Origin of the sequence: Pseudomonas putida (assembly GCF_025905425.1) — a bacterium.
GTDB classification, from domain to species: domain Bacteria; phylum Pseudomonadota; class Gammaproteobacteria; order Pseudomonadales; family Pseudomonadaceae; genus Aquipseudomonas; species Aquipseudomonas putida_AF.
Genome location: NZ_CP109603.1, coordinates 4214696 through 4269329, shown reverse-complemented (window position 1 = coordinate 4269329; position 54634 = coordinate 4214696). Strand labels below are relative to the sequence as shown.

General features: G+C 62.5%; 59 protein-coding genes (2 of these 59 cut by a window edge). 33 read left to right on the top strand and 26 right to left on the bottom strand.

Annotated elements, in window-relative coordinates:
* Together OGV19_RS19125 and OGV19_RS19120 are read left to right on the top strand one after the other, a co-directional pair.
* On the top strand, positions 1–246 hold the 3' portion of the coding sequence (locus OGV19_RS19125; RefSeq protein WP_264310179.1) for an ATP-binding protein. It extends 1011 nt beyond the left edge of the window; 246 of the gene's 1257 nt are visible here — the last part of the coding sequence; the start codon falls outside the window, past its left edge; its stop codon occupies positions 244–246.
* Entirely contained in the window at positions 246–806 is a 561-nt protein-coding gene (locus tag OGV19_RS19120) for a response regulator transcription factor (RefSeq protein WP_264310178.1), read from the top strand. Before OGV19_RS19125 ends, OGV19_RS19120 begins: the two co-directional genes overlap by 1 nt.
* A gap of 174 nt (positions 807–980) precedes the next feature.
* On the opposite strand, the gene OGV19_RS19115 is transcribed toward OGV19_RS19120, so the two are convergent.
* Positions 981–1916 (bottom strand): IS110 family transposase, encoded by a 936-nt coding sequence (locus tag OGV19_RS19115; RefSeq protein ID WP_264309880.1) that lies wholly within the window; start codon positions 1914–1916, stop codon positions 981–983.
* Between the two features lie 342 nt (positions 1917–2258).
* Here OGV19_RS19115 and OGV19_RS19110 point away from each other — a divergent pair, with 342 nt between their 5' ends.
* Together OGV19_RS19110 and OGV19_RS19105 are read left to right on the top strand one after the other, a co-directional pair.
* Positions 2259–3200 (top strand): AEC family transporter, encoded by a 942-nt coding sequence (locus OGV19_RS19110; protein WP_264310177.1) that lies wholly within the window; start codon positions 2259–2261, stop codon positions 3198–3200.
* 56 nt (positions 3201–3256) lie between these two features.
* A complete protein-coding gene (locus OGV19_RS19105; RefSeq protein ID WP_264310176.1) occupies positions 3257–4618 on the top strand; it encodes an amino acid permease in 1362 nt (453 codons plus the stop codon).
* A gap of 27 nt (positions 4619–4645) precedes the next feature.
* Here the strand turns inward: OGV19_RS19105 and OGV19_RS19100 are convergent, their stop codons facing one another.
* From OGV19_RS19100 to gatC, 5 genes are all read right to left on the bottom strand, one after another.
* On the bottom strand, positions 4646–5689 hold the full coding sequence (locus OGV19_RS19100) for a calcium/sodium antiporter (RefSeq protein ID WP_264313975.1): 1044 nt from the start codon (positions 5687–5689) through the stop codon (positions 4646–4648).
* A 60-nt stretch (positions 5690–5749) separates the two neighbouring features.
* Positions 5750–6124, bottom strand: coding sequence for a septal ring lytic transglycosylase RlpA family protein (locus OGV19_RS19095; RefSeq protein ID WP_264310175.1), 375 nt, complete (start codon positions 6122–6124; stop codon positions 5750–5752).
* A gap of 239 nt (positions 6125–6363) precedes the next feature.
* Complete coding sequence (gene gatB, locus OGV19_RS19090; protein WP_264310174.1) at positions 6364–7809, bottom strand: Asp-tRNA(Asn)/Glu-tRNA(Gln) amidotransferase subunit GatB; 1446 nt, start codon at positions 7807–7809, stop codon at positions 6364–6366.
* A gap of 11 nt (positions 7810–7820) precedes the next feature.
* A complete protein-coding gene (gene gatA, locus OGV19_RS19085) occupies positions 7821–9272 on the bottom strand; it encodes an Asp-tRNA(Asn)/Glu-tRNA(Gln) amidotransferase subunit GatA (RefSeq protein ID WP_264310173.1) in 1452 nt (483 codons plus the stop codon).
* 15 nt (positions 9273–9287) lie between these two features.
* Complete coding sequence (gene gatC, locus OGV19_RS19080) at positions 9288–9575, bottom strand: Asp-tRNA(Asn)/Glu-tRNA(Gln) amidotransferase subunit GatC (RefSeq protein ID WP_264310172.1); 288 nt, start codon at positions 9573–9575, stop codon at positions 9288–9290.
* 205 nt (positions 9576–9780) lie between these two features.
* Here gatC and mreB point away from each other — a divergent pair, with 205 nt between their 5' ends.
* From mreB to tldD, 8 genes are all read left to right on the top strand, one after another.
* On the top strand, positions 9781–10818 hold the full coding sequence (mreB, locus tag OGV19_RS19075; RefSeq protein ID WP_003255163.1) for a rod shape-determining protein MreB: 1038 nt from the start codon (positions 9781–9783) through the stop codon (positions 10816–10818).
* 192 nt (positions 10819–11010) lie between these two features.
* Positions 11011–12024: a rod shape-determining protein MreC gene (gene mreC / locus OGV19_RS19070; protein WP_413470143.1), complete on the top strand. Its 1014-nt coding sequence runs from the start codon at positions 11011–11013 to the stop codon at positions 12022–12024.
* A complete protein-coding gene (mreD, locus tag OGV19_RS19065; protein WP_019473693.1) occupies positions 12024–12512 on the top strand; it encodes a rod shape-determining protein MreD in 489 nt (162 codons plus the stop codon). The genes mreC and mreD overlap by 1 nt, the downstream gene beginning before the upstream one ends.
* Positions 12513–12545: 33 nt before the next feature.
* Positions 12546–13157 carry a Maf family protein gene (locus tag OGV19_RS19060; RefSeq protein ID WP_264310171.1) on the top strand — a complete coding sequence of 204 codons (612 nt, stop codon included), beginning with the start codon at positions 12546–12548 and terminating at the stop codon, positions 13155–13157.
* A gap of 54 nt (positions 13158–13211) precedes the next feature.
* The gene (gene rng, locus OGV19_RS19055; protein ID WP_027595592.1) at positions 13212–14669 is read left to right on the top strand and encodes a ribonuclease G; all 1458 of its coding nucleotides are present in this window, start codon (positions 13212–13214) and stop codon (positions 14667–14669) included.
* 82 nt (positions 14670–14751) lie between these two features.
* Positions 14752–18573: a YhdP family protein gene (locus tag OGV19_RS19050; protein WP_264310170.1), complete on the top strand. Its 3822-nt coding sequence runs from the start codon at positions 14752–14754 to the stop codon at positions 18571–18573.
* An 8-nt stretch (positions 18574–18581) separates the two neighbouring features.
* Positions 18582–19433 (top strand): carbon-nitrogen hydrolase family protein, encoded by an 852-nt coding sequence (locus tag OGV19_RS19045; protein ID WP_264310169.1) that lies wholly within the window; start codon positions 18582–18584, stop codon positions 19431–19433.
* Between the two features lie 2 nt (positions 19434–19435).
* Positions 19436–20875, top strand: coding sequence for a metalloprotease TldD (gene tldD / locus OGV19_RS19040; protein WP_264310168.1), 1440 nt, complete (start codon positions 19436–19438; stop codon positions 20873–20875).
* 117 nt (positions 20876–20992) lie between these two features.
* On the opposite strand, the gene yjgA is transcribed toward tldD, so the two are convergent.
* Positions 20993–21511, bottom strand: a complete 519-nt coding sequence (gene yjgA, locus OGV19_RS19035) for a ribosome biogenesis factor YjgA (RefSeq protein WP_027595596.1) — start codon at positions 21509–21511, stop codon at positions 20993–20995.
* 108 nt (positions 21512–21619) lie between these two features.
* On the opposite strand from yjgA, the gene pmbA reads away from it, so the two are divergent.
* The 6 genes from pmbA to OGV19_RS19005 all read left to right on the top strand — a co-directional run bounded on the left by pmbA (position 21620) and on the right by OGV19_RS19005 (position 26986).
* Complete coding sequence (gene pmbA / locus OGV19_RS19030) at positions 21620–22966, top strand: metalloprotease PmbA (protein ID WP_264310167.1); 1347 nt, start codon at positions 21620–21622, stop codon at positions 22964–22966.
* Between the two features lie 241 nt (positions 22967–23207).
* A complete protein-coding gene (locus OGV19_RS19025; protein ID WP_264310166.1) occupies positions 23208–23609 on the top strand; it encodes a FagA protein in 402 nt (133 codons plus the stop codon).
* On the top strand, positions 23602–24978 hold the full coding sequence (locus OGV19_RS19020; protein WP_264310165.1) for a class II fumarate hydratase: 1377 nt from the start codon (positions 23602–23604) through the stop codon (positions 24976–24978). Before OGV19_RS19025 ends, OGV19_RS19020 begins: the two co-directional genes overlap by 8 nt.
* 28 nt (positions 24979–25006) lie before the next feature.
* Positions 25007–25468: a DUF2753 family protein gene (locus OGV19_RS19015; RefSeq protein ID WP_264310164.1), complete on the top strand. Its 462-nt coding sequence runs from the start codon at positions 25007–25009 to the stop codon at positions 25466–25468.
* A gap of 1 nt (position 25469) precedes the next feature.
* Complete coding sequence (locus OGV19_RS19010) at positions 25470–26081, top strand: superoxide dismutase (protein WP_264310163.1); 612 nt, start codon at positions 25470–25472, stop codon at positions 26079–26081.
* 11 nt (positions 26082–26092) lie between these two features.
* Entirely contained in the window at positions 26093–26986 is an 894-nt protein-coding gene (locus tag OGV19_RS19005; RefSeq protein WP_264310162.1) for a ZIP family metal transporter, read from the top strand.
* Positions 26987–27012: 26 nt separating this feature from the next.
* On the opposite strand, the gene OGV19_RS19000 is transcribed toward OGV19_RS19005, so the two are convergent.
* The 12 genes from OGV19_RS19000 to OGV19_RS18945 all read right to left on the bottom strand — a co-directional run bounded on the left by OGV19_RS19000 (position 27013) and on the right by OGV19_RS18945 (position 34792).
* Positions 27013–27333, bottom strand: coding sequence for a helix-turn-helix domain-containing protein (locus tag OGV19_RS19000; protein ID WP_264310161.1), 321 nt, complete (start codon positions 27331–27333; stop codon positions 27013–27015).
* Positions 27326–27697, bottom strand: coding sequence for a type II toxin-antitoxin system RelE/ParE family toxin (locus OGV19_RS18995; protein WP_264310160.1), 372 nt, complete (start codon positions 27695–27697; stop codon positions 27326–27328). The genes OGV19_RS19000 and OGV19_RS18995 overlap by 8 nt, the downstream gene beginning before the upstream one ends.
* 94 nt (positions 27698–27791) lie before the next feature.
* The gene (locus tag OGV19_RS18990; protein WP_264310159.1) at positions 27792–28064 is read right to left on the bottom strand and encodes an HPr family phosphocarrier protein; all 273 of its coding nucleotides are present in this window, start codon (positions 28062–28064) and stop codon (positions 27792–27794) included.
* 20 nt (positions 28065–28084) lie between these two features.
* On the bottom strand, positions 28085–28939 hold the full coding sequence (gene rapZ, locus OGV19_RS18985) for an RNase adapter RapZ (RefSeq protein ID WP_264310158.1): 855 nt from the start codon (positions 28937–28939) through the stop codon (positions 28085–28087).
* 2 nt (positions 28940–28941) lie between these two features.
* Positions 28942–29406 carry a PTS IIA-like nitrogen regulatory protein PtsN gene (ptsN, locus tag OGV19_RS18980; protein ID WP_264310157.1) on the bottom strand — a complete coding sequence of 155 codons (465 nt, stop codon included), beginning with the start codon at positions 29404–29406 and terminating at the stop codon, positions 28942–28944.
* 12 nt (positions 29407–29418) lie between these two features.
* Positions 29419–29727, bottom strand: a complete 309-nt coding sequence (gene hpf / locus OGV19_RS18975) for a ribosome hibernation-promoting factor, HPF/YfiA family (RefSeq protein ID WP_264310156.1) — start codon at positions 29725–29727, stop codon at positions 29419–29421.
* Between the two features lie 79 nt (positions 29728–29806).
* Positions 29807–31300, bottom strand: a complete 1494-nt coding sequence (locus tag OGV19_RS18970) for an RNA polymerase factor sigma-54 (protein ID WP_264310155.1) — start codon at positions 31298–31300, stop codon at positions 29807–29809.
* 174 nt (positions 31301–31474) lie between these two features.
* Positions 31475–32200: an LPS export ABC transporter ATP-binding protein gene (gene lptB / locus OGV19_RS18965; RefSeq protein WP_033701098.1), complete on the bottom strand. Its 726-nt coding sequence runs from the start codon at positions 32198–32200 to the stop codon at positions 31475–31477.
* Complete coding sequence (gene lptA, locus OGV19_RS18960; protein ID WP_264310154.1) at positions 32201–32725, bottom strand: lipopolysaccharide transport periplasmic protein LptA; 525 nt, start codon at positions 32723–32725, stop codon at positions 32201–32203.
* Positions 32712–33284 (bottom strand): LPS export ABC transporter periplasmic protein LptC, encoded by a 573-nt coding sequence (gene lptC / locus OGV19_RS18955; protein WP_264310153.1) that lies wholly within the window; start codon positions 33282–33284, stop codon positions 32712–32714. The genes lptA and lptC overlap by 14 nt, the downstream gene beginning before the upstream one ends.
* Before the next feature lie 8 nt (positions 33285–33292).
* On the bottom strand, positions 33293–33817 hold the full coding sequence (locus OGV19_RS18950; RefSeq protein ID WP_264310152.1) for a KdsC family phosphatase: 525 nt from the start codon (positions 33815–33817) through the stop codon (positions 33293–33295).
* Positions 33818–34792 (bottom strand): KpsF/GutQ family sugar-phosphate isomerase, encoded by a 975-nt coding sequence (locus tag OGV19_RS18945; RefSeq protein WP_264310151.1) that lies wholly within the window; start codon positions 34790–34792, stop codon positions 33818–33820.
* Between the two features lie 248 nt (positions 34793–35040).
* Between OGV19_RS18945 and OGV19_RS18940 the strand changes: the two genes are divergently transcribed.
* The 10 genes from OGV19_RS18940 (at position 35041) to hisC (ending at position 42984) form a co-directional block, all read left to right on the top strand.
* On the top strand, positions 35041–35850 hold the full coding sequence (locus tag OGV19_RS18940) for an ATP-binding cassette domain-containing protein (RefSeq protein WP_264310150.1): 810 nt from the start codon (positions 35041–35043) through the stop codon (positions 35848–35850).
* Positions 35850–36647, top strand: a complete 798-nt coding sequence (gene mlaE, locus OGV19_RS18935) for a lipid asymmetry maintenance ABC transporter permease subunit MlaE (RefSeq protein ID WP_114167698.1) — start codon at positions 35850–35852, stop codon at positions 36645–36647. The genes OGV19_RS18940 and mlaE overlap by 1 nt, the downstream gene beginning before the upstream one ends.
* On the top strand, positions 36647–37132 hold the full coding sequence (mlaD, locus tag OGV19_RS18930) for an outer membrane lipid asymmetry maintenance protein MlaD (RefSeq protein ID WP_016501327.1): 486 nt from the start codon (positions 36647–36649) through the stop codon (positions 37130–37132). The genes mlaE and mlaD overlap by 1 nt, the downstream gene beginning before the upstream one ends.
* Before the next feature lie 9 nt (positions 37133–37141).
* Positions 37142–37789 carry an MlaC/ttg2D family ABC transporter substrate-binding protein gene (locus OGV19_RS18925; RefSeq protein WP_264310149.1) on the top strand — a complete coding sequence of 216 codons (648 nt, stop codon included), beginning with the start codon at positions 37142–37144 and terminating at the stop codon, positions 37787–37789.
* Positions 37786–38088 carry an STAS domain-containing protein gene (locus tag OGV19_RS18920; protein WP_264310148.1) on the top strand — a complete coding sequence of 101 codons (303 nt, stop codon included), beginning with the start codon at positions 37786–37788 and terminating at the stop codon, positions 38086–38088. The genes OGV19_RS18925 and OGV19_RS18920 overlap by 4 nt, the downstream gene beginning before the upstream one ends.
* Before the next feature lie 119 nt (positions 38089–38207).
* Positions 38208–38447 (top strand): BolA family protein, encoded by a 240-nt coding sequence (locus tag OGV19_RS18915; RefSeq protein ID WP_003255121.1) that lies wholly within the window; start codon positions 38208–38210, stop codon positions 38445–38447.
* Positions 38448–38470: 23 nt separating this feature from the next.
* Positions 38471–39736: a UDP-N-acetylglucosamine 1-carboxyvinyltransferase gene (gene murA / locus OGV19_RS18910; protein ID WP_264310147.1), complete on the top strand. Its 1266-nt coding sequence runs from the start codon at positions 38471–38473 to the stop codon at positions 39734–39736.
* 103 nt (positions 39737–39839) lie between these two features.
* A complete protein-coding gene (gene hisG / locus OGV19_RS18905; RefSeq protein WP_264310146.1) occupies positions 39840–40475 on the top strand; it encodes an ATP phosphoribosyltransferase in 636 nt (211 codons plus the stop codon).
* 134 nt (positions 40476–40609) lie between these two features.
* Entirely contained in the window at positions 40610–41935 is a 1326-nt protein-coding gene (gene hisD / locus OGV19_RS18900) for a histidinol dehydrogenase (RefSeq protein ID WP_264310145.1), read from the top strand.
* A gap of 2 nt (positions 41936–41937) precedes the next feature.
* Positions 41938–42984, top strand: a complete 1047-nt coding sequence (gene hisC, locus OGV19_RS18895; RefSeq protein WP_264310144.1) for a histidinol-phosphate transaminase — start codon at positions 41938–41940, stop codon at positions 42982–42984.
* Positions 42985–43080: 96 nt separating this feature from the next.
* Here hisC and OGV19_RS18890 read toward each other — a convergent pair whose 3' ends face one another.
* The gene (locus OGV19_RS18890) at positions 43081–44262 is read right to left on the bottom strand and encodes an alkaline phosphatase family protein (protein WP_264310143.1); all 1182 of its coding nucleotides are present in this window, start codon (positions 44260–44262) and stop codon (positions 43081–43083) included.
* Between the two features lie 138 nt (positions 44263–44400).
* On the opposite strand from OGV19_RS18890, the gene OGV19_RS18885 reads away from it, so the two are divergent.
* From OGV19_RS18885 to OGV19_RS18875, 3 genes are all read left to right on the top strand, one after another.
* Complete coding sequence (locus OGV19_RS18885) at positions 44401–45051, top strand: FadR/GntR family transcriptional regulator (protein ID WP_264310142.1); 651 nt, start codon at positions 44401–44403, stop codon at positions 45049–45051.
* 14 nt (positions 45052–45065) lie between these two features.
* Positions 45066–46346, top strand: coding sequence for a CynX/NimT family MFS transporter (locus tag OGV19_RS18880; protein WP_264310141.1), 1281 nt, complete (start codon positions 45066–45068; stop codon positions 46344–46346).
* A gap of 180 nt (positions 46347–46526) precedes the next feature.
* Complete coding sequence (locus OGV19_RS18875; protein WP_264310140.1) at positions 46527–47012, top strand: nuclear transport factor 2 family protein; 486 nt, start codon at positions 46527–46529, stop codon at positions 47010–47012.
* On the opposite strand, the gene OGV19_RS18870 is transcribed toward OGV19_RS18875, so the two are convergent.
* Complete coding sequence (locus OGV19_RS18870) at positions 46991–47863, bottom strand: hypothetical protein (RefSeq protein ID WP_264310139.1); 873 nt, start codon at positions 47861–47863, stop codon at positions 46991–46993. The genes OGV19_RS18875 and OGV19_RS18870 overlap by 22 nt on opposite strands.
* Positions 47864–47900: 37 nt before the next feature.
* On the opposite strand from OGV19_RS18870, the gene OGV19_RS18865 reads away from it, so the two are divergent.
* A complete protein-coding gene (locus OGV19_RS18865; protein WP_413470142.1) occupies positions 47901–48203 on the top strand; it encodes a GIY-YIG nuclease family protein in 303 nt (100 codons plus the stop codon).
* Between the two features lie 15 nt (positions 48204–48218).
* Here OGV19_RS18865 and yejK read toward each other — a convergent pair whose 3' ends face one another.
* Positions 48219–49226 carry a nucleoid-associated protein YejK gene (yejK, locus tag OGV19_RS18860; protein ID WP_264310137.1) on the bottom strand — a complete coding sequence of 336 codons (1008 nt, stop codon included), beginning with the start codon at positions 49224–49226 and terminating at the stop codon, positions 48219–48221.
* A 394-nt stretch (positions 49227–49620) separates the two neighbouring features.
* On the opposite strand from yejK, the gene OGV19_RS18855 reads away from it, so the two are divergent.
* Positions 49621–49902 (top strand): HU family DNA-binding protein, encoded by a 282-nt coding sequence (locus OGV19_RS18855; protein ID WP_264310136.1) that lies wholly within the window; start codon positions 49621–49623, stop codon positions 49900–49902.
* A 51-nt stretch (positions 49903–49953) separates the two neighbouring features.
* On the opposite strand, the gene rlmF is transcribed toward OGV19_RS18855, so the two are convergent.
* The 4 genes from rlmF to OGV19_RS18835 form a co-directional block, all read right to left on the bottom strand.
* Complete coding sequence (rlmF, locus tag OGV19_RS18850; RefSeq protein WP_264310135.1) at positions 49954–50907, bottom strand: 23S rRNA (adenine(1618)-N(6))-methyltransferase RlmF; 954 nt, start codon at positions 50905–50907, stop codon at positions 49954–49956.
* 174 nt (positions 50908–51081) lie between these two features.
* Positions 51082–53928 (bottom strand): valine--tRNA ligase, encoded by a 2847-nt coding sequence (locus tag OGV19_RS18845; protein ID WP_264310134.1) that lies wholly within the window; start codon positions 53926–53928, stop codon positions 51082–51084.
* A 192-nt stretch (positions 53929–54120) separates the two neighbouring features.
* Positions 54121–54486, bottom strand: coding sequence for a DNA polymerase III subunit chi (locus tag OGV19_RS18840; RefSeq protein ID WP_264310133.1), 366 nt, complete (start codon positions 54484–54486; stop codon positions 54121–54123).
* Between the two features lie 5 nt (positions 54487–54491).
* On the bottom strand, positions 54492–54634 hold the 3' portion of the coding sequence (locus OGV19_RS18835; protein WP_264310132.1) for a DNA polymerase III subunit chi. 286 nt of this gene lie beyond the right edge of the window; the window shows 143 of its 429 coding nt (coding positions 287–429); its start codon lies beyond the right edge, outside the window; it ends in the stop codon at positions 54492–54494.

Below are 54634 nucleotides of genomic sequence, written 5' to 3'. Positions count from 1 at the left end.
CTGGACTGGGATGCCCAGGACATTGTCATCAGTATCCGTGACCATGGCCCCGGTGTACCCCCGTCTATCGCCGAAGCGATTGGCAAACCCTTTATTACCACCAAGGGCAAAGGCTTCGGCCTGGGCCTGTTCTTGAGCAAGGCCAGCGTGACGCGTGCGGGCGGTTCGGTGAAACTCTATAGTCATGAGCAGGGTGGCACCCTGACCGAACTGCGCCTGCCCCATGGCAAGCGAGGAGATGAATGATGAGCGAAGAATCCCAGGTTGAAAGCGAAGAGCTGCCGCACCTGCTGCTGGTGGATGACGATGCCACCTTTACCCGAGTCATGGCGCGCGCCATGAGCCGTCGGGGCTTTCGCGTGAGCACCGCAGGCTCCGCCGAGGAGGGGCTGATCCTGGCCCAGCAGGACTTGCCGGACTACGCCACGCTGGACCTGAAGATGGAAGGCGACTCGGGGCTTGTGCTGCTGCCCAAGCTGCTGGAGCTGGACCCGGAGATGCGCGTGGTGATCCTGACGGGTTACTCCAGCATCGCCACGGCGGTGGAGGCGGTCAAGCGCGGTGCCTGCAATTACCTGTGCAAGCCGGCCGATGCTGACGATGTACTCGCTGCTCTGCTGTCCGAGCATGCCGACCTGGACGCCTTGGTGCCGGAAAACCCGATGTCGGTCGACCGCCTGCAGTGGGAGCACATCCAGCGCGTGCTGACCGAGCACGAGGGCAATATCTCGGCAACGGCGCGTGCGCTGGGCATGCACCGGCGGACCTTGCAGCGCAAACTGCAGAAGCGGCCGGTTCGGCGCTGAATCGGCGTTGACCCTTTCGCGGGGCAAGCCCGCTCCCACAGAAAAGCGCCGCACAAACCGGCGACAGTGTTCTTGTGGGAGCAACTGTCTTCTTGTGGAAGCTGGCCTTGCCGGCGATGGGGCGCGTAGCGCCCCAGGCCCGGCTGTGCCGGGCATCGCCAGCAAGGCTTGCTCCTACGAATGAGCTATTTGCTCCTTCCAGGGCGTTCCGGTCTTGAGCATCGCATTTAGCCTCACTATCAATACTCGCATACACGCCACCACCGATACTTTCGCGCACTTCCCCTGGGCTCGCAGTGCTTTGTAGCGCTCGCAGAAGTCCTTGTTGTGCCGTATCACCACCCAGCAGGCCATATAGAGCGCCCGCCTGACTTGTGAGCGTCCCCCCCAGATTGAACGCTTGCCCGACTGCTTGCCGCTGTCCTGGTTGAACGGCGCAACACCGACCAAGGCGGCAATTTCCTTCTTATCCACCTGGCCCAGCTCTGGCAGCAAGGCCATCAGCTTTCCGGCAGTAATCAGACCAATTCCTTTGACTTGAGTGAGCTGTTTAACCCGATCATCAGGCAAAGCTGCTGCCTGCTGTGCGATCTCTTGTTCCAGCGCTCGAATTTCACCCTTCAGATAGGCGATGTGTTGTTCCAACCGCAAACAAACACTGGGAGCCCGCGCCTGCTTCAGGCGCCGCTTGTCATCGTCGCGCTGTTGGACGAAGCGATCCCGCTGCATAAGCAGTTCGCGCAGCAAAGCCCGCTCGGGTGTCATCACCTGGCAAGGCCGTGGGGGCATAACTTCAGCCAGGTGAGCCAAAACAGCTGCGTCAATGGGATCGGTCTTGGCGCGTTTACCCATCGACTTGGCAAAGTCCCGGGCACGACTGGGATTGATCCGGCAAACCGGAAAATCGGCATCCTGCAGCGCTTTGAGGACATTGCACTCGTAGCCACCGGTAGCTTCGAGCAAGACCATTGAAATTGCATACTCGCCAAGCTTTTCGACGAGCAGTTGGAATCCCTTCAAGTCATTGGAAACACTGAAGTTCACCCCCTCAGGACGGATGTGAACAGCAAGTGTGGCACTGGAAACATCGATGCCGACAGAGGAAGACATGGCCAAACCCTCTTAAACTCAAGGAGTGAGAGCGCTTTGGCTTGGCCCACGCTTGTGATTCGAGATTACGCCCCTCATCCAACTGTTCGGGCTCTCGCCAAAGTGGAACGGTGAATGGCAGCTTTTGCTCCCACACGTGCTCTGGGCACCTCGGGCTATCAGCTTGCCATTCACCGCTCTCACTTCAGATTCTATTCCCTCTCCAAGACACAAGCGGGCTTGCCCCGCGAAAGGGCCTTACCTGTCGGAGACTTCCCTTAATCACACCCCGATCCCCGCAACTCGCAGCCGTTGACGTATCATTAGCCCCCTGACGGCAACTCCCTGCAGGATCGCTTGCGCATGCTCGCCCTTCTTATCCAGACGCTGAACATCACGGCACCAGTCTTCGCCATGTTGTTCATGGGCGTACTGCTCAAACGCATCCACCTGATCGACGACAACTTCAACCGTGTTGCGTCGCAGCTGGTATTCAATGTCTGCATGCCGGCCCTGCTGTTCCTGGGCATCTATCACGCCGACCTGGCAACAGCGGTCAAACCTGGCGTGCTCCTGTATTTCGTCGTTGCCACCCTGGTCGGTTTCGGCGTGGCCTGGGGCTTGGCCATCTGGCGTTGCCCGCCAGCGGATCGCGGCATCTACACCCAAGGCGCGTTTCGCGGCAACAACGGCGTGATCGGCCTGGCCCTGGCCGCCAGCTTGTACGGCGACTACGGTATCTCGTTAGGCGCGGTGCTGGCAGGCCTGGTGATCCTCCTGTACAACTCGCTGTCTGCGGTGGTGCTGGCGGTGTACAGCCCGGACCTCAAGTCCGACCCGTGGAGTATCTGCAAGAGCATCTTCAGCAACCCGTTGATCATCAGCGTGCTGGTGGCGACACCCATGGCCTATGGGCAGGTGCCGTTGCCCAACTGGTTGCTCACCTCGGGCGACTACCTGGCGCAGATGACCCTGCCGCTGGCGCTGATGTGCATCGGTGGCACCTTGTCACTGGCGGCGCTGCGTGACAGTGGCAGGCTGGCCATCGATGCCAGCCTGGTGAAGATGGTCTGGTTGCCGCTGGTCGGCACGTTGGGTGCCTGGCTCTGCGGTTTTCGCGGTGCCGAGTTGGGCATCCTGTTCCTGTACATCGGCAGCCCCACAGCGGCGGCCAGCTACGTCATGGCGCGGGCGGCCAACGGCAACCATGAATTGGCGGCATCGATCATCGTGATCACTACGCTAATGGCGGCGATCACCACCAATATCGGTATTTTCATATTGCAGTGGGGCGGATGGATCTAGATCCTTGACTGCAAATAACAGCAATAACACTGCCTCACTGAGCTAAAGGACACTTCATGCAAGACCAGAGCACGCCCGAGCGTTTGCAGCGAGGGTTGAAGAACCGCCATATCCAGCTGATCGCGCTGGGTGGGGCCATCGGCACCGGGCTGTTCCTGGGCATCGCCCAGACCATTCAGCTGGCTGGCCCCTCCGTTTTGCTGGGCTACGCCATTGCCGGCCTGATGGCTTTCTTCATCATGCGCCAGCTTGGCGAAATGGTGGTCGAAGAGCCGGTCGCCGGCAGCTTCAGCCACTTCGCTCACCAGTACTGGAGCGAGTTCGCAGGTTTTGTCTCGGGCTGGAACTATTGGGTGGTGTATGTGCTGGTGGGCATGGCCGAGCTGACGGCCGTGGGCATCTATGTGCAGTACTGGTGGCCAGACTTCCCCACCTGGGCGACGGCGGCGATCTTCTTCGTGGTGATCAATCTCATCAACCTGACGCAGGTGAAGGTCTACGGTGAGATGGAGTTCTGGTTCGCCTTGATCAAGGTGGTGGCCATCGTCAGCATGATCGGCTTTGGTGCCTGGCTGCTGAGCAGTGGCCATGGCGGCCCGGATGCCAGCGTGGCCAACCTGTGGCAGTACGGCGGCTTCTTCCCGAATGGGGTTACCGGGCTGGTCATGGCCCTGGCGGTGATCATGTTCTCCTTCGGCGGGCTGGAGCTGGTGGGTATTACCGCAGCCGAGGCGGACAACCCGCGCCAGAGCATTCCCAAAGCCACCAACCAGGTGGTCTACCGCATCCTGATTTTCTACATCGGTGCCTTGGCGGTGCTGTTGTCGCTGTACCCGTGGCAGAAGGTGGTGCAGGGGGGCAGCCCGTTCGTGATGATCTTCCACGAGCTGGACAGCGACCTGGTGGCGACCATCCTCAACATCGTGGTGCTGACGGCTGCGTTGTCGGTCTACAACAGCTGCGTGTACGCCAACAGCCGCATGCTGTTCGGCCTGGCCAGCCAGGGCGATGCGCCGCGTCAGTTGCTCAAGGTCAGCCGCAGTGGCGTACCGCTGACGGCGCTGGGTGTTTCGGCGTTCGCCACGGGCATGTGCGTACTGATCAACTATTTGATGCCGGGTGAAGCCTTCGGCTTGCTGATGGCCCTGGCGGTGTCGGCGCTGGTGATCAACTGGGCGAGCATCAGTATCACCCACCTCAAGTTCCGCAAAGCCAAGCTGGCGGCGGGCATTGCGCCGTTCTACCAGAGCTGGGGGCACCCGGTGACCAACTACCTGTGCCTGGCGTTCATCGTGCTGATTCTGGTGGTGATGTACCTGACGCCGCCGATTCGCATCTCGGTGATGCTGATTCCGGGCTGGATTGCGGTGCTGTGGGTGGCGTTCCGCTTGAAGAAGGCTCGGCAGGCCAGGGGCTAAGGCGTACCCTAGCGCCCTCTACCGACCTCAGTGCTGCCGCCGCCAGGCGCGCACGGTGGTGTACAGCAACACCACCGCGAGCACTGGCAGTGCGTAGAACAGCATGAGCCGCTCCAGGCGGCCGGCCAAGGGCATGCCGGTGGTAAAGGCCACCACGTGCAGCCCATAGGCCAGGTACAGGCAGAGAAACACCAGGCCTTCGGCGCGGGTGATTCGGTAGCCCGAATAGAACACCGGCAGGCTCAAGACGGCGACGCCCAGCATCACGGGCAGGTCGAAGGCCAGTGCGTTGGGTGAGATCGACAGCGGTTCAGGGGTGATCAGTGCGGTCAGGCCCAGCACACCCAGCAGGTTGAACAGGTTGCTGCCGATTACCGTGCCCACGGCGATTTCCCGCTCGCCACGAAGGGCGGCGATCATCGCGGCGGCCAGCTCTGGCAGTGACGTGCACACCGCGACCACGGTCAGGCCGATGATGCGTTCGGACAGGCCCAGGTCGGTGGCCACCTCGACGGCGGCCTCCAGCAGCAGGTGCCCGGCCAGGCTCAATAGACCCAGGCCGAGGGCAATCTGCAGCAGCGTGCCTGACCAGAAGCGTGCGCCACTGATCGTGATGCCGCTGGGGGCAGGGTAGGTGCGGGCGTAATGACGCGATTGATGCCAGAGCATCGCCAGATAGCCCAGCAGCGCCAGCAACAGCAGCAAACCCGCCCAGCGGCTCAAGTGGCCATTGGCGGCAAGCGCGTACACCAGTGCGCTGGCGACGATCATCAGGGGAAGGTCCAGGCGCACCAGCTGGCGTGATACGCGCAGCGGGATGATCAGCGCGGCCAGGCCGAGAATCACCAACACGTTGAAGATGTTGCTGCCGATCACACTGCCGACCGCGACATCCGGTGCCCCCTGATAGGCGGCCTGCAGGCTCACGGTGAGCTGCGGTGCGGTGCTGCCGAAGGCCACCAGGCTCAGGCCGATGATGAGAGGGCGCACGTGCAAGCGCAGGGCCAGGCGCAGGGCCATGCGTACCAGCAGCTCGGCACCGCAGACCAGCAGCAGTAAGGCGACGCCCAGTTGCAGGAGGCTGAAGGTGGGAAGGGTGGCCAGGTCGAAAATGGTCGGGGCTCCAGTCGGTCAGTCGCTCAGACCTTGTACCCGGACGCGCGCCGTTCCGCTACGGAGCATGCCGATTTTTTCTGCTGCAGCGCGTGACAGGTCGATCAGTCGGCCACGTGTGTGCGGGCCGCGGTCGTTGATGCGCACCACCACGCTGCGTTGGTTGGCGAGGTTGGTGACCAGCACGCGGCTGCCGAACGGCAGGCTGCGGTGGGCGGCGGTAAGGCCGTGCTGGTTGAAGGGCTCGCCACTGGCGGTGCGTTTGCCGTGGTGACGGGAGCCGTAATAGGACGCGGTGCCGGTCTTGTCGTAACCGCGGGGGTCGATATCGTGGCTGGCACAGCCGGCCAGCAGGGAGAAAAGAGCGAGGGTGCTGAGGGATCGTTTTAGCAAGTCTGATGCTCCGGTGCTGCCATTGGGGCCGCTGCGCGGCCCTTCGCGGGGCAAGCCCGCTCCCACAGGTATTTCACTGGCTTTGAAGCTGTGGAATAGCTGCCATTGGGGCCGCTGTGCGGCCCTTCGCGGGGCAAGCCCGCTCCCACAGGTATTTCACTGGCTTTGAAGCTGTGGAATACCTGTGGGAGCGGGCTTGCCCCGCGAACGAGGGCGCAGCCCTCGCCGCATTTTTCAGCTCAACCTTCGAGCTTGGCCTTGAGCAATTGGTTCACTTGCCCAGGGTTGGCCTTGCCCTTCGACGCCTTCATCGCCTGGCCGACAAAGAAGCCAAACATCTTGCCGCGCTTGGCCTCGTCGGCGGCGCGGTACTGTTCGACCTGCTCGGCGTTGGCTGCCAGCATCTCGTCGAGCATCTTCTCGATTGCACCGGTATCGGTAACCTGTTTCAGGCCTTTGCTCTCGATGATGCTGTCGGCATCGCCTTCACCGGCGGCCATGGCCTCGAACACGGTCTTGGCAATCTTGCCACTGATGGTGTTGTCGCGAATACGCAGCAACATGCCACCAAGCTGCTCTGCGCTCACCGGCGCCTGGTCGATCTCGATGCCCAGCTTGTTCAGCAGGCTGCCCAGCTCGACCATGACCCAGTTGGCTGCCAGCTTGGCATCGCCACCGATTTTCACCACTTCTTCGAAGTAGTTCGCCTGTTCGCGGCTGGAGGCCAGCACGTTGGCGTCGTAGGCCGACAGGCCGTACTGGCTCTGGAAGCGTTCGACCTTCTGTGGCGGCAGCTCCGGCAGGCCGGCGCGGATGGTTTCGAGGAAGCTGTCCTCGATGACCACCGGCAGCAGGTCCGGGTCGGGGAAGTAACGGTAGTCGTTGGCTTCCTCCTTGCTGCGCATGGAACGGGTCTCGTCCTTGTTCGGGTCGTACAGGCGGGTTTCCTGGATGACCTTGCCGCCGTCCTCGATCAGGTCGATCTGGCGCTGGATCTCGCTGTTGATCGCACGTTCGATGAAGCGGAACGAGTTGACGTTCTTGATCTCGCAGCGGGTACCGAACTCGGTTTGGCCTTTGGGCCGGATCGACACGTTGCAGTCGCAACGCAGCGAACCTTCGGCCATGTTGCCGTCGCAGATGCCCAGGTAGCGCACCAGGGCGTGGATGGCCTTGACGTAGGCCACGGCCTCCTTGGCGCTGCGCATGTCCGGCTCGGAGACGATTTCCAGCAGTGGCGTGCCGGCACGGTTCAGGTCGATGCCGGTGGAGCCGCTGAAGTCTTCGTGCAGGCTCTTGCCGGCGTCTTCTTCCAAGTGCGCACGGGTTACCCCGATGCGCTTGATGGTGCCGTCTTCCAGGGCGATGTCCAGGTGGCCCTTGCCGACGATCGGCAACTCCATCTGGCTGATCTGGTAGCCCTTGGGCAGGTCGGGGTAGAAGTAGTTCTTGCGCGCGAACACGTTGCGCTTGCCGATCTCGGCATCGATCGCCAGGCCGAACATGCAGGCCATGCGCACGGCTTCCTGGTTCAGCACCGGCAGTACACCGGGCATGCCCAGATCAACCAGGCTGGCCTGGGTGTTCGGCTCGGAGCCGAAGGTGGTGGCGCTGCCGGAGAAGATCTTCGACTGGGTGGCGAGCTGAGTATGAATTTCCAGCCCGATCACAACTTCCCATTGCATGTGTGAACTCCTCAGAAGCCGTTGGGGGCACGGGTGTGCCAGTCGGTCACTTGCTGGTAGCGGTGCGCGACGTTGAGCAGGCGGCCTTCCTGGAAGTATGGCGCCAGCAGCTGCACGCCGACCGGCAGGCCATCGACAAAGCCAGCAGGCATCGACAGGCCCGGCAGGCCCGCCAGGTTGGCGGTGATGGTGTACACGTCTTCAAGGTAGGCGGCGACTGGGTCGCTGCTCTTGGCACCAAGCTTCCAGGCCGGGTTAGGCGTGGTCGGGCCGAGGATCAGGTCGACGCCTTCGAAGGCGGCCATGAAGTCGTTTTTGATCAGGCGGCGGATCTGCTGCGCCTTCACGTAGTAGGCGTCGTAGTAGCCGGCCGACAGGGCGTAGGTGCCGACCATGATGCGGCGCTGCACTTCGGCGCCGAAGCCTTCGCCACGGGAACGCTTGTACAGGTCGGTCAGGTCTTTCGGGTCTTCGCAGCGGTAGCCAAAGCGCACGCCGTCGAAACGCGACAGGTTGGAGGAGGCTTCAGCCGGCGCGATCACGTAGTACGCCGGGATGGCGTGCTGCATGTTCGGCAGGCTGATTTCCTTGACCACGGCGCCGAGCTTTTCCAGCTCCTTGACGCTGGCTTGCACCCGCTCAGCGATGCGTGGGTCGAGGCCGGCGCCGAAGTATTCCTTCGGCAGGCCGATGCGCAGACCTTGCAGCGAGGCGTTGAGGTTGGCGCTGTAGTCCGGCACCGGCTCTTCGATGCTGGTGGAGTCCTTGGCGTCGAAACCGGCCATGCCTTGCAGCAGCAGCGCGCAGTCTTCAGCGGTGCGGGCCAGGGGGCCGCCCTGGTCGAGGCTGGAGGCGTAAGCGATCATGCCCCAGCGCGAAACACGACCGTACGTCGGTTTTAGGCCGGTGAGGTTGGTCAGCGCTGCCGGCTGTCGGATCGAGCCGCCAGTGTCGGTGCCGGTGGCGGCCGGCAGCAGGCGACCGGCGACTGCCGCAGCCGAGCCACCCGACGAGCCGCCAGGGACGTGCTCGAGGTTCCACGGGTTCTTCACCGGGCCATAGTGGCTGGATTCGTTGGCCGAACCCATGGCGAATTCGTCCATGTTGGTCTTGCCCAGGGTGACCATGCCGGCTTCGGCCAGCTTGGCGACCACGGTGGCGTCATACGGCGCCTTGAAGTTGTCGAGCATCTTCGAGCCGCAGCTGGTGCGTACGCCGTTGGTGCAGAACAGGTCTTTGTGGGCGATGGGGGCGCCCAGCAGTGCACCGCTCTCGCCTGCGGCGCGACGGGCGTCAGCGGCACGGGCCTGGCTTAGGGCCAGCTCCTCGGTGACGCTGATGAAGCTGTTGATTTGTGGGTCGAGCTGTTTGATGCGCGCCAGCAGGGCGCCGGTCAGCTCTTCGGAGGAAAACGACTTGTCGGCGAGTCCGCGGGCGATCTCGGCCAGGGTCAATTGATGCATGGCAGGCTCTATCCCTTACTCGATGACTTTGGGAACCAGGTACAGACCGCTTTCGGTCGAGGGTGCGATGGCCTGATAGGCCTCGCGCTGGTTGCGTTCGGTGACCTGGTCAGGACGCAGTCGCTGGCTGGCCTCCAGGGGGTGGGCCAGGGGCTCGATGCCCGTGGTGTCGACCGCTTGCATCTGGTCGACCAGCCCGAGAATGCTGTTCAGTGCATCGGTAATACGTGGCAGTTCGCCATCATTCAGCCCCAGACGGGCCAGATGGGCGATCTTTTCCACGTCGCAGCGTTCAAGCGCCATGGGGATCTCCAAGGGAAACAAAGAACGGAATTAGGGTCCGTGATGAGGAACATGTCGGCATTCTGGCGGTCATACGGCCGCGATCATCTGCTGGCGTGCTCGGAAAAACGACCAATTTAACATATTGGCTCCTTGCCCAAAATCCCTGCCATTGTTAGAGTTTGCCGCACTTTTTTACCCACGCTTTCCCCAGGGTCACTTTCCCATGTTCAAGAAACTGCGTGGCATGTTTTCCAGCGATCTTTCCATCGACCTGGGTACTGCCAACACCCTTATTTACGTGCGTGAGCGCGGTATCGTCCTGAATGAGCCCTCGGTTGTTGCCATCCGTACCCATGGCAATCAGAAAAGCGTCGTCGCCGTCGGTACCGAAGCCAAACGCATGCTGGGCCGTACGCCTGGCAACATTGCTGCCATTCGTCCGATGAAGGACGGCGTCATTGCCGACTTCAGCGTTTGTGAAAAAATGTTGCAGTATTTCATCAACAAGGTTCACGAAAACAGCTTCCTGCAGCCCAGCCCACGCGTGCTGATCTGTGTGCCGTGCAAGTCGACCCAGGTAGAGCGCCGCGCGATTCGCGAGTCGGCCCTGGGTGCCGGTGCCCGTGAAGTGTTCCTGATCGAAGAGCCAATGGCCGCCGCCATCGGTGCCGGCCTGCCGGTCGAAGAGGCCCGTGGCTCGATGGTCGTCGATATCGGTGGTGGTACCACTGAAATCGCCCTGATCTCGTTGAACGGCGTGGTCTACGCCGAATCCGTCCGCGTCGGCGGCGACCGTTTCGACGAAGCCATCGTCACCTACGTGCGCCGCAACTACGGCAGCTTGATCGGCGAATCCACTGCCGAACGTATCAAGCAGGAAATCGGCACCGCCTACCCGGGCGGCGAAGTGCGCGAAGTCGATGTCCGTGGCCGTAACCTGGCCGAGGGCGTGCCGCGTGCCTTCACCCTGAACTCCAACGAAGTCCTCGAAGCCCTGCAGGAATCCCTGGCGACCATCGTCCAGGCGGTCAAGAGCGCCCTGGAGCAATCGCCACCGGAGCTGGCCTCCGACATCGCCGAGCGCGGCCTGGTGCTGACCGGTGGTGGCGCACTGCTGCGCGACCTCGACAAACTGCTGGCCCAGGAAACCGGCCTGCCGGTGATCGTCGCCGAGGACCCGCTGACCTGTGTCGCCCGTGGCGGCGGTCGCGCCCTGGAGATGATGGACAAGCACGCGATGGACCTGCTCTCCAGCGAGTGATACCCGCTGCATCTGAGCGCCCGGTTTACAGGTAGCACGCGCAGTGCTACCTGTATGCGCTGGGCTGGCGTCCGTTCGGGCGTCGTTTCCGTCAACCCGCAACCAGGCTGGTGCGTTGTCCCATGTCCAATGACCTCCTGAGTCGTCCACGAGGAACGGCCCATTAAACCGCTTTTCTCCAAGGGCCCTTCGCTGGGCGTTCGCCTGCTCGTATTGGTAGTGCTGTCGGTCGCGCTGATGGTGGTCGACGCGCGCTTTGACATGCTCAAGCCCGTGCGCAGCCAGATGGGCATGGTGCTGATGGAGTCGTACTGGATCACCGACCTGCCACAGCGCATGTGGCAAGGTGTGGCCGGCCAGTTCGGCAGCCGTACCGAACTGATCGCTGAAAACGAGAAGCTCAAGACCGAGGCCCTGCTGTTGCAGGGGCGCCTGCAGAAGCTGGCGGCCCTGACCGAGCAGAACGTGCGCTTGCGTGAGTTGCTCAATTCTTCGGCCCTGGTCAACGAGAAGGTCGAAGTGGCCGAGCTGATCGGCGTCGACCCCAACCCGTTCACCCACCGCATCCTGATCAACAAGGGTGAGCGCGATGGCGTGTTCCTTGGCCAGCCGGTGCTCGATGCCCGTGGCCTGATGGGCCAGGTGGTCGAATTGATGCCCTACACCTCGCGGGTATTGTTGCTGACCGACACCACCCACAGCATTCCGGTGCAGGTCAACCGCAACGGCCTGCGCGCCATCGCCAGCGGTACCGGTAATCCGGAGCGCCTGGAGCTGCGCCATGTGGCCGACACCGCCGACATCAAAGAAGGCGACCTGCTGGTCAGCTCCGGCATGGGCCAGCGCTTCCCGGCCGGTTACCCGGTGGCCACGGTCAACGAAGTGATTCACGACTCCGGCCAGCCGTTTGCCATTGTCCGCGCCATCCCCACTGCCGCACTCAACCGCAGCCGCTACATGCTGCTGGTGTTCAGTGACCGGCGCAGCCCGGAGCAGCGCGCCACGGACGCTGCGATTGCGCAGGAAGAGGCCGATCGCAAGGGCACGTCGATCGCTGCTCAGCCTGGCGCCAATGGCGTGCCAGGCGTCCCAGCTGCCACGGCACCTGCCTCTGTCGCCCCTGCCACGCCGCCCGCTGCTGCACCTGTAGCGCCAGCGGCACCCGTTGTACCGGCGGCAGTGCCCGCCCAACCCCGGAGGCAATGATGGCTGCATCACGCCGCAACAACGGCTGGGTCATCTGGCTGACTTTCGCCATTGGCCTGTTGCTCAGCGTCTCGCCGATGCCCCAGTTCATGGAAGTGTTCCGGCCCATGTGGCTGGCGTTGCTGGTGTCGTTCTGGACGCTCGCGGTGCCGAGCAAGGTCGGCATGACCACGGCCTTCGTGCTGGGGCTGGCCGAGGATGTGCTGTATGGCACGTTGCTCGGGCAGAATGCGTTGATCCTGACCTTGATCACCTTCCTGGTGTTGTCCCTGCAGCAGCGCCTGCGCATGTTCCCCATGTGGCAGCAGAGCCTGGTGATCTTGGTGATCTTCGGCATTGCCCAGTTGATCCAGCTGTGGCTCAGCGCGCTGACCGGCAACCGCCTGCCGACCCTGGCGCTGGTGTGGTCGGCGGTTATCAGCGCCTTGCTCTGGCCATGGATCAGTTTTGCCCTGCGCGACCTGCGCCGACGCTTGCATATAAATTGACGGCGTTGCCGCGACTGACAGGGAGATGTCTACATGAACCCGCTTTACCTGGCCTCTGGCTCGCCACGTCGTCGTGAATTGCTGACCCAGATCGGCGTACCGTTCACCACGCTCAGCGCCCCCATTGATGAAACGCCGCTCGCCGCTGAAGGCGCTCAAGCCTATGTCGAGCGCCTTGCCCGGGCCAAGGCGCAGGCTGGCCTTGCCGGCCTCCAGGGCCCGGCTGTGGTGCTTGGCGCAGACACGGCGGTGGTCCTCGATGGTCGTATTCTCGGAAAACCGGAAAACCGCGAACATGCCTTGGCCATGCTGGCTGAGCTGTCTGGCCGCGAGCATCAGGTGCTGACCGCTGTCGCCCTGAGCGACGGCGTGCGTACGCAAAGCCTGTGCGTCTCCAGCAGCGTGCGCTTTCGCGCCATCAGTGCCGATGAAGCAGCACGCTACTGGGCCAGCGGCGAACCTGCGGACAAAGCCGGTGGCTATGCGATCCAGGGGTTGGGCGCGGTGTTTGTCACCGGCCTGACAGGCAGTTACTCCGCCGTGGTCGGTTTGCCGCTGAGCGAAACCGCCGAACTGCTCGCTGCGTTCGGCATCGCCTGCTGGCAACTGCCCGCGTGTTCTCCAGAGGTAACAAAGCAGCGGTAGCCAGCGCTGCCTGCGCGATCCATCATTATCCAAGACCTTTGACGAGAGCCTGCCATGAGTGAAGAGATCCTGATCAACATCACCCCGATGGAGTCACGTGTGGCGGTGGTGGAAAACGGGGTGCTGCAGGAAGTGCACGTCGAACGCACCCTGCGTCGTGGCATCGTCGGCAATATCTACAAGGGCAAGGTGGTGCGCGTGCTGCCGGGCATGCAGGCGGCGTTCGTCGACATCGGCCTGGAACGGGCCGCGTTCATCCATGCCTCGGAGATCTCCCAGCGTGAAGGCTCGGCGGTAGAGAACATCACTGCGCTGGTGCATGAAGGCCAAGCCCTGGTGGTGCAGGTGACCAAGGACCCGATCGGCACCAAGGGCGCTCGCCTGACCACCCAGCTGTCGATCCCTTCGCGCTACCTGGTGTACATGCCGCGCAGTAGCCATGTGGGTATTTCCCTGAAGATCGAAGACGAAGCCGAGCGTGACCGCCTCAAACAGGTGGTCAGCAGCTGCATGGACAGCGAGAACATCAAGGACGCTGGCGGCTTCATCCTGCGCACTGCCGCCGAGGGCGCCCGTGCCGAAGAGATCCTGCAAGACATTCGTTACCTGCGCCGCCTGTGGGAGCAGATCGGCAGCCAGATCCAGAGCTGCGGCGCGCCCACGGTGATCTACGAAGACCTCGGGCTGGCCCTGCGTACCCTGCGCGACCTGGTCAATCCGAAGATCGAGAAAATCCGCATCGACTCGCGGGAAACGTTCCAGAAAACCACGCAGTTCGTCGGCGAATTGATGCCGGAGATTGCCGACCGCCTAGAGCATTACCCAGGCGAGCGGCCGATCTTTGACCTGTACGGTGTCGAAGACGAGATCCAGCGCGCCCTGGAGCGCAAGGTGCCGCTCAAGTCCGGTGGCTATCTGGTGGTCGACCCCGCTGAAGCGATGACCACCATCGACGTCAACACCGGTGCCTTCGTCGGCCATCGCAACCTTGAAGAGACCATCTTCAAGACCAACCTTGAGGCCGCCACCGCCATTGCCCGGCAACTGCGCCTGCGCAACATCGGCGGCATCATCATCATCGACTTCATCGACATGGAAGATGAAGAGCATCAGCGCCAGGTGCTGCGCACCCTGGAAAAACAGCTCGAACGTGATCACGCCAAGACCAACATCATCGGCATCACCGAGCTGGGCCTGGTGCAGATGACCCGCAAGCGCACGCGCGAGAGCCTCGAACAGGTGCTGTGCGAACCCTGCCTGGCGTGCCAGGGCCGTGGCAAGCTGAAAACACCCGAGACCATCTGCTACGAAATCTTCCGTGAGATCCTCCGCGAGGCCCGTGCCTACCAGGCCGAGGGCTACCGCGTGCTGGCCAACCAGAAGGTGGTCGATCGGCTGCTAGACGAGGAGTCCGGCAACGTGGCGGAGCTTGAAACCTTCATCGGTCGAACTATTCGCTTCCAGGTCGAGTCGATGTACTCGCAGGAACAATACGATGTGGTGCTGCTCTGAGGCATTCCAAAACGCATCACAGGATGGTCGGGCTGGCAAAACCGGTACTTGGGGCCATCATGGATAAACGACCTGGAGGGCCATGGCCATGGGACGTCTGAACCGCGTTCTTGTCGCCTTGACCCGCTGGGGGTTGGGCTTGTGCGCACTGCTGTCGGTTCTGGTGGCGCTGTATGTCAGCCTCGGCCGGCAACTGGTGCCGCTGGTGGCCGAATACCGCGCCGATGTCCAAAGCAAGGCCGAGCAGGCGCTGGGCCTGCCGGTGCATGTCGGTGCTTTGGAGGGGCGTTGGAGCGGGCTGGCGCCGGTGTTGCGCGTGCGCGACCTGCAAGTGGGCGAAGGCGCCACCGCCTTGCGCCTGGACGACGTCAAGCTGGTGCCGGACCTCTGGGCCAGCCTGACCTCCCGCCAGGTACGTCTGGCCCGTATTCAACTGGGCGGCTTGCAACTGATCCTGCGCGAAGACGCCCAAGGCGCCTGGAACCTCGAAGGCCTGCCGAAGAAGGACGATGCCCCGCTCGACCCCGCCGAGTTGTTGCAGCGTTTGCGCCAACTGGGGCGTATCGATGTCTTCGACAGCCAGGTTACCTTGCACCCCTGGCAGCGCGACCCTTTGACCTTGACCTATGTGAGCGCGGGCCTGCAGGCCGGTGCTTCGCGTCAGGCCCTGGACCTGCGCGCAACCCTGCCTGACGGCCAGCCCCTGGCATTGAACCTGCGCAGCCGCGCGTCGGCCGAAGCCTGGCGCGACGGTGAGGTTGCAGCCTACCTGAGCCTGCCACAGAGTGATTGGGCACGCTGGCTGCCGCCGCGCCTGCTAGGCCAGTGGCATGCCGAGGCGCTGCGTGCGGGTGGCGAGTTCTGGGTCGATTGGCGCAAAGGCCAATTGCAACAAGCGGTGGTCCGGCTCAATGCTCCCCAGCTTAAAGGTGCCTATGCCGAGCGCAAGGCCGCCACCCTGGACAACCTGGCGCTGGCCGCCTGGTTCCAGCGCAACGAACAAGGTTTTGACGTGGTGGTCGATTCCCTGGCCATGAATATCGGCAAGACCCGATGGGAATCCCACCTTCAGTTGCGTCAGCGCCCAGGCCAGAATCCCGCGGAAGAGCGCTGGGAAGTGCAGGCCGACCGCCTCGACCTCACCCCTTTGACCCCGGTGATCGATGCCCTGGCGCCGCTGCCGGACAACCTCATGGCGGTGGTCGATGGCCTGAAGGTCACCGGTGCGCTGCGCAACGTACGCCTGGAGGCGCGGCCCAAGGCCGAGGGCGACCAGCGTCTGCAATTTGCCGCCAACCTGGAAAAGGTCGGTTTCAATGCCTATCACGGTGCCCCGGCGGCCGGTAACGTCAGTGGCAGCATCAGTGGCGACCTGGGCCATGGAGAACTGCGGCTCGATACTGACGCCTTCATGCTGCACCTGTACCCGATTTTCGCCAAACCTTGGCATTACCTGCAGGCCAATGCCCGCCTGACCTGGGCCCTCGACAAGGAAGGCTTCACCCTCGTCGCGCCCTACCTCAAGGTGCTGGGCGAGGAGGGCAAGATCGCCGGTGACTTCCTTATCCGCCTGCTGTTCGAAGAGGGCCGCGAGGACTACATGGACCTGCGGGTCGGCTTGACCGACGGCGATGGTCGCTACACGGCTAAGTACTTGCCCGAAGTGCTGAGCCCGGCCCTCGACGAATGGCTGCGCAGTGCGATCGTCAAGGGCACCGTGGATGAGGGCTACTTCCAGTACCAGGGTTCGCTGAACCACGGCGCCGCCCCGCAGGCCCGCAGTATCAGCCTGTTCTTCAAGGTGCGCGATGCGGCGCTGGACTTCCAGCCCGGCTGGCCGCAAGTGCAGCAGGTTGATGGCGATGTGCTGATTGAGGACAGCGGTGTGCGCATCAAGGCCCACCATGGCCTGTTGCTCGACACCAAGGTCAGTGACGTCAGTGTCGATATCCCCCACGTCGACGGCGACCAGCACAGCCACCTGTACCTCGATGGCGATTTCGACGGCAGCCTGGGTGATGGCCTGAAAATTCTCAAGGAAGCCCCGATTGGCACGGGCGAAATCTTCGCTGGCTGGGAGGGCGAGGGCCCGCTCAAGGGCAAGGTCAAGCTCGATATCCCCCTGGCACACGGGGAGCGGCCCAAGGTTGAGGTGGCGTTCGCCACCGCTGACGCCCGCCTCAAGGTGGCCCCCCCGAGCCTGGAACTGAGCCGCCTGAAGGGGGACTTCAACTTCGATTTCGACAAGGGCCTGAGCGGCAAGGGCATCAGCCTGCAGGCATTCGGCAAGCCGGTAACCGCACAGATCGTCGCCGAGGGCGGGCCTGGGCAGATGCAGACCCGGATCAACGCCAATGGCCAGGTTGCGTTGAAAGCGCTGACCGACTGGCTGCAGTTCAAGCAGGCGTTGCCTGCCTCGGGCGAGCTGCCCTATCAGTTGCAGGTCAACCTGGGTAGCCGGGACAACAGCCTCAGCGTCAACTCGTCGCTCAAGGGCTTGGCCATCGACTTGCCGGCACCTTTCGGCAAGGCCGCGGCGGATACCCGCGACAGCCGTTTCAGCATGAACCTCGAAGGCCAGGAGCGGCGTTTCGACGCCAGCTATGCCGGCCTTGCGCGCTTCGCCTATGCCGCGCCCGCCGACAAACTGGCCCAAGGCCGTGGTGAGCTGCTGCTGGGTGCAGGCCAGGCGCAAGTGCCGGCGTGCCAGGGGCTGCGGGTGCGCGGTCGCCTGGAAACCCTGGACCTCGCGCCTTGGCAGGCGCAAATGGCCAGCCTGGGCGGCGATGACCCCGGAGGCAGTGCCCGGCAGAACCTGCAAAGCGTTGACCTGAGCATTGGTCAGCTCAAGGCCTTCGGCATGGACCTGAACCAGGCGGTGGTGCGCCTGGCCCGTGGTGGCCCGGCGTGGGACCTGCGCCTGGACAGCAAGGAAGTCATCGGCAATGCGCGCGTGCCTGACGCCAAGGCCGCGCCTATGTCGGTTCGCTTGCAGACCTTGCGCCTGCCGGCGGCCGACCCGGCCCAGGCGCAGGCCGAGGAGGGGCCCGACCCGCTGGCATCGTTCGACCCCCGCAAGGTGCCTGCCCTGGACCTGACCATTGACAAGCTTTATCGCGGCGACGATTTGTTCGGTAGTGCATCGATCAAGCTGCGCCCGACCGCACGTGGCGTTTCGGCAGATGATATCGACCTTGATTTCAAAGGCCTGCGTATTGACGGCGGGGGTGGCTGGGAAGGCGAGCCAGGCAGCAGCAGCAGTTGGTACAAAGGGCGCCTGGACGGCAAGAATCTGGCCGATGTGCTCAAGGCCTGGGGCTTCGCGCCTACCGTGACCAGCCGCGATTTCCGCCTGGATGTCGATGGCCGCTGGCCGGGGTCGCCTGCCTGGGTGGGCCTGAACCGCTTCTCCGGGAGCATGGACGCCGCATTGCGTACCGGCCAGTTCGTCGAGGTCGAGGGCAGTGCCCAGGCCTTGCGTGTGTTCGGCCTGCTCAACTTCAACTCCATTGGCCGCCGCCTGCGCCTGGACTTCTCCGACCTGTTCGACAAAGGCCTTGCCTATGACCGGGTCAAGGGCCTACTGGTGGCCAGCAATGGTGTGTACGTGACCCGCGAGCCGATTACCGTAACCGGCCCTTCGAGCAATTTTGAGCTCGACGGCACCCTGGACCTGGTCCGTGACCGGGTGGATGCCAACTTGCAGGTTAGTCTGCCGGTGACCAACAACCTGCCCCTGGCGGCGTTGATCGTCGGGGCGCCAGCGGTGGGGGGCGCGCTGTTTCTGGTCGATCGGTTGATCGGTGACCGGGTATCGCGCTTTGCCAGTGTGCACTACCGCGTCGAAGGGCCGTGGAAAGAGCCTAGAATCACATTTGTGAAACCTTTCGAGAAATCGCGCTAGGAGTCTCCATGAAGGCAGCGGTGATCCAGATGGTCAGCCAGGACGACGTGCTGGCCAACCTCCAGCGTGCCGGCGCCCTGCTTGAGCAGGCGGCGTTCGGTGGCGCGCGGCTGGCCGTGCTGCCAGAAAACTTCGCCGCGATGGGGCGCAAGGATGCCGCCGCGATCGGGCGGGCCGAAGCGTTGGGAGAGGGGCCGATCCTGCCCTGGTTGAAACGCACCGCTCGTGACCTCAGGTTATGGATTGTTGCCGGCACCTTGCCTCTGCCACCGGTCGGCCAGCCTGATGCCAAGGCCCATGCCTGCTCGCTGCTGATCGATGAACAGGGTGAAGTGGCGGCGCGCTACGACAAATTGCACCTGTTCGACGTGGACGTCGCCGACAACCGGGGGCGCTACCGTGAGTCCGACGACTATGCCCATGGCGCGCAGGTGGTGGTGGCCGATACCCCGGTGGGGCGCCTGGGCCTGAGCGTATGCTATGACCTGCGCTTCCCCGAGCTGTACAGTGCATTGCGCGCAGCTGGGGCAGAGCTGATCACCGCGCCTGCCGCGTTTACCGCGGTGACGGGTGCGGCGCACTGGGACGTGCTGATTCGCGCGCGTGCCATCGAGACCCAGTGTTACCTGTTGGCCGCAGCGCAGGGCGGCACCCATCCAGGGCCACGGGAAACCCACGGCCATGCAGCGATCGTCGACCCCTGGGGGCGGATCGTTGCGCAACAGGCGCAGGGCGAAGCGGTATTGCTCGCCGAGCGCGACATTGATGAACAAGCGTCCATTCGGGCGCGCATGCCGGTGGTTTCGCACCGGCGCTTTTTCTCGCAGGACGCCTTGCGGCCTGCGCACACCTCGGAGTGACTATGAGCCAGATGTTATCCACCGTCAGCGAGCAGCTCCTGGCCCCAGGCGGATTGACCCTGGACAGCCTGCAGGCTGTGCTGGGTGAGTTGGCAGGCCCGGGCATCGATGCCGCCGACCTGTATTTCCAGGGCCAGATCTCTGAAACCTGGGCGCTGGAGGACGGCATCGTCAAAGAGGGCAGCTTCAACCTCGACCAAGGCGTGGGCGTGCGTGCCCAGTCCGGTGAAAAGACCGGCTTCGCCTACAGCAACGCCATCAACCTGGAAGCCCTGACCTCGGCGGCCCGCGCCGCGCGTTCCATCTCGCGTGCCGGGCAGAACGGTAAAGTCCAGGCGTTCCGCAGCCAGGATGTGACGGCCCTGTATGCGCCGGACAACCCCTTGGACGTGCTCAGCCGCGCTGAAAAGGTCGACCTGCTCAAGCGTGTCGACGCCGCAACCCGCGCGTTGGACCCGCGTATCCAGCAGGTCAGCGTGAGCATGGCCGGGGTCTGGGAGCGGATTCTCATCGCCGCCGCCGATGGCAGCCTGGCCGCCGACGTGCGCCCGCTGGTGCGCTTCAACGTCAGCGTCATCGTCGAACAGAATGGCCGCCGCGAGCGCGGTGGCCAGGGGGGCGGTGGGCGTACCGACTACCGCTTCTTCACCGAAGAGAAAGTCATGGGCTATGCCCGTGAAGCGTTGCGTCAGGCGCTGGTGAACCTGGAGGCGATCCCTGCGCCGGCGGGCACCTTGCCAGTGGTGCTGGGGTCAGGCTGGTCGGGCGTGCTGTTGCATGAGGCGGTTGGCCATGGCCTGGAAGGCGACTTCAACCGCAAGGGCAGCTCGGCGTTCAGTGGCCGCATGGGTGAGCTCGTGGCGTCGAAGCTGTGCACCATCGTCGACGACGGCACCCTTGAGGGCCGCCGTGGTTCGCTGAGCGTGGATGACGAAGGCACCCCGACCGAGTGCACCACCCTGATCGAGAATGGCGTGCTCAAAGGCTACATGCAGGACAAATTGAACGCCCGCCTGATGGGCATGGCCGTGACCGGTAACGGCCGCCGCGAATCCTACGCCCATCTGCCGATGCCACGCATGACCAACACCTACATGCGCGCCGGTGAAAGCGACCCGCAAGAAATCATCGCCTCGGTGAAAAAAGGCATCTACTGCGCCAACCTGGGTGGTGGCCAGGTGGATATCACCAGCGGCAAATTCGTGTTCTCAACCAGTGAGGCCTACCTGATCGAGGACGGCAAGATCACCGCGCCGGTCAAGGGTGCGACCCTGATTGGCAACGGGCCGGAGGCCATGAGCCGGGTGTCGATGGTCGGTAACGACCTGGCATTGGACAGTGGCGTGGGCACGTGTGGCAAGGATGGGCAGTCGGTACCGGTAGGGGTAGGGCAGCCGACATTGAAGCTGGACGCGATCACGGTTGGCGGTACCGGGGCGTGATGGCTTTGGGGACCGCGTGCGGTCCTTTCGCAGCACTAGGCTGCTCCTACAGGTGCACACGCTCCTTGTGGGAGCAGCCTTGCGCTGCGAATGGGCCGCAAAGCGGCCCCAGGCCGATCAACGTAGCCCGCGCTGTAACTCGTCGAGGTCGCGGATGTACTTGAACACCTTGCGCGCAGCAGCAGGCGGTTTGTTCCGCGCTTTTTCGTGCTGGGCATGGCGGATCAGCGAGCGCAGTTGCTGGCGATCGGTATCGGGGTATTCATTGACGAAACGCTCGAGGTCTTCGTCATTACCGTCGATGAGCCGGTCGCGCCAGCGTTCCAGGCCGTGGAAACGCTCGTTGTACTGGCGGGTCGAGCTGTCCATCTGTTCGAGCAGGGCATGGATAGCGTCCAGGTCCTGGACACGCATCAGCTTGCCGACGAACGACATGTGGCGTTTACGGGCGCCGTGAGCGGTGTGCTTGCTGGCCTCGGCCAGCGCCTTGCGTAGCTCGTCGGTCAACGGCAGACGCGCCAGAGTGTCGGCCTTGAGCGTCGTGAGGCGCTCGCCGAGTTCAACCAGCTCATGCAGTTCGCGCTTGATCTGGGTTTTGCTTTTTTCGCCGTCGTAGGCGTCGTTTGAATCAACCATGGTGGCAGTCCGCTAGAAATCGCCGCCATGATAACCAGTCGGGGGCCGCTTGTCCGGCCCGGTCGTAGAATGACCCTCGCCGAACGCAGAATTTGAGTGGAGAGAACCATGAGTGCAGTCCAGAGCGTAGGCCCCAAAGACCTGCCAGCATTGCAGGAGCAGGTCGAAGCGATCATCGCCGAAGCGCGTCGCCAGGGGGCCAGTGCCTGCGAAGTGGCGGTGTCGCTGGAGCAGGGCCTGTCCACCACGGTGCGCCAGCGCGAGGTCGAAACGGTCGAGTTCAACCGTGACCAGGGCTTTGGCATCACCCTCTATGTCGGCCAGCGCAAAGGCTCGGCCAGTACCTCGGCGAGTGGCCCCGAGGCGATCCGCGAGACCGTTGCCGCAGCCCTGGCTATCGCCAAACACACGTCTGAAGACGAATGCTCCGGTCTGGCCGACGCGGCGCTGATGGCCCGCGACATCCCGGACCTGGACCTTTACCACGACTGGGATATCGAACCCGAGAAGGCGATCGAGATGGCCCTGGCCTGCGAGGCTGCGGCGTTCGACGCCGATCCGCGCATCCTCAACGCCGATGGCACCACGCTCAACACCCATCAAGGGTGCCGGGTGTATGGCAACAGCCACGGTTTCATCGGTGGCTATGCATCGACCCGACACAGCCTGAGCTGCGTGATGATCGCCGAGGGCGAAGGGCAGATGCAGCGCGACTACTGGTATGACGTGAACCGTCAGGGCAACTTGCTGGCCGATCCGCGCAGCATCGGCCAGCGTGCAGCCCAGCGTGCGGCCAGCCGCCTCGGGGCGCGCCCGGTGCCAACGTGCGAAGTGCCGGTGCTGTTCTCTGCAGAGCTCGCCGGCGGCCTGTTCGGCAGCTTCCTGTCGGCCATTTCCGGCGGCAATCTGTACCGCAAGTCGTCGTTCCTCGAAGGCACCCTTGGCCAGCGCCTGTTCCCAAGCTGGCTGACGCTGGATGAGCGCCCACTTATTCCTCGCGCGTTGGGCAGTGCTGCGTTCGACGGTGACGGCTTGGCGACTTACGCCAAGCCGTTCGTCGACAAAGGCGAGCTGGTGTCGTACCTGCTGGGCACTTATTCTGGGCGCAAGCTCGGCCTGCCGAGCACGGCCAACTCCGGCGGCGTGCACAACCTGTATGTTACCCACGGCATCGAAGACCAGGCTGCCCTGATCCGCCGCATGGGGCGTGGCTTGCTGGTGACCGAACTGATGGGGCATGGCCTGAACATGGTGACGGGCGATTACTCGCGCGGTGCCGCAGGCTTCTGGGTCGAAAATGGCGAGATCCAGCATGCGGTTCAGGAAGTGACCATCGCCGGGAACATGAAGGACATGTTCCAGCAAATTGTCGCGATCGGTAACGATCTTGAGACGCGAAGCAACATTCACACAGGCTCTGTGTTGATCGAGCGGATGACCGTTGCCGGGAGCTGACAGGTAACCTGCACTGGCCGCTTGCGGGTACTGCACATTTTTCGCATGTGGTGCGATCCCTGTGGGAGCGGGCTTGCCCCGAAGAGGGCGGTATAGCCACCGTTTGTTTCAAACTGATTGAGAGAACCCGGCCCTAGCGCCGGGTTTTTTATGCGCCATACCTCCCTGCTTTGGTCGATGCCCACTTGAAGTGATTCTATTTATCACTTAATAATGAATATCATTACCCAGTTGCTTGGCGATGGTGTTCATGAAATCTGTCCTCCACGAGTTGCCCTACCTGGAAAACTGGCGCTGGCTCAGCCGGCGCATTCGCTGCGCGCTCGAGCCCGATGAGCCACGTCTGATCGAGCATTACCTGGCCGAAGGCCGCTACCTGGTGTGCTGCACCGAAACCTCGCCATGGACGGTGGCCCTGACCGCCTTCCGCCTGCTGCTGGATACCGCCTGCGATCGCATGTTGCCCTGGCACTGGCGCTGCTTGTGCCTGGACCAGGCCTGGCGACCATTACTGGACTTGCGCAACCTCGACCGCCGCGAACAAAACCAGCGCTGGCAGCCCTACGCCCTGCAATTGGCCAACTGCGTGCTGCTGCCTTCGATTTCTCCCGATGAACTGATGCAAGGATTAGACGATGAGTAATACCCGTATCGAGCGTGACAGCATGGGTGAGCTGCAGGTGCCTGCCGAGGCCCTGTATGGCGCCCAGACCCAGCGCGCGGTCGACAACTTCCCGATCAGCGGCCAGCGCATGCCGGCCCAGTTCATTCGCGCATTGCTGCTGGCCAAGGCCGCAGCGGCCAAGGCCAACATCGAGCTGGAACAGGTGACCGCCGAGCAGGGCCAAGCCATCGTCAAGGCGGTCGAACAACTGCTGGCGCAAGATTTCATCCAGCACTTCCCGGTGGATGTGTTCCAGACCGGTTCCGGCACCAGCTCGAACATGAACGCCAACGAGGTGATCGCCACCCTGGCCAGCCGAGTGCTCGGTGATACGGTCAATGCCAACGACCATGTGAACTGTGGCCAAAGCAGCAACGACATCATCCCGACCACCATCCACGTCAGTGCTGCCCTGGCGCTGCATGAGCAGCTGCTGCCGGCTTTGCGTCATCTGGTGCAAGTGATCGAGGCCAAGTCGGCGCAGGTGCACCCGTTTGTGAAGACCGGCCGCACCCACCTGATGGACGCCATGCCCGTGCGCATGAGCCAGGTACTCGACGGCTGGGCAGCGCAAATCAACGGTGCGCAGGCGCACATCGAGGCAACCCTGCCGAGCCTGCAGGCGCTGGCCCAGGGCGGCACTGCCGTGGGTACCGGCATCAATGCCCATCCGCAATTCGCTGCCGGTTTCGCGCGTCAGCTGAGTGGCCTGACCCAGGTCGAGTTCACCCCCGGGCACAACCTGTTTGCTCTGATCGGTTCGCAGGACACTGCAGTAGCCCTTTCGGGCCAGCTCAAGACCACCGCCGTGGCGCTGATGAAAATTGCCAACGACCTGCGCTGGATGAACTCCGGTCCGTTGGCCGGCCTCGGCGAGATCGAACTGCAGGGCCTGCAACCAGGCTCTTCGATCATGCCAGGCAAGGTCAACCCGGTGATCCCGGAAGCCACTGCCATGGTTGCCGCGCAGGTGATCGGCAATGACGCGACCATCGCGATCGCCGGCCAGTCGGGCAACTTCGAGCTGAACGTGATGTTGCCGGTGATCGCCCGCAACCTGCTGGAAAGCATCGAGTTGATGGCCAACGTCAGCCGTCTGCTGGCCGACAAGGCCATTGCCACCTTCAAGGTTAATGAAAGCAAGCTCAAGGAGGCCCTGGCGCGCAATCCGATCCTGGTCACTGCGCTGAACCCGATCATCGGCTACCTCAAGGCCGCCGAAATCGCCAAGACCGCGTACAAGCAGGGCCGCCCGATCATCGACGTGGCACTGGAGCATACCGACTTGTCGCGCGACCAGTTGGAAGCGCTGCTGGACCCGGAGAAACTCACCGCTGGCGGCATCTGACCCTGCGTCACCGCCCAGGAGATAAGCCATGCAGCACTGGAAACGTACCACGGAAACTGCCAATCGCCTGTTCGAGCAGGGTGAGTGGGTCGATGCACGGGAACACTACCTGCAGGCCTTGGCGTTGGCCCAGGTGCTGTTCGAGCGCTGGCATGACGTCGACGAAGCGGTGGCGGTGTTTGTCATCGCCCATCACAACCTGGCCGACCTGCACCTGCGCCTGAACCAGCCGCACGAGAGCGCCGACTACCTGTGCGCTGCGCATCAGCGCTTGCTTCAGGCCAGCCAGGAGGCTCGCCTGCCCCAGGCGCTGCGGGATGCGGCGCTGCGCCACAGTGGGCGCACCTACACCGAATTGCTGAATTTTATCGACGAGTACGGTCAGTACCCGCGTACCGAGCGCCTGCTCAACCGTCACGCACCCGAGGCCAGCGAACTGGCCGCCAAGGCAGACGTGACGCCCAGAACCCATGCTTACGGAATCCACTGACATGCCACATACCTTGCCCGCATTGCCCTATGCCTACGATGCGCTGGAACCGCACATTGATGCCCAGACCATGGAGATTCACCACAGCAAGCATCACCAGACCTACATCAACAACCTCAACGCCGCCATCGAAGGCAGCGAATGGGCCGAGTGGCCAGTGGAGCAGTTGGTAGCCGCGGTCAAGCAATTGCCGGAGAAACTGCAGGCTGCCGTGATCAACCAGGGGGGCGGCCACGCCAATCACTCGCTGTTCTGGACCGTGATGGCGCCACAGGGTGGCGGCGAGCCGCAAGGTCAGGTAGCCAAGGCGATCGAGGCCGAGCTCGGTGGTTTCGACGCCTTCAAGGATGCGTTCACCAAGGCTGCGCTGACCCGCTTTGGCAGCGGCTGGGCCTGGCTCAGCGTCACCCCGGACAACAAGCTGGTGGTTGAAAGCAGCGGCAACCAGGACAGCCCGCTGATGCACGGCAACACGCCGATCCTGGGGCTGGATGTGTGGGAGCACGCCTACTACCTCAAATACCAGAACCGTCGCCCTGAATACATCGGTGCCTTCTACAACGTCGTCGACTGGGCGGAAGTGGAACGTCGTTATCTCGAAGCCTTGAAGTGAGTCGATCCGGTATGCGTTCACAGGTGTTGTCCGTCAGCAGCGTGCGTCTGTTTCGCCTGGCGATAGGAACCTTGCTGCTGCTGGTTGGCACAGCATTGCTGCTGGCGCAGGGCATTGCCTGGCTGGGCCTGGAACCACGTATGCTGCGCGCCCTCGAGGGGGGCGCACTGTGCGCGTTGGGGACAGCCCTGGGCGCGGTACCGGTGTTGGTCATTCGTAACATGCCGGTGGCTTTGGCCGACACGCTGCTGGGTTTTGGCGCGGGTGTGATGCTTGCGGCTACTGCATTCTCCCTGATCATTCCTGGGCTGGAAGCGGCCCAGGGCATCGGCTTCAGCCCCTGGGGCGCGGGAGGGCTGATCAGCTTTGGCCTGATGTTCGGCGCCTTGTGCCTGTTTCTGGTCGACCTCAAGGTCTCCGGCGCCTCGCCGGAAGCCTTGGTTGGCACGGATAACCAGCCAGTGATCGCCGCGCGAATCTGGCTGTTCGTCATCGCCATCATCGCCCACAACATTCCTGAAGGCATGGCCATTGGCGTGTCAGCGGGTGGTGGCATGGCCGATGCCGACAGCCTGGCCATGGGCATCGCCTTACAGGATGTGCCCGAGGGCCTGGTGATTGCGCTGGTGTTGGCGGGGGCGGGCATGCCGCGATTCAAGGCATTCCTGATCGGTGCCGCCTCAGGCCTGGTCGAACCCGTGGCGGCGGTGATCTGCGCTTGGCTGGTCAACATTGCCGAGCTGCTGCTGCCGTTGGGTTTGGCGTGTGCCGCAGGGGCGATGCTGCTGGTGGTGACCCAGGAAATCATCCCCGAGTCGCGCAGCAATGGGCATCACCGCTTGGCCAGTCTGGGGCTATGTATCGGCTTTTGCCTGATGATGGTGATGGATACGGCGATGTCTTGAGTATGCGCGAGGGCGTTCGCCGGCTTTCAGGCAAAGATGACTTCTACGCGGCCTTCGCGCCGGGAACGAGGTGCTGCCTTCACTACAATCTGAATATCGCGGCCAAGGCGTGCCAGGCAATCAATCATTTTGGTTTCGCTGATGCCGCGAAACTTCCCTCGCATCATTTCGGAGACTTTGGGTTGGGGGAGCCCGAGTACCGCCGCGGCCTGGACTTGAGTCAGGTGGCGTGCCTTGATGATGCTGCAGATCTTGCTGGCCAGGTGAGCCTTGATCAGCATCTCGCTGGCGTCTGGGCTGTTGAGGTCGGCATAGACGTTTGTGCTGCCTTCTTCGATCTCAATCATGTTTTGTTCCTTTTGCGTGAGCCATTGCGAGCTTGAGTCTCGATTTGATCAAGTCCACTTCATGTTTGGGGGTTTTGATGCCCGTGCTGGATTTTTTCTGGAAACAATGCAGTACGTAGACTGCGCCGCCCAGGTTCACGGTGTAGATGGCGCGATAGGTATCACTATCGTGGTTTTCAACTACCTCCAATACCCCTGCACCGGCAAAGCCCCTCAGGCTTTTCGCTTGATAATGCTTTCCGCCTTCCTGTGCCAGATACAAGGCAAAGCCAAATACATCTTGCACATCCCTTGGAGCACCCTGCAGATCCTTCTTGCTGCTCCCTACCCAGTACAGCGGTTTGACACCTTTGTATGCATCCATGACATCGTCCTAATCTATACCTATATAGGTATAAAGACAAACGCACTCATGGTCATCCTGAAAAATGGCAAGGGATGTTGCTGCGAGGAGGGGCTTACTCGCCTTCGTCGAAGTAGTTGTTGATCAGTTCAACCAATGCGTCCAGCGCGTCATTGTCCTGTTCGCCTTCGGTCAGCAGGTGCACCTGGGTGCCTTTACCCGCCGCGAGCATCATCACCGCCATGATGCTCTTGCCGTCCACCAGCTTGTCTGGCGCACGGCCTACCCGGACCTGGCAAGGAAAACGCCCGGCCACGCCGACGAACTTGGCCGCCGCCCGGGCATGCAGGCCCAGCTTGTTGATGATGGTGATTTCGCGGGCGGGCATCGTGAGGCAGATCCTGTGGGCTAGAGGTCGCGGTGGCGGACCTGGACGTTTTTCAGTGATTGCTGCAGCAACTGGCCAAGGCGTTCGGTCAGGTACACCGACCGGTGATGGCCGCCGGTGCAGCCGATGGCGATGGTGACATAGGCGCGGTTGCTGGCGGCGAAGCGGGGTAGCCATTTGAGCAGGTAGCTGGAAATGTCGTTGAACATGTCTTCGACATCCGGCTGGGCGGCGAGGTAGTCGATCACGGGTTGATCGAGGCCGGAGTGCTCGCGCAGCTCGGGCTTCCAGTACGGGTTGGGCAGGCAGCGCACGTCGAACACCAGGTCAGCATCGACCGGCATGCCACGCTTGAAGCCGAACGATTCGACCAGGAACGCGGTACCGGGCTCGGGCTGGTTGAGCAGGCGCAGCTTGATCGAATCACGCAGTTGATAAAGATTGAGGCTGGTGGTGTCGATCTTCAGGTCAGCCAGGTCCGAGATCGGCCCCAGCATATCGCTTTCCACACGGATCGCTTCTGCCAGGGAGCGGTTGGCATTGGTCAGCGGGTGGCGCCGACGGGTCTCGGAGAAGCGTTTGAGCAGCGTGTCTTCGTCGGCGTCCAGGTACAGAACGTCGCACTTGATATGCCGGGCACGCGCTTCTTCGAGCAGCTCGGGGAAACGCGTCAGGTGGCTGGGCAGGTTGCGCGCGTCAATCGACACGGCCACCTTGGGTTGCAGCAATTCGGTATTGATCAACGCATTTTCCGCCAACTGCGGTAGCAGCCCGGCGGGCAGGTTGTCGATGCAATAGAAACCGTTGTCTTCCAGGACATCGAGGGCGGTGCTCTTGCCGGAGCCGGACCGGCCGCTGACGATGATCAGGCGCATGTTCAGTGCTCGTTCTGTACGTCCAGGACAACCTGGTACAGGGCCTCGTTACTGCTGGCGGCACGCAGACGATCACGAACCTCTTTGCGATCGAGCATGCTGGCGATCTGGCGCAGCAGTTCCAGGTGCGCATCGGTGGCAGCTTCGGGCACCAGCAGGACAAACAGCAGGTCCACAGGCGCGCCATCGATGGCGTCGTATTCGATCGGCGCTTCCAGGTGCAGCAATGCGCTGACCGGAGCGGTACATCCGTGGAGACGGCAGTGGGGGATGGCGATGCCGTTGCCGAACCCGGTCGAACCGAGTTTTTCACGGGCGACCAGTTTTTCGAAGACGTCTTGCATCTCCAACTCTGGCACTTGTTCGGCGATGACGGTGGCGACCTTTTCGAGGGCGCGCTTCTTACTGCCGCCCGGCACGTTCACGAGGGAACGGCCGGGGGTCAGGATGGTTTCAAGTCGGATCATGGATGAGGGGGATCAGCGAGCAGCTGCACCTTGCAGCAGGCTTTGCTGTTTTTCCTTGTGTTTTTTCAGTTGGCGGTCGAGCTTGTCGGTCAAGGCGTCAATTGCTGCATACATGTCTTCGTGTTCGGCGTTGGCAACCACTTCGCCGCCTGGAATCTGCAGGGTCGCTTCGACCTTTTGCTGCAGCTTCTCGACTTTCATGATGACAGTCACATTGGTGATCTTGTCGAAGTGACCCTCCAAGCGGGCGAGCTTTTCAAGCACGTATTCGCGCAGCGGCTGGGTGACTTCTACATGCTGTCCACTGATATTGACTTGCATACAGCTTCTCCTTTATTGCCCGTGCATAAAGAGGCAAGTCTTGCACCTGCCCCAAAAACGCTGTGGCACACCCCAGGGGCTACATCAGTCGCTTGCGCTCGCTCGACGGTGCAATGCCGAGAGACTCGCGGTACTTGGCGACGGTGCGACGGGCTACCTGGATGCCTTGTGCCTCCAGTAAACCAGCGATCTTGCTGTCACTCAATGGCTTTTTCTGATTTTCCGCCGCAACCAGTTTCTTGATGATCGCGCGGATCGCCGTGGACGAGCATTCTCCGCCTTCGGCGGTGCTGACGTGGCTTGAGAAAAAGTATTTCAGTTCGTAGATGCCGCGAGGCGTGTGCATGTATTTCTGCGTGGTAACCCGCGAAATGGTCGACTCGTGCATGCCCACGGCTTCGGCAATGTCATGCAGGACCAAAGGCTTCATCGCTTCGTCGCCATGGTCGAGGAAGCCGCGTTGATGCTCGACGATCTGCGTGGCGACCTTCATCAGGGTTTCGTTGCGGCTCTGCAGGCTCTTGATGAACCAGCGCGCTTCCTGCAGTTGGTTGCGCATGAAGGTGTTGTCGGCGCTGGTGTCGGCGCGCCTGACAAAGCCTGCGTACTGCGGGTTGACGCGCAGCCGCGGGATGGCTTCCTGGTTCAGTTCCACCAGCCAGCGGTCACTGTCCTTGCGCACGATGACGTCGGGCACCACGTACTCGGGCTCGCTCGATTCGATCTGTGAGCCGGGGCGCGGGTTGAGGCTTTGCACCAGTTCGATGACTTGGCGCAGCTCGTCTTCCTTGATCTTCATGCGCCGCATCAGTTGGCTGTAATCGCGGCTGCCAAGCAAGTCGATGAAGTCGGTGACCAGGCGTTTGGCCTCGGCCATCCAAGGTGTGCTGGCCGGTAGCTGGCGCAGTTGCAGCAGCAGGCATTCGCCAAGGTTGCGTGCAGCAATGCCGGCAGGCTCGAATTGCTGGATGCGGTGCAGCACCGCTTCGACCTCGTCCAGCTCGATATCCAGTTCAGGGTCGAAACCGGCGCAGATTTCTTCGAGGGTGTCTTCCAGGTAGCCCTGGCCATTGATGCTGTCGATCAGGGTGACGGCGATCAGGCGATCGGTGTCGGACATCGGTGCCAGGTTCAGTTGCCACAACAGGTGGCTTTGCAGGCTCTCGCCGGCCGATGTGCGGGTGGTGAAGTCCCACTCGTCATCATCGTTGCTTGGCAGGCTGCTGGCGCTGGTCTGGTAGATGTCTTCCCAGGCGGTATCGACGGGTAACTCGTTGGGGATTCGCTCGCTCCACTCACCGTCCTCCAGGTTTTCGGCACTTGAAGTGCTTTCCTGGAAGCTGTTGTCCTGGACTTCGGCGGCCGGCTTGTTTTCGGCGTTGTCCGCCATCGGGTCGCTGTTGTCGAAGTCTTCGCCGTCTTCCTGACGTTCGAGCATCGGATTGGACTCCAGCGCTTCCTGGATTTCCTGTTGGAGGTCCAGGGTGGAGAGCTGGAGGAGGCGGATGGCCTGTTGCAACTGAGGAGTCATCGTCAGTTGCTGGCCCATTTTTAGGACGAGCGATGGTTTCATGGCAGGGGCTTAATACCTTGTTCGCCGGCGCGCATGCGCCATCCACTACACGAGGGCGCCGGAGCGCCATTTCAAGCAAGTTTTATGCCTTAAATTGTAGCGTTTGCCTAGAGCACCGTAACAACTTAAACCCCAATACGGGCGATTTGCCAGTGCTCCAGGTGCGTCCCGGGGTCAGAGTCGGAACTCGTGACCCAGGTAAACCTCTTTGACCAGGTCGTTGGCCAGGATGGTTTCGGCATCGCCTTCGGCGATCAGTCGGCCATCATTGACGATATAGGCGGTTTCGCAAATATCCAGCGTCTCACGCACGTTGTGGTCGGTGATCAGTACGCCGATGCCCTTGGCCTTGAGGTGGTGGATGATCTGCTTGATGTCGCCGACGGAAATCGGGTCGACGCCGGCGAAGGGTTCGTCCAGCAGGATGAACTTGGGTGCGGTCGCCAGGGCTCGGGCGATCTCGACACGGCGGCGTTCGCCACCCGAGAGGCTCATGCCGAGGTTGTCGCGAATGTGGCTGATGTGGAACTCCTGCAGCAGGCTCTCCAGCTCCTTGCGGCGGCCATCGCGGTCGAGCTCCTTGCGGGTCTCGAGGATCGCCATGATGTTATCGGCTACCGACAGCTTGCGGAAGATCGAGGCTTCCTGCGGCAGGTAGCCGATACCGGCGCGAGCGCGACCATGCATGGGCTGGTGGCTGACATCGAGGTTGTCGATCAGCACGCGCCCTTGCTCAGCCTGGACCAGGCCGACGATCATGTAGAAGCAGGTGGTCTTGCCGGCGCCGTTGGGGCCGAGCAGGCCGACGATCTGGCCACTGTCGATCGACAGGCTGACATCGCGCACGACCTGCCGACCCTTGTAGCTCTTGGCCAGGTGCTGGGCTTTGAGGGTTGCCATTTACTCGGCCTTCTTCTTGGGCTGGATCACCATGTCGATACGCTGACGCGGTGTAGTCACGTTGCCACCACGGCCGGCGGTTGCCACCTGGGTCTGGGTGTTGTAGACGATCTTCTCGCCTTCGGTGGTGTTGCCTTCGTTCTCGACCTTGGCGCGGTCGGTGAGAATCACCAGGTCCTTCTGCGACTGGTACTGGATAGTCACGCCCCAGCCTTTCATCTTGTCCGGCTTGGCTGCGCTCTGCTGCTGCTCGAAGTAGGCCAGGTTGCCCACCGAGGTCACCACATCGATGTCGCCGGAGGCGGAGCGGGTGATGGTCACGGTGTTGCCTTTGATCATCATCGAGCCCTGAGTAATGACCACGTCGCCGGTGTAGGTGGCTACGCCTTGCTTGTCATCCAGGTGGGCCTGGTCGGCCTGGATGCGGATCGGCTGATCACGGTCGTTCGGCAGTGCGAAGGCGCTCGCGCTTCCCAGTGCTGCGCTCAGGCTGAGCAAAAGGGGGAGGGTTTTAACGAGCCTCATACTGTCCTCTTACGTTAGAGAGCAGGTCCATCCTGCTTTCTTTCAAATACGCTTTCATTCCTTTGCCCGTAGTTGTGCCACCGGCGCCGTCGATTCTAACGGCTTGCTCGGTCTGCGCATATTGCTTCTGCGGGAACACAGTCATGCGTGAGCTGGTAATGATGGTCTCACGCTGCTTTTCGTCGATGCGGGCAACGCGGACCTTATCGATCAGTTCGACCTCGGTGCCGTCCGGGTTGACCTCGGCGCGGGCGCTCTGCACGTGCCACGGGTACTCGGTGCCACGGTACATGTGCAGGTCGGGGGTGGTCAGCAGGGTGATCTCGCTGGCCTTGAGGTGCTCGACCTTGTCGGCGGTCATTTCATACTGCAGCTTGCCATCGGGCAGAAATTGCAGGCTGTGGGCGTTGGTCGCGTAGTAGTCGATGGCGCTGTCATCGACCTGGCTCACCGGCTTGTCGAGGAAGCTCTCCGGGCTGACGTTCCAGTAGCCGATCGCCACCAGCAGGGCGGCGATGACCCCGAGCAGCGCAACGTTGCGGACTTTCTTGCTGAACATGGGCAGCCTTACAGGTAGTTGGCGTTGGCAGCGTCCAGGGTGCCCTGGGCCTGCATGATCAGTTCGCAGAATTCACGGGCGGCGCCTTCGCCGCCGCGAGCCTGGGTTACGCCTTGGGCGTGCTGGCGAACGAACGGCGCGGCATTGGCCACCGCCATGCCCAGGCCCACGCGACGAATCACCGGCAGGTCAGGCAGGTCGTCGCCCAGGTAGGCGACTTGATCATAGCTTAGGCCCAGTTCGGCGAGCAGGCCGTCAAGCACCACCAATTTGTCCTCGCGGCCCTGGTAAAGGTGAGGAATACCGAGGTTCTTCGCCCGGCGCTCGACCACTGGCGTCTTGCGCCCGCTGATGATCGCCGTCGTCACACCCGAGGCCATGAGCATCTTGATGCCCTGGCCGTCGAGGGTGTTGAAGGTCTTGAACTCGCTGCCATCTTCGAGGAAATACAGGCGACCGTCGGTGAGCACGCCATCGACGTCGAATACGGCGAGCTTGATGGCCTTGCCGCGTTGCATCAGATTCTGGTTCATTTACATCACTCCGGCGCGCAGCAGGTCATGCATGTTGAGGGCACCGGTCGGCCGGTCGTCGCGGTCCACCACCACCAGGGCGCCGATCTTGTGGTCTTCCATGATTTTCAGGGCCTCGGCGGCGAGCATTTCGGCGCGGGCAGTCTTGCCATGCACGGTCATCACCTCGTCGATCAGGGTGGTGTGCACGTCGATGTTGCGATCAAGGCTGCGGCGCAGGTCGCCGTCGGTGAAAATCCCCGCCAGTGTGCCGTTCGGCTCCACGATCACGGTCATGCCCAGGCCTTTGCGAGACATCTCAAGGAGGGCGTCCTTGAGCAGGGTACCGCGTGGCACCTGAGGCAGCTCGTCGCCGCTGTGCATGACATTCTCGACCTTGAGCAGCAAGCGACGGCCCAGCGCGCCACCGGGGTGCGAGAAGGCAAAGTCCTCGGCGGTGAAGCCGCGGGCTTCGAGCAGGGCGATCGCCAGGGCATCGCCCAGTACCAGCGATGCCGTGGTGGAGGAGGTCGGCGCCAGGTTCAGCGGGCAGGCTTCCTGGGCCACACGGGCGTCGAGGTTGACCTCGGCGGCCTGGGCCAGGGGTGAGTCCGGGTTGCCGGTGAGGCTGATCAGCTTGATGCCCAGGCGTTTGATCAAGGGCAGCAGGGTGACGATTTCGGCAGTGCTGCCGGAATTCGACAGGGCCAGGATGACATCGTCGCGGGTGATCATGCCCATGTCGCCATGGCTGGCCTCGGCCGGATGTACGAAAAACGCAGGCGTGCCAGTGCTGGCCAGGGTGGCGGCGATCTTGTTGCCGATGTGCCCGGACTTGCCCATGCCAACCACGACGACCCGGCCCTTGCTTGCCAGGATCAGTTCGCAGGCCTTGACGAAATTGTCGTCGATGCGCGCAAGCAGGGCCTCTACGGCCTCGAGTTCCAGGCGCAGGGTGCGTTGGGCGGATTGGATCAGCTCGCTGGATTGGCTCATGTCGAAAAAGCAATGCCTGATGAAAAGGCGGCGATTATAGCCGCAATGAAAGAAACCCTCACCCTTTCGATTGCTGTGACGAATGTCATCAAAGCCTGTCTGAGGGCTGAACGACTCGTTCCCCGGCCTTGGGGCGGCGCTGTCAGCGGTGCTATAGTTCGCCGCTATTCGGCCTGCCAGGGGCGCGTGTGCCTTCAAGAAGAGGGCCGGCGTCAATTAGGACGAGGCTGCACTAGCAAGGAGTCTAGATGAGTGTGGATAGCGCCTACGCGGTCGAGTTGAAGGGGCTTACCTTCAAGCGCGGTTCGCGCAGCATTTTCAGCAATGTCGACATACGTATCCCGCGCGGCAAGGTCACCGGCATCATGGGGCCATCGGGTTGCGGCAAGACCACCTTGCTACGCCTGATGGGCGCGCAGCTGCGCCCGTCCGGTGGCGAGGTATGGGTCGCCGGGCAGAACCTGCCGACGCTGTCGCGCAGCGATCTGTTCGATGCGCGCAAGCAGATGGGCGTGCTGTTCCAGAGTGGCGCGCTGTTCACCGACCTTGATGTGTTCGAGAACGTCGCCTTCCCGTTGCGCGTGCATACCCAGCTGTCGGAAGAAATGATCCGTGACATCGTGTTGATGAAACTGCAGGCCGTCGGCCTGCGCGGCGCCATCGACCTGATGCCAGACGAGCTGTCCGGCGGCATGAAGCGCCGGGTGGCGCTCGCCCGTGCGATTGCCCTGGACCCGCAGATCCTCATGTACGACGAACCGTTCGTCGGCCAGGACCCGATCGCCATGGGTGTGCTGGTGCGCCTGATCCGCCTGCTCAACGATGCGTTGGGCATCACCAGCATTGTGGTTTCCCACGACCTGGCCGAAACCGCCAGCATTGCCGACTACATTTACGTGGTCGGTGATGGCCAGGTGCTGGGGCAGGGCACCCCCGACGAACTGATGGGCTCGGACAACCCGCGTATTCGCCAGTTCATGAAGGGCGATCCGGACGGCCCGGTTCCCTTCCACTTTCCTGCGCCTGATTACCGCGCCGACCTGCTGGGAGCGCGTTGATGCGCAGAAAATCCTTACTCGAACGGGTTCGCCTGCTCGGTCGCTCGGCGATCGACGTGCTGGCAGTGCTCGGGCGTTCCTGTCTGTTCCTGTTCCACGCGCTGATCGGGCGTGGCGGCATTGGCGGTGGTTTCCAGCTGCTGACCAAGCAGTTGTACTCGGTGGGCGTGCTGTCGCTGGCGATTATCGTCGTCTCCGGCGTGTTCATTGGCATGGTGCTGGCCCTGCAGGGTTACAGCATCCTGACCAAATACGGCTCCGAGCAGGCGGTCGGGCAGATGGTTGCCCTGACCCTGCTGCGTGAACTCGGGCCGGTGGTGACCGCCTTGCTGTTTGCCGGCCGCGCGGGTTCTGCGCTGACCGCCGAGATCGGCAACATGAAATCCACTGAACAGCTGTCGAGCCTGGAAATGATCGGCGTCGACCCGCTCAAGTACATCGTCGCGCCGCGCCTGTGGGCCGGGTTCATCTCGCTGCCGCTGCTGGCGCTGATCTTCAGCGTGGTTGGTATCTGGGGTGGTTCCTGGGTTGCAGTGGACTGGCTGGGCGTCTACGAAGGCTCGTTCTGGGCCAATATGCAGAACAGTGTTTCCTTTACCGACGACGTGTTGAACGGGTTGATCAAGAGCCTGGTGTTCGCCTTCGTCACGACCTGGATTGCCGTATTCCAGGGGTACGACTGTGAGCCCACCTCAGAAGGGATCAGCCGTGCCACCACCAAGACCGTGGTCTACGCCTCGTTGGCAGTCCTGGGTCTGGACTTTATTCTGACCGCCTTGATGTTTGGAGATTTCTGATGCAAAACCGCACCCTGGAAATCGGTGTCGGCCTGTTCCTCCTGGCCGGGATCCTGGCGCTGTTGCTGCTGGCCCTGCGTGTCAGCGGGCTGTCGGCCAGCCCGAGCAGCGACACCTATAAAGTTTATGCGTACTTCGACAATATCGCCGGTTTGACGGTCAGAGCTAAAGTGACCATGGCCGGTGTGACCATCGGCAAGGTCACCGCCATCGATCTGGACCGTGATTCCTACACCGGTCGGGTGACGTTGCAGCTGGACAAGACCGTCGACAACCTGCCGACCGACTCCACTGCCTCGATCCTGACCGCCGGGTTGCTCGGCGAGAAGTACATCGGCATCAGCGTGGGCGGTGAAGATCAGGTGCTCAAGGACGGCGCGACCATCCACGACACCCAATCGGCTCTGGTGCTGGAAGATCTGATTGGCAAGTTCCTGCTCAACTCCGTTGGCAAGGAACCGAAAGAAGCGCAACCGGCTAATTAAGGAGTTTCCATGATTTCGATCCTGCGACGTGGCCTGCTGGTCCTGCTGGCGGCCTTCCCCCTGCTGACCGTGGCGGCGCAGACGCCTCACGATGTGGTTCAGGGTACGACCAACGAATTGCTTGGCGACCTCAAGGCCAACAAGGATCAGTACAAGTCCAACCCCAACGCCTTCTACGATGCGCTCAACCGCATCCTGGGCCCGGTGGTGGACGCTGACGGCATTTCCCGCAGCATCATGACCGTCAAGTACTCGCGCAAAGCTACGCCTGAGCAGATGCAGCGCTTTCAGGACAACTTCAAGCGCAGCCTGATGCAGTTCTATGGCAATGCCTTGCTGGAGTACAACAACCAGGGCATCGTCGTCGATCCGGCCAAGGCCGATGACGGCAAGCGTGCCAGCGTCGGCATGAAGGTGACTGGCAACAATGGTGCCGTGTACCCGGTGCAGTACACCCTGGAGAACATTGCCGGCGAGTGGAAGGTGCGTAACGTCATCGTCAACGGCATCAACATCGGCAAGCTGTTCCGTGACCAGTTCGCCGATGCCATGCAGCGCAACGGCAACAACCTGGACAAGACCATCGACGGCTGGGCCGGCGAAGTGGCCAAGGCCAAGCAGGCCGCCGACAGCTCGCCTGACAAGGAAGTGAAATGAGCGAGGCGGGGGTAAGCATGGCCGAACCGGGCGTACTGCGCCTGGCTGGCGTGCTGGACTATCGCAGTGGCCCGGCCTTGCGCAAGCAAGGCAAGGCATTGATCGACGCCTCGCGCGAGCCGCAGATGGTGCTCGATTGCTCGGCTGTTGCGAAATCGTCCAGCGTCGGCCTGTCGCTGCTGCTGGCGTTCATGCGTGACGCCCAGGCGGCCGGCAAGGCCTGCCAGGTACGCGGTATGCCTGACGATATGCGGGAAATTGCCGAGGTCTACGACCTCGATGAAGTGCTGGCCAGTTGATGGCCTTGCACTGAAAGATGGCCCCTCGGTCAGCGCACGCCCTCAGTGGGCTTCGCAGGCGAGGGGCTTTTTTGTATGATGGCCGACCCGTGCGCATCGGGCGCCGATTGAGGTTGAGCATGCAGGCCGTAGAAGTTAAAAGCTTCCTTGAAGAAAAATTGCCGGGATCCCGGGTCGAAGTTGAAGGCGAAGGCTGCAACTTCCAGTTGAACGTGATCAGCGACGAGTTGGCTGGCCTGAGCCCGGTCAAGCGTCAGCAGGCGATCTATGCTCACCTTAATCCCTGGATCGCCAATGGCAGCATCCATGCGGTAACCATGAAATTTTTCAGCAGCGCAGCCTGGGCTGAGCGCACCTGAGCCAACTTGGCGGCGAGACTCCAATGGACAAACTGATTATTACTGGCGGCGCTCGCCTTGACGGCGAGATCCGCATTTCGGGCGCGAAGAACGCGGCCCTGCCGATTCTGGCGGCGACCCTGCTGGCTGACGGCCCGGTCACCGTGGGCAACCTGCCGCACCTGCACGACATCACCACCATGATCGAGCTGTTCGGGCGCATGGGCATCGAGCCTGTGATCGACGAAAAGCTGTCGGTGGAAATCGACCCGCGTACCATCAAGACGCTGGTCGCACCGTACGAGCTGGTCAAGACCATGCGCGCCTCGATCCTGGTACTGGGCCCGATGGTCGCTCGCTTCGGTGAGGCCGAAGTGGCCCTGCCTGGCGGTTGCGCCATCGGTTCGCGCCCTGTCGACCTGCACATCCGTGGCCTGGAAGCCATGGGCGCGAAGATCGAAGTCGAAGGCGGCTACATCAAGGCCAAGGCGCCTGAAGGTGGCCTGCGCGGTGCGCACTTCTTCTTCGACACGGTCAGCGTGACCGGTACCGAGAACATCATGATGGCCGCTGCCCTGGCCAACGGCCGCAGCGTGCTGCAGAACGCCGCGCGTGAACCTGAAGTGGTCGACCTGGCCAACTTCATCAACGCCATGGGCGGCAAGGTTCAGGGCGCCGGCACCGACACCATCACCATCGATGGCGTCGAGCGCCTGCACTCGGCCACCTACCGGGTCATGCCCGACCGTATCGAAACCGGCACCTACCTGGTCGCCGCTGCCGTCACCGGTGGCCGCGTCAAGGTCAAGGACACCGACCCGACCATCCTTGAAGCGGTACTGGAAAAACTCAAGGAATCGGGCGCCGACATCAACACCGGCGAAGACTGGATCGAGCTGGACATGCACGGCAAGCGGCCCAAGGCTGTGAACCTGCGTACGGCTCCGTACCCGGCGTTCCCGACCGACATGCAGGCGCAGTTCATCTCGCTCAACGCCATCGCCGAGGGCACTGGCGCGGTAATCGAGACGATCTTCGAGAACCGTTTCATGCATGTTTACGAGATGCACCGCATGGGCGCGCAGATCCAGGTCGAAGGCAACACTGCCATCGTCACTGGCGTCAAGGCGCTCAAAGGTGCTCCGGTAATGGCCACCGACCTGCGTGCTTCCGCAAGCCTGGTGCTGTCGGCGCTGGTTGCCGAGGGCGATACCCTGATCGATCGCATCTACCACATCGACCGTGGTTACGAGTGCATCGAGGAAAAACTGCAGATGCTGGGCGCGAAGATTCGTCGCGTACCGGGCTAATCATCTGTTGTGGGAGCGGGCTTGCCCGCTCCCACATAAAGAATTGAATGCGGCCAGGTCGATGACCTGGCCGGCAGTAGCCGCTTAAGGACCGACGTTTCCCATGTTGACCATCGCGCTATCCAAAGGCCGAATTCTCGACGATACCCTGCCATTGCTGGCCGAGGCCGGTATCGTGCCGACCGAGAACCCGGACAAGAGCCGTAAACTGATCATCCCCACCACGCAGGACGATGTGCGCCTGCTGATCGTGCGTGCCACCGACGTGCCGACCTATGTCGAGCATGGCGCCGCCGACCTCGGTGTGGCTGGCAAGGACGTGCTGATGGAGTACGGCGGCCAAGGCCTGTACGAGCCGCTGGACCTGCAGATTGCCTGCTGCAAGCTGATGACCGCTGGCGTGGTTGGCGCACCGGAGCCCAAGGGCCGTCTGCGTGTGGCCACCAAGTTCGTCAACGTTGCCAAGCGTTACTACGCCGAACAGGGCCGTCAGGTCGATATCATCAAGCTGTACGGCTCGATGGAACTTGCCCCGCTGATCAACCTTGCTGACAAGATCATCGACGTCGTCGACACCGGCAACACCCTGCGCGCCAATGGCCTTGAGCCACAAGACATGATCGCCACGATCAGCTCGCGTCTGGTGGTCAACAAGGCCTCCATGAAGATGCAGCACGCCCGCATCCAAAGCCTGATCGACACCTTGCGCAAGGCCGTCGAATCGCGACACCGCGGCTAAGACTCTACCTCCTGCGCGCGACCTCCGCTGTCGCGCCCGTCTATCCGCGTCATAGCCACTTTTCTCGGGTGCCCGCGCGGATGGACTGGTAGCCTAGGGCGCCTGAGCATTCGCTAATAATCGAGGCCCTCGCCATGACCGTGTCCACTGCAATTGCCCGTCTCAACGCTGCTGCCCCGGATTTCGCCCGACATCTGGATCATCTGCTGAGCTGGGAAAGTGTGTCCGATGACGCGGTCAACCAGCGCGTGCTCGACATCATCAAAGCCGTCCGCGAACGCGGCGATGCGGCGCTGGTCGAGTTCACCCAGCGTTTCGATGGCGTCGATGCCAAGTCCATCGACGACCTGATTCTGGGGCGTGAGCGCCTTGAGCTTGCCCTGACGCGCATTACCGACGCCCAGCGTGCCGCCCTGGAAAAAGCCGCCGAGCGCGTGCGCATCTACCACGAGCGGCAGAAGCAGGATTCCTGGCAATACACCGAAGCCGACGGCACCGTGCTGGGCCAGAAGGTCACGCCGCTGGACCGCGCCGGCCTGTATGTGCCCGGTGGCAAGGCGTCGTACCCGTCCTCGGTGCTGATGAACGCCATTCCGGCCAAGGTCGCCGGCGTGACTGAAGTGGTGATGGTGGTGCCGACCCCGCGTGGCGAGGTCAATGAACTGGTACTGGCCGCCGCCTGCATTGCCGGTGTAGACCGTGTGTTCACCGTGGGCGGTGCCCAGGCCGTCGCCGCCCTGGCCTATGGCACCGAGAGCGTGCCGCAGGTGGACAAGATTGTCGGCCCAGGCAACATCTACGTGGCTACCGCCAAGCGCCACGTGTTTGGCCAGGTCGGTATCGACATGATTGCCGGCCCTTCGGAAATTCTCGTGGTGTGTGACGGCCAGACCGATCCGGATTGGATCGCCATGGACCTGTTCTCCCAGGCCGAGCATGACGAAGACGCCCAGGCCATCCTGGTCAGCCCGGACGCCGAGTTCCTCGACCGCGTTGCCGCCAGCATCGACAAGCTGCTGCCGACCATGGAACGTGCCGAGATCATCGAGAAGTCGGTCAACGCCCGTGGTGCGCTGATTCAGGTGCGTGACATGCAGCAGGCCATTGAAGTGGCCAACCGGATTGCCCCCGAGCACCTGGAACTGTCGGTCGCCGACCCGCAGGCCTGGCTGCCGCAGATCCGCCACGCCGGCGCCATTTTCATGGGCCGCCACACCAGCGAAGCGCTGGGTGATTACTGCGCAGGCCCCAACCATGTGTTGCCGACCTCTGGCACCGCGCGTTTTTCCTCGCCACTGGGGGTGTATGACTTCCAGAAGCGTTCGTCGATCATCTTCTGCTCCGAGCAGGGCGCATCCGAGCTGGGTCACACCGCCTCGGTCCTGGCCCGTGGCGAGTCGCTGACCGCCCACGCCCGCAGCGCCGAATACCGTATCCTGACCCAAGACAAGGGGAACTGAGCATGAGTCGATTCTGGAGCCCCTTCGTCAAGGACCTGGTCCCTTACGTGCCGGGCGAGCAACCCAAGCTGGCCCGCCTGGTCAAGCTCAACACCAACGAAAACCCCTATGGCCCATCGCCCAAGGCGCTGGAGGCCATGCGCGGCGAGCTGAGCGACAACCTGCGCCTGTACCCGGACCCGAATGGTGACCGGCTCAAGCAGGCGGTGGCCGAGTACTATGGCGTAACCCCTGGGCAGGTCTTTGTCGGCAACGGTTCGGACGAGGTGCTGGCGCACATCTTCCATGGCCTGTTCCAGCACGACGCGCCGCTGTTGTTCCCGGACATCAGCTACAGCTTCTACCCGGTCTACTGCGGCCTGTATGGCATTGCCTTCGAGCAGGTGGCGTTGGACGAGCAGTTTCAGATCCGTATCGAGGACTACAAAAAGCCTAACGCAGGGATCATCTTCCCTAACCCGAATGCGCCGACCGGCTGCCTGATGCCGTTGCAGGCCGTCGAGCAACTGCTGCAGGCCAACCGTGATTCGGTGGTGGTGGTGGATGAGGCCTACATCGACTTTGGTGGCGAGACCGCCATCAGCCTGGTGGACCGCTACGACAACCTGCTGGTGACCCAGACCCTGTCCAAGTCGCGCTCGCTGGCCGGCTTGCGCGTTGGCCTGGCAGTTGGCCACCCGGACCTGATCGAGGCGCTGGAGCGGATCAAGAACAGCTTCAACTCCTACCCCCTGGACCGTGCGGCGATCGTCGGCGCGGCCGTGGCGTTCGAAGACCGTGCCTACTTCGAAGAAACCTGCCGCAAGGTGATCGCCAGCCGTGAAGTGCTGGTCGAGCAACTGACGGCCAAAGGCTTCGAAGTGCTGCCGTCGGCGGCCAACTTCATCTTCGCCCGTCACCCGCAGCAGGATGCGGCCGAGTTGGCGGCTCGCCTGCGTGAGCAGGGTGTGATCGTGCGGCACTTCAAGCAGGCGCGGATTGCCCAGTTCCTGCGCATTACCATCGGTACGCCGGAAATGAACCAGGCATTGCTCGATGCGCTGAACTGATCAAGGCGTGGCTCACGCAGCCACGCGCTTCGATCCGACCCCGTCTGGCACTGGTTGCCAGGTGGGGTTTTTGCTTTCAGGGTTGAAAGACGGACCTCAGTAGGCGACTTCCTCGATGCCGTAGGGTTTTCCGGCTGGCCTGTTGCGCACTGCTGCAGGGGTGCCATCGAGTATCAGCACATAATCGTTGATGTCATCCATGCCATCCGGGTCGGTCCATTGCTCGGCCGCGGCCGGTACTTGTGCAACCACATGCCCATTCTTGAGGATGGTCAGGTAACCCTTGGCGGTACTGTGCCAGCGCAGTCGGGCATTGGCTTCATCGGCCCTGGCTTTGCGAACACCCGTACCCCCCAGCAGGGGTGTGCCGTCCAGAAGCCATTGCGGTTGCAGTGCCAGGCCCATATGGCGCAGGACAGTGGGCGCCACAGAAGTCTGCGCGGCAAGGCGATACAGGTTGTTCGGCCCTGGTTTTTCCTCCGGGATGCTGGGCTGGGTCAGTTCTTCGTTCAACGGTTTGTTGCTGGCGATGAAGATGGTCTTTTCCTGCTCCGTGACGCCTCCGTGGCCTTTGCCCCAATAGTCGCGGCCATGATCGGTACTGACGATTACCAGCCAGTCTTCTCGCGGATGGTTGCGGCGCCGCTCGTCGATCTTGTCCAGCAGTTGCCCTAATTGGCTGTCGGCTTCGCGCAGCGCCTCTTGGTAGTGCGCGTCGAACCCCCCGTCATGGCCTGCCTTATCCGGTTCGCCTAGTTGGATGAAGGTGAAGTCGCCGGGTGTGTTACCGAGAATTTCCAGCGCGCGCTCGGTGACCTGCACATCGGATAAGCCGCTTTCGCGCACATCATTGCCATGGGTATCTTCGAGCAGGAACGCGGTATTGATCGGCGACCAGTTGACCACGCTGGACAGGTAGGCGGTCGGCAGCGCCTGGCGAAGCCGCTTGAACAGGCTTGGAAAAGCCGGGTCGACCCGCAGTGACTCGGCATTCGAATCAACGCCATGTTTGTTGCTCCAGACCCCGGTCAGCAAGGTGATCCAGCCTGGCCCGCTGACTGTTGGCTGTTCGCTGGCCAGGCCAGTGATGCCGCCGGTGTAGGCGCTGGCGTAATACAGGCGTTGCTTCAGATTGGTGGCGTCACCCAGCGCTTCGTAGTGGTCGAGCTGCACGCCTTCCATGGCGACGATCAAGGTTTTCGGTTGGGGGGCGTTAGATGCGGGGTCGCAACCTGCCAGCAGCACCCATGTCATCAGTAGCAAGCGTGATAGTGGCATGGAGAGGCATCCGGGAACGTTGCAGCGAGCGTTGCAATAAAGCGCTCTGCTCACAACTGGCAGAAATAACAGGTGGTTTGCCGTCCAGAAGGCTATCCATTAAGCTGCGTCAATTCATCGGATGATTGGTTGAATGTGATGAGCGTAGAGTTGACCAAGCGTTCCCTGGTCGAACTTGCCGTAGAGCGCATGCGCGAGCGCATCCTCAAGGGCGACTGGCAGGTTGGGCAGCGCCTTCCGACCGAGCCGGAGCTGGCCCAGGAACTGGGCATAAGCCGCAACACCGTGCGCGAGGCCATGCGCGTGCTGGCGTTCAGTGGCCTGGTGGAAATCAGGCAGGGCGATGGCAGTTATCTGCGTACCGCCCAGGACCCGTTGATGGCTGTGCAGGCGATGGCCCGTTGCACGCCGGAGCAGGCACGGGAGACCCGCCATATCCTCGAAACCGAGGCCGTCGGCCTGGCGGCGCTGCGCCGCACCGACGCAGACCTGCAAGCCCTGCGCGAAGCCCTTGAAGGCAGTGCCGGGCACTTTCACGGTGACATCGATACCTATGTGGCCTGCGACCTGGTGTTTCACCAGCGCCTGGTGGATGCCGCCCACAACCCTGCATTGAGTGAGTTGTACCGGTATTTTTCCGGCGTGGTGGCCGCCGCGCTGCAACGCAACATGAGCACTGTGCCGCGCTGCCAGTCCACGTTCGATCTGCACGGGGAGATCCTCGACGCCATCGAACAACGTGATTCGGAGCGGGCCAAGCGCCTGAGCCGAACCCTCATCGAATCCTGAACACGAGAAGGCCCATGGCGGAATCAATCACCCGTAGCACCCACACCGGCGAGCGGGAACTCGAAGAACTGTTGATCGACGCCGAAGCCGATGACGAGCAGGTTCAACAGCAGCCCGTGGTGCTGCGCCGGCCCTGGTTGCTGCTGCTGGGCCTGGTGCTGGTGGCGCTGAACCTGCGCCCGGCCTTGTCGAGCATGGCCCCGGTATTGGGCCTGGTCTCCGAGGGCCTGGGCCTGAGCGCCTCGCAGGCAGGCTTGCTGACCACCTTGCCGGTGCTGTGTCTGGGCCTGTTCGCGCCGCTAGCGCCAATCCTGGCACGGCGTTTTGGCAGTGAGCGGGTAATCCTCGGCATTCTCGTGACCTTGGCATTGGGCATTGTGGTGCGCAGTGCCTTTGGGGCGATCGGGGTGTTCCTCGGCAGCCTCATGGCCGGTGCCAGTATCGGCATCATCGGCGTGCTGTTACCGGGCATCGTCAAGCGCGACTTCCCGCAATACGCCGGTACGTTGACCGGTGTGTACACCATGGCCCTGTGCCTGGGGGCGGCCATGGCGGCCGGCGCCACGGTGCCGTTGGCCCAACACTACGACGGCAACTGGGCGCTGGGGCTGGGCTTCTGGGCGGTGCCGGCACTGCTGGCCATGCTGGTGTGGCTGCCGCAGGCGCGGCAGGGGCATGGCCTGCACAAGGTTGCCTATCGGGTGCGTGGCCTTTGGCGCGACCCTTTGGCCTGGCAGGTGACCTTGTACATGGGCCTGCAATCCTCGCTGGCCTATATCGTCTTCGGTTGGTTGCCTTCGATTCTGATTGGCCGCGGCCTGAGCCCTACCGAGGCGGGGCTGGTGCTGTCGGGGTCGGTGATCGTGCAATTGATCAGCTCGCTCAGTGCACCTTGGCTGGCAACGCGCGGCAAGGATCAGCGGTTGGCCATCGTGATTGTCATGCTGGTTACCCTGGCCGGTTTGTTTGGTTGCTTGTATGCGCCCGTTTCAGGGCTGTGGGGGTGGGCGGTGCTGCTGGGCCTGGGGCAGGGCGGGACGTTTGCCCTGGCGCTGACGTTGATCGTGCTGCGTTCGAAAGACGCGCATGTGGCCGCGAACCTGTCGAGCATGGCGCAGGGGGTCGGGTACACCCTGGCGTCCATGGGGCCATTTGCGGTGGGGCTGGTACACGACCTCACCGGTGGCTGGGCGGCAGTGGGGTGGATCTTTGCTGTGCTGGGCATTGGCGCCATTGTTTTCGGGCTTGGGGCTGGGCGGGCGTTGCATGTGCAGGTGACCTGCGAAAAAGTCTGAGACTGGGTTTGCCAGTGTTGGCCCTTTCGCGGGGCAAGCCCGCTCCCACAGGAGCCCGCAGTGCCTGAAAGCCCCACCATCCTGTGGGAGCGGGCTTGCCCCGCGAATGGGCCGGCACTGGCGCAAGTGCATCGAGCAGATTATCGTGCACCTTTCGACTCCCAGGATGGACCTGCCCCCATGAGCGACGCCAACCGCGACCTGATCACCCGCTTCTACCAGGCCTTCCAGCGGCTGGATGCCGAGGCCATGGTGGCCTGTTACAGCGCCGACATCGTCTTCAGCGACCCGGTTTTCGGCACCCTGCGCGGCAAGGATGCGGGCGACATGTGGCGGATGCTCACCACGCGCGCCAAAGACTTCACTCTGACCTTCGACAACGTGCGTGCGGACGAACGCGGAGGCAGCGCGCACTGGGTCGCGTCCTACCTGTTCAGCCAGACTGGCCGTACCGTGGTCAACGACATCCAGGCACGTTTCGTCATCCGCGATGGCTTGATCTGCCAGCATGACGACAGCTTTGACCTGTGGCGCTGGTCGCGCCAGGCCCTCGGCGCGCCCGGGGTGCTCCTGGGCTGGTCGCCGTTGATTCAGAACAAGGTACGCCAGCAGGCATTCAAGGGCCTGCGGGCGTACCAGCACAGTCAAGGCAATGCCACGGCCTGATCGCTGTCGTGGTAGCTGAACGTTGCACGTTCTTCGAGGGTGCGCGGTAGGCGGACACGGATCACGGGTATGAAGGTGCCGTTGGTCGTGTTCCAGTCTTGCTGGTCGGCCTGCGCCTGCTGCAAGGCGCCGTATTCGCCTTCGATATGGAAGAACGACTGGATCGGCAGGCTAGCCGCGTCTGCCTCATTCCATGCGCCGATCACCACTTCGTTCCAAGGGAATGGCAGTTCGGAGGCGTACAGCTGCTTTGCCCGCACGCTCTGGTGGAACGCCTCGGCGCGTTCGGGAACGCGCGCGCGGCGGATATCAAAGGCGCATTGGCGCTTGTAATCACCGCTTTGCCTGTATTGCTCCATCCATTGCTCGGCGGTATGGATACCTTGCGCATGGCAAGCAGCTTCGGTTTCGGCAGTCTGCCGATTGTCGCCACAACCTCGGGCATCGCGCTCCCAGGTATCGCCGTCGGTGGGCCAGGCGCACAGCATCTCGTAACGCAGCGAATCTTTGGGCCGTTGCAGCAGGGGGAACAGCGTGAAGCCACTGCGGGCATCGGCTGCCAGGCGGGTCGTGGGAATGTCGGCGCGCAGGTAGGAGAACGATACGCCGCCCTTGTCCTTGCTGTTCTGGCTATGATGCCAGGTGTGATAATGCGGTGAAGGCTTGGTTGACCTGATCAGCACGCCCGAGCAGGCGTGGGCAGGTACCGCATTGCCTTTGCAGTACGCGGGGGTGGCATCGTAGTTCCTCTGCATTTGATCGGCGGTTTGTGCGCCAATCGAACCGTGGGCGTTGAATGCGGTTGTCAGTAGCGTTGCATAGAGCAGGGTACCGCTCAGTTTATTGAACATGATGAAGCCCTCAATGAGTGGGCTCACCAACTTAATGATGGAAAGAGCAGGCGTCGTGAGTGAAGCAGTGCCGGATCAGGCAGTGAAACCCTGGTATGTCTACCTGGTACGGGCGGCCAACGGGTCGCTGTACTGCGGGATCAGTGATGACCCGCAGCGGCGTTTTCTGGTGCATCAGAAGGGGCAGGGCGCGCGCTATTTCAAGACCAGCCCGGCGCAGGCGCTGGTGTATGTCGAGCAATGGCCCGACAAAGGCGAAGCGCTGCGCCAGGAGCGGCTGGTAAAGCGGCTGCGGAAATCGGCCAAGGAGGCGCTGGTGGCCTCGTTCAACAACCCCTAGGCCGCACTGGCGGTATCAGTCCTTGCGCCGCTTCAGCTGATCGATCAATTGCGTCGGCAGCCCTTTGATGATCAAGGTGCCCGCCACCTCGTCATACTCCACCTTGTCGCCCAGCAGGTGTGCCTCGAAGCTGATCGACAGCCCCTCGGCGCGGCCCGTGAAGCGGCGGAACTGGTTGAGGGTGCGTTTGTCCGCTGGGATCTCCGGCGACAGGCCGTAGTCCTTGTTGCGGATGTGATCGTAGAACGCCTTCGGGCGGTCCTCATCGATCAGGCTGGACAGCTCTTCGAGGGTAACCGGCTCGCCCAGCTTGGTCTGGGTGGTGGCGTAGTCGACCAGGGTCTGAGTCTTCTCGCGTGCCGATGCCTCGGGCAGGTCTTCGCTCTCGACGAAGTCGCTGAAGGCCTTGAGCAGGGTGCGGGTTTCCCCGGGGCCGTCGACGCCCTCCTGGCAACCGATGAAATCACGGAAGTAGTCGGAGACCTTCTTGCCGTTCTTGCCCTTGATGAACGAGATGTACTGCTTGGAGTTCTGGTTGTTCTTCCATTCGGACAAGTTGATGCGCGCAGCCAGGTGCAGTTGGCCGAGGTCCAGATGGCGCGATGGCGTCACGTCCAGATCGGCGTTCACCGCCACGCCTTCACTGTGGTGCAGCAGGGCGATCGCCAGGTAGTCGGTCATGCCTTGCTGGTAATGGGCAAACAGAATGTGGCCGCCGGTGGAGAGGTTGGACTCTTCCATCAGCTTTTGCAGGTGTTCGACGGCAGTGCGGCTGAACGCGGCGAAGTCCTTTTCCGCTTCCAGGTATTGCTTCAGCCAGCCACTCAGGGGGTAGGCGCCCGATTCGCCATGGAAGAAGCCCCAGGCCTTGCCTTGCTTGGCGTTGTAGCTGTCGTTGAGGTCGGCCAGCAGGTTTTCGATGGCATCGGATGCGCCGAGCTCGGTATCACGTGCATGCAGCACGGCGGGGCTGCCATCGGGCTTCTTGTCGATCAGGTGAACGATACAGTGACGGATTGGCATGAAGTCCTCGGCGAGTCTGGGGCGGTGCACGGCCGCCGCTGCAAAAGTCGTCCAGTTTACCCCAGAGACAAGGCGATGCAGTGGCCGGATGTTGGCAGAAATGCCGGTTGTTCGTTTTTTGTTCAGATTTGTGCGTTTTAAGCTAAAACCCCCGAAAAACCTGCATTAAATCGAAGTGCGCAGCGGATATTTATCCATTCCTGTGGTAGCTTTGCGCGGTCTTGCGCCCCTTGCGTGGCGCATTGCTGGCAGCACGCTAACGTCGTGTCGAACCAAACGCCGATTTACGTATCTACATACGCGATTGGCGCGGCCCTCCAAAATTCAGGGGCTGGCCCGATAACGTCGTAGCTCGCTGCATAACCACTGAATTTGATAGGGAAGGAACATCACCATGGCATTGACCAAAGACCAACTGATTGCCGACATCGCCGAAGCTATCGACGCACCGAAAACCACCGCGCGTAACGCACTGGAGCAACTGGGCCAGATCGTTGCTGACCAACTGGAAAACGGCGCTGAAATCACCCTGCCAGGCATCGGCAAGCTGAAAGTCACCGAGCGTCCTGCCCGCACCGGCCGCAACCCTTCGACTGGCGCTGCCATCGAAATCGCTGCCAAGAAAGTCGTCAAGTTCGTTCCAGCCAAAGTGCTGACCGACGCCATCAACAAGTAATTGTTGAAGCGTTGACGAAACCGCGCCCGGCTTGCCCGGGCGCGGTTTTTTTCAGCCTTGGGTTTTACGTCGCGCGTGCCAGGCCTGGCGCGCGGTGTCGTCCTGGAAGCTCCAGGCGATCATGCGGCTCTGCTTCTGCCCTTGGCCCATTTCGATAATGCGCACGGCCTTGGCGCCCGCTTTTTTCAGCGCAGCCTCGATGCCTGGCAGGTTGCTGGCCTTTGACACCAGGCTGGTGAACCACAGCACGCTTTCGGCGTACTGCGCGCTTTCCCCGACCAGTTGGGTCACGAAGCGGATCTCGCCGCCCTCACACCACAGTTCGTTGTTCTGGCCACCAAAATTGAGCACGGGCAGTTTGCGCTTGGGGTCCTGCTTGCCCAGGTTTTTCCATTTGCGCTGGCTGCCGCGGGTGGCTTCCTCGCGTGAGGCATGGAAGGGCGGGTTGCACAGGGTCAGGTCGAAGCGCTCGTCTGCCTGCAGCAGGCCGCTGAGAATGTGCGTGCGGTTGGCCTGTTGGCGCAGGGTGATGGCTTTGTTCAGGCCGTTGGCCTGGACGATGGCCTTGGCCGAGGCCAGTGCCACAGGGTCGATGTCCGAGCCCAGGAAACGCCAGCGGTAGTCGCTGTAGCCGATCAGCGGGTAGATGCAGTTGGCACCCACGCCGATGTCCAGTGCACGCACCTGGGCGCCCTTGGGGATCTCGCCGGCATTGTCTTCGCCCAGTAGGTCGGCGAGCACATGGATGTAGTCGGCGCGTCCGGGGATGGGCGGGCACAGGTAGTCGGCGGGGATGTCCCAGTGCTGGATGCCGTACTGGGCCTTGAGCAGGGCGCGGTTGAACACCCGAACGGCCTCGGGGTTGGCGAAGTCGATGCTGGGTTTACCGTGCGGGTTGGTGATGGTGAAGCGGGCCAGGTCGGGGTGCGCCTTGATCAGGCTGGGGAAGTCGTAGCGACCCTGGTGGCGGTTGCGCGGGTGCAGGGTGGGTTTGTTTTGGGTCATGCTCGGGTCCGGTGCTGCATGTGCTGGCCAGGGGGCCGCTGTGCGGCCCATTCGCGGCACAAGGCCGCTCCCACAGGATAGTGGGGCTCCTTGAAGGCAGCCCAATTCCTGTGGGAGCGGCCTTGTGCCGCGAACGAGGGCGAGGCCCTCGCTGGTCAGGTCAGCATTGTCAGGTTACAGCGCTGCAATCCGCGCATGCTGCTCGGTGAAGTTGGCCAGGGCCTGTTCGGACTCGGCCAGCTTGGCGCGTTCTTTCTCGATCACCGCAGGCGGTGCCTTGTCGACGAAGGCGGCGTTGGACAGCTTGCCGCCCACGCGCTGGACTTCACCTTGCAGACGCTGGATTTCCTTGTTCAGGCGAGCCAGCTCGGCGTCTTTGTCGATCAGGCCTGCCATCGGCACCAGTACCTGCAGATCGCCCACCAGTGCGGTGGCCGACAGCGGCGCTTCGTCGGCATCGCCGAGCACGGTGAACGACTCGACCTTGGCCAGTTTCTTCAGCAGGGCTTCGTTTTCCTGCAGGCGGCGCTGGTCATCGGCATTGGCGTTTTTCAGGAACAATGGCAGCGGCTTGCCCGGGCCGATGTTCATCTCGGCGCGGATGTTGCGCAGGCCGACCATCAGCTCCTTGAGCCACTCGATGTCGCCTTCGGCAGCAGCATCGATGCGGCTTTCATTGGCCACCGGCCACGGCTGCAGCATGATGGTCTTGCCCTGAATGCCAGCCAGCGGCGCGATGCGCTGCCAGATTTCTTCAGTGATGAACGGCATGAACGGATGCGCCAGGCGCAGGGCCACTTCCAGCACGCGCACCAGGGTGCGGCGGGTGCCACGGGCGCGCTCGACCGGGGCGTTCTCGTCCCACAGTACGGGTTTGGACAGTTCCAGGTACCAGTCGCAGTACTGGTTCCAGATGAACTCGTACAGGGCCTGGCTGGCCAGGTCGAAGCGGAACTGCTCCAGCTGGCGGGTCACTTCGGCTTCGGTACGCTGCAGCTGCGAGATGATCCAGCGGTCTGCCAGCGAAAGCTCGCAGGCCTCGCCGTTCTGGCCGCAGTCCTCGCCCTTGTCCAGCACGTAGCGGGCGGCGTTCCAGATCTTGTTGCAGAAGTTGCGGTAGCCTTCGACGCGGCCCATGTCGAACTTGATGTCACGGCCGGTGGAGGCCAGCGAGCAGAAGGTGAAGCGCAGGGCGTCGGTGCCGTAGCTGGCGATGCCGTCCGGGAACTCGGCCTTGGTCTGCTTGGCGATCTTCTCGGCAAGCTTTGGCTGCATCATGCCGCTGGTGCGTTTTTCCAGCAGGGCGTCGAGGGTGATGCCGTCGACGATGTCCAGCGGGTCCAGGACGTTGCCCTTGGACTTGGACATTTTCTGGCCCTGGCCATCGCGCACCAAGCCGTGCACGTACACGGTCTTGAACGGAACCTGCGGCGTGCCGTCCTCGTTCTTGATCAGGTGCATGGTCAGCATGATCATGCGCGCAACCCAGAAGAAGATGATGTCAAAGCCGGTGACCAGCACATCGGTGGAGTGGAACTTCTTGAGGAACTCGGTCTGTTCCGGCCAGCCCAGCGTGGAGAAGGTCCACAGGCCCGAGCTGAACCAGGTGTCGAGTACGTCGTCGTCCTGGCGCAGAGTGACGTCGGCACCCAGGTTGTGCTTGGTGCGTACTTCGGCCTCGTCACGGCCGACATAGACCTGGCCGGCCTCGTCGTACCATGCCGGAATACGGTGGCCCCACCACAGCTGGCGGCTGATGCACCAGTCCTGGATGTCGCGCATCCAGGAGAAATACATGTTCTCGTACTGCTTGGGCACGAACTGGATACGGCCATCTTCCACGGCGGCGATGGCAGGCTCTGCCAGCGGCTTGGTGGAAACGTACCACTGGTCGGTCAGCCACGGCTCGATGACGGTGCCCGAACGGTCGCCCTTCGGCACTTTCAGGGCGTGGTCGTCGATGCTGACCAGCAGGCCTTGGGCGTCCAGGTCGGCGACGATCTGCTTGCGCGCGACAAAACGGTCGAGGGTGGCGTACTGGGCGGGCAGGGTGGTATCGACCTGCTCGTTGACGCTGCCGTCGAGGTTGAAGGCCTGGGCATTGGCCAGCACCATCGCGTTCTTGTCGAAGATGTTCAGCAGCGGCAGGTTGTGGCGCTTGCCGACTTCGTAGTCGTTGAAGTCGTGAGCTGGGGTGATCTTCACGCAGCCGGTGCCGAATTCCGGGTCGCAATAGTCGTCGGCGATGATCGGGATACGGCGGCCGACCAGCGGCAGCTCGACGAACTTGCCGATCAGGGCCTGGTAGCGTTCGTCGGTTGGGTTGACCGCGACGGCAGCGTCACCCAGCAGGGTTTCCGGACGCGTGGTGGCAACCACCAGGTAGTCCTTGCCTTCGGCGGTCTTGGCGCCGTCGGCCAGCGGATAACGCAGGTTCCACAGGTGGCCCTTCTCGTCGTGGTTTTCCACTTCGAGGTCAGAGATGGCCGTGTGCAGCTTGGTGTCCCAGTTGACCAGGCGCTTGCCACGGTAGATCAGGCCATCCTCGTGCAGGCGCACGAAGGCTTCCTTGACCGCCTCGGACAGGCCGTCGTCCATGGTGAAGCGTTCGCGGCTCCAGTCGACCGACGAGCCGAGGCGGCGGATCTGACGGCTGATGTTGCCACCGGACTGGTCCTTCCACTCCCAGACTTTTTCCAGGAACTGTTCGCGACCCAGGTCATGGCGGTTCTGGCCTTTGGCTTCGAGCTGACGCTCGACCAGCATTTGCGTGGCGATGCCCGCGTGGTCGGTGCCCGGTTGCCACAGGGTGTCGCGACCCTGCATGCGGCGGAAGCGGATCAGGGCGTCCATGATCGCGTTGTTGAACCCGTGGCCCATGTGCAGGCTGCCGGTCACGTTCGGCGGCGGGATCATGATGGTGTAGGACTCGCCTGCACCTTGTGGGGCGAAATAGTTCTCGGACTCCCAGGTGTTGTACCAGGAGGTTTCGATGGCGTGCGGCTGGTAGGTCTTATCCATGCGCGGCGGGACCCTGTGCATTTATTCGGGAAAGCCGGGCAGTATAACCAAGGTGGGGGCCGCAGGCGACAAGCTGCTGACAACTGTCGGAACAGTGTCGCCTGCTTCGCGGGCAAGCCCGCTCCCACAGGGTAAGCACAGTACCTGTGGGAGCGGGCTTGCCCGCGAAGCAGGCGACTTGGAGGTAGGCTTCTACTCGGCGCGCTTGATCAGCCGCTCGATACGCGCATCCAGCCGACGCTTGATTTCGTTCTCGATGTGCGGCGTGAAGTCATTGATCACGTCTTGCATGATCGCCTGCGCCGCTGCGCGCAGCTCGCTTTCCAGGTGCAGCAGGGTGTCCTGGCGGCGGGTTTGCGAATCTTCCTCGGGTTCGCTGGCTGCTGGCTCGACGGCAGGCGCGGCGTTACCACCTGGCTCATCCAGCAATAACGGGATCTGCTCGACGGTCTCGGTCAGCAGCGGCGGTTGCAGGTCGGCATCGCCCAGCAGTTGGCGGATCGACTCGAGGTCATCGAGCAGGTGGGCGGAGTCGGGCAAAGGGGAGGGCTTGTCCATCGTCGTCAAAGTCGCTGTAAGCGGTGGTCTTGCAGAGCATAGCCCTGTTCGCGGTAGAAACGGAACCGCTCACGGGCCGATTGGCGGATGCTCGGTTCCTCGACGACGATTTCGGCAACCCGTTCGAACTGGCCGACGAACGCGGGTA

Excerpts from the sequence above, each read along its gene's own strand:
- OGV19_RS18990 (WP_264310159.1), bottom strand. The coding sequence starts at position 28,064 with ATGCCCGCCCGCGAAATCACCATCATCAACAAGCTGGGCCTGCATGCC.
- OGV19_RS18865 (WP_413470142.1), top strand. The coding sequence starts at position 47,901 with ATGGAAAGAGCAGGCGTCGTGAGTGAAGCAGTGCCGGATCAGGCAGTG.
- mlaD (WP_016501327.1), top strand. The coding sequence starts at position 36,647 with ATGCAAAACCGCACCCTGGAAATCGGTGTCGGCCTGTTCCTCCTGGCC.
- OGV19_RS19050 (WP_264310170.1), top strand. The coding sequence starts at position 14,752 with ATGGCCATGGGACGTCTGAACCGCGTTCTTGTCGCCTTGACCCGCTGG.
- OGV19_RS19010 (WP_264310163.1), top strand. The coding sequence starts at position 25,470 with ATGCCACATACCTTGCCCGCATTGCCCTATGCCTACGATGCGCTGGAA.
- rng (WP_027595592.1), top strand. The coding sequence starts at position 13,212 with ATGAGTGAAGAGATCCTGATCAACATCACCCCGATGGAGTCACGTGTG.
- ptsN (WP_264310157.1), bottom strand. The coding sequence starts at position 29,406 with ATGATCCGACTTGAAACCATCCTGACCCCCGGCCGTTCCCTCGTGAAC.
- lptA (WP_264310154.1), bottom strand. The coding sequence starts at position 32,725 with ATGAGGCTCGTTAAAACCCTCCCCCTTTTGCTCAGCCTGAGCGCAGCA.
- rlmF (WP_264310135.1), bottom strand. The coding sequence starts at position 50,907 with ATGACCCAAAACAAACCCACCCTGCACCCGCGCAACCGCCACCAGGGT.
- OGV19_RS19120 (WP_264310178.1), top strand. The coding sequence starts at position 246 with ATGAGCGAAGAATCCCAGGTTGAAAGCGAAGAGCTGCCGCACCTGCTG.
- OGV19_RS18845 (WP_264310134.1), bottom strand. The coding sequence starts at position 53,928 with ATGGATAAGACCTACCAGCCGCACGCCATCGAAACCTCCTGGTACAAC.
- OGV19_RS19105 (WP_264310176.1), top strand. The coding sequence starts at position 3,257 with ATGCAAGACCAGAGCACGCCCGAGCGTTTGCAGCGAGGGTTGAAGAAC.
- OGV19_RS19110 (WP_264310177.1), top strand. The coding sequence starts at position 2,259 with ATGCTCGCCCTTCTTATCCAGACGCTGAACATCACGGCACCAGTCTTC.
- OGV19_RS18890 (WP_264310143.1), bottom strand. The coding sequence starts at position 44,262 with ATGCCACTATCACGCTTGCTACTGATGACATGGGTGCTGCTGGCAGGT.
- mreD (WP_019473693.1), top strand. The coding sequence starts at position 12,024 with ATGGCTGCATCACGCCGCAACAACGGCTGGGTCATCTGGCTGACTTTC.
- OGV19_RS19005 (WP_264310162.1), top strand. The coding sequence starts at position 26,093 with ATGCGTTCACAGGTGTTGTCCGTCAGCAGCGTGCGTCTGTTTCGCCTG.
- OGV19_RS18855 (WP_264310136.1), top strand. The coding sequence starts at position 49,621 with ATGGCATTGACCAAAGACCAACTGATTGCCGACATCGCCGAAGCTATC.
- OGV19_RS18875 (WP_264310140.1), top strand. The coding sequence starts at position 46,527 with ATGAGCGACGCCAACCGCGACCTGATCACCCGCTTCTACCAGGCCTTC.
- gatC (WP_264310172.1), bottom strand. The coding sequence starts at position 9,575 with ATGGCGCTTGAACGCTGCGACGTGGAAAAGATCGCCCATCTGGCCCGT.
- hisC (WP_264310144.1), top strand. The coding sequence starts at position 41,938 with ATGAGTCGATTCTGGAGCCCCTTCGTCAAGGACCTGGTCCCTTACGTG.
- OGV19_RS19045 (WP_264310169.1), top strand. The coding sequence starts at position 18,582 with ATGAAGGCAGCGGTGATCCAGATGGTCAGCCAGGACGACGTGCTGGCC.
- OGV19_RS18950 (WP_264310152.1), bottom strand. The coding sequence starts at position 33,817 with ATGAACCAGAATCTGATGCAACGCGGCAAGGCCATCAAGCTCGCCGTA.
- OGV19_RS18920 (WP_264310148.1), top strand. The coding sequence starts at position 37,786 with ATGAGCGAGGCGGGGGTAAGCATGGCCGAACCGGGCGTACTGCGCCTG.
- lptB (WP_033701098.1), bottom strand. The coding sequence starts at position 32,200 with ATGGCAACCCTCAAAGCCCAGCACCTGGCCAAGAGCTACAAGGGTCGG.
- mlaE (WP_114167698.1), top strand. The coding sequence starts at position 35,850 with ATGCGCAGAAAATCCTTACTCGAACGGGTTCGCCTGCTCGGTCGCTCG.
- mreB (WP_003255163.1), top strand. The coding sequence starts at position 9,781 with ATGTTCAAGAAACTGCGTGGCATGTTTTCCAGCGATCTTTCCATCGAC.
- hisG (WP_264310146.1), top strand. The coding sequence starts at position 39,840 with ATGTTGACCATCGCGCTATCCAAAGGCCGAATTCTCGACGATACCCTG.
- OGV19_RS19020 (WP_264310165.1), top strand. The coding sequence starts at position 23,602 with ATGAGTAATACCCGTATCGAGCGTGACAGCATGGGTGAGCTGCAGGTG.
- OGV19_RS18915 (WP_003255121.1), top strand. The coding sequence starts at position 38,208 with ATGCAGGCCGTAGAAGTTAAAAGCTTCCTTGAAGAAAAATTGCCGGGA.
- gatA (WP_264310173.1), bottom strand. The coding sequence starts at position 9,272 with ATGCATCAATTGACCCTGGCCGAGATCGCCCGCGGACTCGCCGACAAG.
- OGV19_RS18840 (WP_264310133.1), bottom strand. The coding sequence starts at position 54,486 with ATGGACAAGCCCTCCCCTTTGCCCGACTCCGCCCACCTGCTCGATGAC.
- lptC (WP_264310153.1), bottom strand. The coding sequence starts at position 33,284 with ATGTTCAGCAAGAAAGTCCGCAACGTTGCGCTGCTCGGGGTCATCGCC.
- OGV19_RS18995 (WP_264310160.1), bottom strand. The coding sequence starts at position 27,697 with ATGGATGCATACAAAGGTGTCAAACCGCTGTACTGGGTAGGGAGCAGC.
- OGV19_RS18940 (WP_264310150.1), top strand. The coding sequence starts at position 35,041 with ATGAGTGTGGATAGCGCCTACGCGGTCGAGTTGAAGGGGCTTACCTTC.
- rapZ (WP_264310158.1), bottom strand. The coding sequence starts at position 28,939 with ATGCGCCTGATCATCGTCAGCGGCCGGTCCGGCTCCGGCAAGAGCACC.
- OGV19_RS18870 (WP_264310139.1), bottom strand. The coding sequence starts at position 47,863 with ATGTTCAATAAACTGAGCGGTACCCTGCTCTATGCAACGCTACTGACA.
- yejK (WP_264310137.1), bottom strand. The coding sequence starts at position 49,226 with ATGCCAATCCGTCACTGTATCGTTCACCTGATCGACAAGAAGCCCGAT.
- OGV19_RS18880 (WP_264310141.1), top strand. The coding sequence starts at position 45,066 with ATGGCGGAATCAATCACCCGTAGCACCCACACCGGCGAGCGGGAACTC.
- murA (WP_264310147.1), top strand. The coding sequence starts at position 38,471 with ATGGACAAACTGATTATTACTGGCGGCGCTCGCCTTGACGGCGAGATC.
- pmbA (WP_264310167.1), top strand. The coding sequence starts at position 21,620 with ATGAGTGCAGTCCAGAGCGTAGGCCCCAAAGACCTGCCAGCATTGCAG.
- OGV19_RS19025 (WP_264310166.1), top strand. The coding sequence starts at position 23,208 with ATGGTGTTCATGAAATCTGTCCTCCACGAGTTGCCCTACCTGGAAAAC.
- hpf (WP_264310156.1), bottom strand. The coding sequence starts at position 29,727 with ATGCAAGTCAATATCAGTGGACAGCATGTAGAAGTCACCCAGCCGCTG.
- OGV19_RS18945 (WP_264310151.1), bottom strand. The coding sequence starts at position 34,792 with ATGAGCCAATCCAGCGAGCTGATCCAATCCGCCCAACGCACCCTGCGC.
- OGV19_RS18970 (WP_264310155.1), bottom strand. The coding sequence starts at position 31,300 with ATGAAACCATCGCTCGTCCTAAAAATGGGCCAGCAACTGACGATGACT.
- OGV19_RS19000 (WP_264310161.1), bottom strand. The coding sequence starts at position 27,333 with ATGATTGAGATCGAAGAAGGCAGCACAAACGTCTATGCCGACCTCAAC.
- tldD (WP_264310168.1), top strand. The coding sequence starts at position 19,436 with ATGAGCCAGATGTTATCCACCGTCAGCGAGCAGCTCCTGGCCCCAGGC.
- OGV19_RS19015 (WP_264310164.1), top strand. The coding sequence starts at position 25,007 with ATGCAGCACTGGAAACGTACCACGGAAACTGCCAATCGCCTGTTCGAG.
- OGV19_RS18925 (WP_264310149.1), top strand. The coding sequence starts at position 37,142 with ATGATTTCGATCCTGCGACGTGGCCTGCTGGTCCTGCTGGCGGCCTTC.
- gatB (WP_264310174.1), bottom strand. The coding sequence starts at position 7,809 with ATGCAATGGGAAGTTGTGATCGGGCTGGAAATTCATACTCAGCTCGCC.
- hisD (WP_264310145.1), top strand. The coding sequence starts at position 40,610 with ATGACCGTGTCCACTGCAATTGCCCGTCTCAACGCTGCTGCCCCGGAT.
- yjgA (WP_027595596.1), bottom strand. The coding sequence starts at position 21,511 with ATGGTTGATTCAAACGACGCCTACGACGGCGAAAAAAGCAAAACCCAG.
- OGV19_RS19060 (WP_264310171.1), top strand. The coding sequence starts at position 12,546 with ATGAACCCGCTTTACCTGGCCTCTGGCTCGCCACGTCGTCGTGAATTG.
- OGV19_RS19115 (WP_264309880.1), bottom strand. The coding sequence starts at position 1,916 with ATGTCTTCCTCTGTCGGCATCGATGTTTCCAGTGCCACACTTGCTGTT.
- OGV19_RS18885 (WP_264310142.1), top strand. The coding sequence starts at position 44,401 with ATGAGCGTAGAGTTGACCAAGCGTTCCCTGGTCGAACTTGCCGTAGAG.